50 protein-coding genes and 2 pseudogenes (1 of these 52 running past the window's edge) are annotated in these 57,671 nt (G+C 69.5%); 21 read left to right on the plus strand and 31 right to left on the minus strand.

The genetic code is table 11. The features are described 5' to 3' along the window. Window positions 1–716 (plus strand): annotated as a pseudogene (locus tag JDV09_RS18105) (HNH endonuclease); the annotation flags it as partial. A gap of 69 nt (window positions 717–785) precedes the next feature. After that, window positions 786–2,006, plus strand: a complete 1,221-nt coding sequence (locus JDV09_RS18110) for an FAD-dependent monooxygenase (RefSeq protein WP_221370535.1) — start codon at window positions 786–788, stop codon at window positions 2,004–2,006. 7 nt (window positions 2,007–2,013) lie between these two features. Here the strand turns inward: JDV09_RS18110 and JDV09_RS18115 are convergent, their stop codons facing one another. Genes JDV09_RS18115 through JDV09_RS18130 form a run of 4 tightly spaced genes read right to left on the minus strand, consistent with a single transcriptional unit; the run spans window position 2,014 to window position 4,741 of the window. Then, complete coding sequence (locus JDV09_RS18115; protein WP_221370536.1) at window positions 2,014–2,559, minus strand: hypothetical protein; 546 nt, start codon at window positions 2,557–2,559, stop codon at window positions 2,014–2,016. Beyond that, window positions 2,560–3,078, minus strand: coding sequence for a transcription antitermination factor NusB (gene nusB / locus JDV09_RS18120; protein WP_221370537.1), 519 nt, complete (start codon window positions 3,076–3,078; stop codon window positions 2,560–2,562). Then, a complete protein-coding gene (gene efp / locus JDV09_RS18125; protein ID WP_221370538.1) occupies window positions 3,071–3,634 on the minus strand; it encodes an elongation factor P in 564 nt (187 codons plus the stop codon). Before efp ends, nusB begins: the two co-directional genes overlap by 8 nt. 21 nt (window positions 3,635–3,655) lie before the next feature. After that, window positions 3,656–4,741: a M24 family metallopeptidase gene (locus JDV09_RS18130; RefSeq protein ID WP_221370539.1), complete on the minus strand. Its 1,086-nt coding sequence runs from the start codon at window positions 4,739–4,741 to the stop codon at window positions 3,656–3,658. A 33-nt stretch (window positions 4,742–4,774) separates the two neighbouring features. On the opposite strand from JDV09_RS18130, the gene JDV09_RS18135 reads away from it, so the two are divergent. Further along, window positions 4,775–5,377, plus strand: a complete 603-nt coding sequence (locus tag JDV09_RS18135; RefSeq protein ID WP_221370540.1) for a B-4DMT family transporter — start codon at window positions 4,775–4,777, stop codon at window positions 5,375–5,377. Window positions 5,378–5,398: 21 nt separating this feature from the next. Continuing rightward, window positions 5,399–6,277: a hypothetical protein gene (locus JDV09_RS18140; protein ID WP_221370541.1), complete on the plus strand. Its 879-nt coding sequence runs from the start codon at window positions 5,399–5,401 to the stop codon at window positions 6,275–6,277. Here JDV09_RS18140 and aroB read toward each other — a convergent pair. The 14 genes from aroB to JDV09_RS18205 form a co-directional block, all read right to left on the minus strand. After that, window positions 6,274–7,353, minus strand: a complete 1,080-nt coding sequence (aroB, locus tag JDV09_RS18145; RefSeq protein WP_221370542.1) for a 3-dehydroquinate synthase — start codon at window positions 7,351–7,353, stop codon at window positions 6,274–6,276. The genes JDV09_RS18140 and aroB overlap by 4 nt on opposite strands. Next, window positions 7,350–8,018 (minus strand): shikimate kinase, encoded by a 669-nt coding sequence (locus tag JDV09_RS18150; RefSeq protein WP_221370543.1) that lies wholly within the window; start codon window positions 8,016–8,018, stop codon window positions 7,350–7,352. Before JDV09_RS18150 ends, aroB begins: the two co-directional genes overlap by 4 nt. Next, window positions 8,018–9,229: a chorismate synthase gene (gene aroC / locus JDV09_RS18155; protein ID WP_221370544.1), complete on the minus strand. Its 1,212-nt coding sequence runs from the start codon at window positions 9,227–9,229 to the stop codon at window positions 8,018–8,020. The genes JDV09_RS18150 and aroC overlap by 1 nt, the downstream gene beginning before the upstream one ends. Window positions 9,230–9,253: 24 nt before the next feature. Next, window positions 9,254–9,865 (minus strand): TetR/AcrR family transcriptional regulator, encoded by a 612-nt coding sequence (locus tag JDV09_RS18160; protein ID WP_308124161.1) that lies wholly within the window; start codon window positions 9,863–9,865, stop codon window positions 9,254–9,256. Window positions 9,866–9,879: 14 nt separating this feature from the next. Continuing rightward, complete coding sequence (locus tag JDV09_RS26905; protein WP_255605577.1) at window positions 9,880–10,032, minus strand: hypothetical protein; 153 nt, start codon at window positions 10,030–10,032, stop codon at window positions 9,880–9,882. Then, the gene (locus JDV09_RS18165; protein ID WP_221370546.1) at window positions 10,029–10,517 is read right to left on the minus strand and encodes a DUF3237 domain-containing protein; all 489 of its coding nucleotides are present in this window, start codon (window positions 10,515–10,517) and stop codon (window positions 10,029–10,031) included. Before JDV09_RS18165 ends, JDV09_RS26905 begins: the two co-directional genes overlap by 4 nt. Next, window positions 10,514–10,708, minus strand: a complete 195-nt coding sequence (locus tag JDV09_RS18170; protein WP_221370547.1) for a hypothetical protein — start codon at window positions 10,706–10,708, stop codon at window positions 10,514–10,516. The genes JDV09_RS18165 and JDV09_RS18170 overlap by 4 nt, the downstream gene beginning before the upstream one ends. Before the next feature lie 66 nt (window positions 10,709–10,774). After that, on the minus strand, window positions 10,775–11,203 hold the full coding sequence (locus JDV09_RS18175; protein ID WP_308124162.1) for a prepilin peptidase: 429 nt from the start codon (window positions 11,201–11,203) through the stop codon (window positions 10,775–10,777). Between the two features lie 44 nt (window positions 11,204–11,247). Beyond that, window positions 11,248–12,045, minus strand: coding sequence for a shikimate dehydrogenase (locus tag JDV09_RS18180; protein WP_221370548.1), 798 nt, complete (start codon window positions 12,043–12,045; stop codon window positions 11,248–11,250). Continuing rightward, window positions 12,042–13,295, minus strand: a complete 1,254-nt coding sequence (locus JDV09_RS18185) for an endolytic transglycosylase MltG (RefSeq protein ID WP_221370549.1) — start codon at window positions 13,293–13,295, stop codon at window positions 12,042–12,044. Before JDV09_RS18185 ends, JDV09_RS18180 begins: the two co-directional genes overlap by 4 nt. After that, the gene (gene ruvX, locus JDV09_RS18190) at window positions 13,292–13,828 is read right to left on the minus strand and encodes a Holliday junction resolvase RuvX (protein WP_221370550.1); all 537 of its coding nucleotides are present in this window, start codon (window positions 13,826–13,828) and stop codon (window positions 13,292–13,294) included. The genes JDV09_RS18185 and ruvX overlap by 4 nt, the downstream gene beginning before the upstream one ends. 5 nt (window positions 13,829–13,833) lie before the next feature. Continuing rightward, window positions 13,834–16,530 (minus strand): alanine--tRNA ligase, encoded by a 2,697-nt coding sequence (gene alaS / locus JDV09_RS18195; protein WP_221370551.1) that lies wholly within the window; start codon window positions 16,528–16,530, stop codon window positions 13,834–13,836. A gap of 116 nt (window positions 16,531–16,646) precedes the next feature. After that, window positions 16,647–17,048 (minus strand): secondary thiamine-phosphate synthase enzyme YjbQ, encoded by a 402-nt coding sequence (locus JDV09_RS18200; protein ID WP_255605578.1) that lies wholly within the window; start codon window positions 17,046–17,048, stop codon window positions 16,647–16,649. Between the two features lie 57 nt (window positions 17,049–17,105). Continuing rightward, on the minus strand, window positions 17,106–18,248 hold the full coding sequence (locus JDV09_RS18205; RefSeq protein ID WP_221370552.1) for a permease: 1,143 nt from the start codon (window positions 18,246–18,248) through the stop codon (window positions 17,106–17,108). A 188-nt stretch (window positions 18,249–18,436) separates the two neighbouring features. Between JDV09_RS18205 and JDV09_RS18210 the strand changes: the two genes are divergently transcribed. Next, a complete protein-coding gene (locus JDV09_RS18210) occupies window positions 18,437–18,721 on the plus strand; it encodes a GlsB/YeaQ/YmgE family stress response membrane protein (protein ID WP_221370553.1) in 285 nt (94 codons plus the stop codon). A 69-nt stretch (window positions 18,722–18,790) separates the two neighbouring features. On the opposite strand, the gene JDV09_RS18215 is transcribed toward JDV09_RS18210, so the two are convergent. The 7 genes from JDV09_RS18215 to JDV09_RS18245 all read right to left on the minus strand — a co-directional run bounded on the left by JDV09_RS18215 (window position 18,791) and on the right by JDV09_RS18245 (window position 30,070). Beyond that, window positions 18,791–20,128 carry a replication-associated recombination protein A gene (locus JDV09_RS18215; protein WP_308124163.1) on the minus strand — a complete coding sequence of 446 codons (1,338 nt, stop codon included), beginning with the start codon at window positions 20,126–20,128 and terminating at the stop codon, window positions 18,791–18,793. A gap of 9 nt (window positions 20,129–20,137) precedes the next feature. Further along, window positions 20,138–20,977, minus strand: a complete 840-nt coding sequence (locus tag JDV09_RS18220) for a DUF3097 domain-containing protein (protein WP_221370554.1) — start codon at window positions 20,975–20,977, stop codon at window positions 20,138–20,140. A gap of 93 nt (window positions 20,978–21,070) precedes the next feature. Further along, entirely contained in the window at window positions 21,071–22,129 is a 1,059-nt protein-coding gene (locus JDV09_RS18225) for a zinc-binding metallopeptidase family protein (protein ID WP_221370555.1), read from the minus strand. Next, on the minus strand, window positions 22,122–23,054 hold the full coding sequence (locus tag JDV09_RS18230; protein ID WP_221370556.1) for a transglutaminase family protein: 933 nt from the start codon (window positions 23,052–23,054) through the stop codon (window positions 22,122–22,124). The genes JDV09_RS18225 and JDV09_RS18230 overlap by 8 nt, the downstream gene beginning before the upstream one ends. Further along, the gene (locus JDV09_RS18235) at window positions 23,051–25,747 is read right to left on the minus strand and encodes a circularly permuted type 2 ATP-grasp protein (protein WP_221370557.1); all 2,697 of its coding nucleotides are present in this window, start codon (window positions 25,745–25,747) and stop codon (window positions 23,051–23,053) included. The genes JDV09_RS18230 and JDV09_RS18235 overlap by 4 nt, the downstream gene beginning before the upstream one ends. Further along, window positions 25,747–29,097 (minus strand): transglutaminase family protein, encoded by a 3,351-nt coding sequence (locus JDV09_RS18240; RefSeq protein WP_221370558.1) that lies wholly within the window; start codon window positions 29,095–29,097, stop codon window positions 25,747–25,749. Before JDV09_RS18240 ends, JDV09_RS18235 begins: the two co-directional genes overlap by 1 nt. Window positions 29,098–29,140: 43 nt before the next feature. After that, complete coding sequence (locus JDV09_RS18245) at window positions 29,141–30,070, minus strand: DUF389 domain-containing protein (protein ID WP_221370559.1); 930 nt, start codon at window positions 30,068–30,070, stop codon at window positions 29,141–29,143. A 141-nt stretch (window positions 30,071–30,211) separates the two neighbouring features. Between JDV09_RS18245 and JDV09_RS18250 the strand changes: the two genes are divergently transcribed. Further along, entirely contained in the window at window positions 30,212–32,803 is a 2,592-nt protein-coding gene (locus tag JDV09_RS18250; RefSeq protein WP_221370560.1) for a flavin-containing monooxygenase, read from the plus strand. A 10-nt stretch (window positions 32,804–32,813) separates the two neighbouring features. Here JDV09_RS18250 and JDV09_RS18255 read toward each other — a convergent pair whose 3' ends face one another. Next, window positions 32,814–33,257, minus strand: coding sequence for a nitroreductase family deazaflavin-dependent oxidoreductase (locus JDV09_RS18255; RefSeq protein ID WP_221370561.1), 444 nt, complete (start codon window positions 33,255–33,257; stop codon window positions 32,814–32,816). A gap of 141 nt (window positions 33,258–33,398) precedes the next feature. On the opposite strand from JDV09_RS18255, the pseudogene JDV09_RS18260 reads away from it, so the two are divergent. Then, window positions 33,399–33,565 (plus strand): annotated as a pseudogene (locus JDV09_RS18260) (SDR family NAD(P)-dependent oxidoreductase); the annotation flags it as partial. On the opposite strand, the gene aspS reads toward JDV09_RS18260, so the two are convergent. Beyond that, on the minus strand, window positions 33,562–35,439 hold the full coding sequence (gene aspS / locus JDV09_RS18265) for an aspartate--tRNA ligase (protein WP_372452961.1): 1,878 nt from the start codon (window positions 35,437–35,439) through the stop codon (window positions 33,562–33,564). The pseudogene JDV09_RS18260 and the gene aspS overlap by 4 nt on opposite strands. Before the next feature lie 113 nt (window positions 35,440–35,552). On the opposite strand from aspS, the gene JDV09_RS18270 reads away from it, so the two are divergent. Both JDV09_RS18270 and JDV09_RS18275 read left to right on the plus strand, forming a co-directional pair. Further along, window positions 35,553–36,053 (plus strand): SRPBCC family protein, encoded by a 501-nt coding sequence (locus JDV09_RS18270; RefSeq protein ID WP_221370562.1) that lies wholly within the window; start codon window positions 35,553–35,555, stop codon window positions 36,051–36,053. A gap of 94 nt (window positions 36,054–36,147) precedes the next feature. Continuing rightward, a complete protein-coding gene (locus tag JDV09_RS18275) occupies window positions 36,148–39,297 on the plus strand; it encodes an ATP-binding protein (protein ID WP_221370563.1) in 3,150 nt (1,049 codons plus the stop codon). Here the strand turns inward: JDV09_RS18275 and JDV09_RS18280 are convergent. Beyond that, window positions 39,294–40,778 carry a carboxylesterase/lipase family protein gene (locus tag JDV09_RS18280; protein ID WP_221370564.1) on the minus strand — a complete coding sequence of 495 codons (1,485 nt, stop codon included), beginning with the start codon at window positions 40,776–40,778 and terminating at the stop codon, window positions 39,294–39,296. The genes JDV09_RS18275 and JDV09_RS18280 overlap by 4 nt on opposite strands. Before the next feature lie 86 nt (window positions 40,779–40,864). Here JDV09_RS18280 and ypfJ point away from each other — a divergent pair, with 86 nt between their 5' ends. Together ypfJ and JDV09_RS18290 are read left to right on the plus strand one after the other, a co-directional pair. Next, on the plus strand, window positions 40,865–41,755 hold the full coding sequence (ypfJ, locus tag JDV09_RS18285; RefSeq protein ID WP_221370565.1) for a KPN_02809 family neutral zinc metallopeptidase: 891 nt from the start codon (window positions 40,865–40,867) through the stop codon (window positions 41,753–41,755). Continuing rightward, window positions 41,748–43,382, plus strand: a complete 1,635-nt coding sequence (locus tag JDV09_RS18290) for a DUF885 domain-containing protein (protein ID WP_221370566.1) — start codon at window positions 41,748–41,750, stop codon at window positions 43,380–43,382. Before ypfJ ends, JDV09_RS18290 begins: the two co-directional genes overlap by 8 nt. Here the strand turns inward: JDV09_RS18290 and JDV09_RS18295 are convergent. Beyond that, on the minus strand, window positions 43,379–44,263 hold the full coding sequence (locus tag JDV09_RS18295; protein WP_221370567.1) for an acyl-CoA thioesterase: 885 nt from the start codon (window positions 44,261–44,263) through the stop codon (window positions 43,379–43,381). The two genes, JDV09_RS18290 and JDV09_RS18295, sit on opposite strands and share 4 nt — an antisense overlap. 106 nt (window positions 44,264–44,369) lie before the next feature. On the opposite strand from JDV09_RS18295, the gene JDV09_RS18300 reads away from it, so the two are divergent. The 4 genes from JDV09_RS18300 (at window position 44,370) to JDV09_RS18315 (ending at window position 48,870) form a co-directional block, all read left to right on the plus strand. Further along, window positions 44,370–44,990: a TetR/AcrR family transcriptional regulator gene (locus tag JDV09_RS18300; protein ID WP_221370568.1), complete on the plus strand. Its 621-nt coding sequence runs from the start codon at window positions 44,370–44,372 to the stop codon at window positions 44,988–44,990. A 144-nt stretch (window positions 44,991–45,134) separates the two neighbouring features. Next, window positions 45,135–46,364: an amidohydrolase family protein gene (locus JDV09_RS18305; protein WP_221370569.1), complete on the plus strand. Its 1,230-nt coding sequence runs from the start codon at window positions 45,135–45,137 to the stop codon at window positions 46,362–46,364. 98 nt (window positions 46,365–46,462) lie between these two features. Continuing rightward, window positions 46,463–47,620, plus strand: a complete 1,158-nt coding sequence (locus tag JDV09_RS18310) for an acyl-CoA dehydrogenase family protein (RefSeq protein ID WP_221370570.1) — start codon at window positions 46,463–46,465, stop codon at window positions 47,618–47,620. Continuing rightward, complete coding sequence (locus JDV09_RS18315; RefSeq protein ID WP_221370571.1) at window positions 47,617–48,870, plus strand: acyl-CoA dehydrogenase family protein; 1,254 nt, start codon at window positions 47,617–47,619, stop codon at window positions 48,868–48,870. The genes JDV09_RS18310 and JDV09_RS18315 overlap by 4 nt, the downstream gene beginning before the upstream one ends. Window positions 48,871–48,878: 8 nt before the next feature. On the opposite strand, the gene JDV09_RS18320 is transcribed toward JDV09_RS18315, so the two are convergent. After that, window positions 48,879–49,925: an Rv2578c family radical SAM protein gene (locus JDV09_RS18320; RefSeq protein WP_221370618.1), complete on the minus strand. Its 1,047-nt coding sequence runs from the start codon at window positions 49,923–49,925 to the stop codon at window positions 48,879–48,881. A 180-nt stretch (window positions 49,926–50,105) separates the two neighbouring features. Here JDV09_RS18320 and helR point away from each other — a divergent pair, with 180 nt between their 5' ends. Beyond that, a complete protein-coding gene (gene helR / locus JDV09_RS18325; RefSeq protein WP_221370572.1) occupies window positions 50,106–52,331 on the plus strand; it encodes an RNA polymerase recycling motor ATPase HelR in 2,226 nt (741 codons plus the stop codon). Window position 52,332: 1 nt separating this feature from the next. Here helR and JDV09_RS18330 read toward each other — a convergent pair whose 3' ends face one another. Then, complete coding sequence (locus JDV09_RS18330; RefSeq protein ID WP_221370619.1) at window positions 52,333–52,758, minus strand: Rv2576c family protein; 426 nt, start codon at window positions 52,756–52,758, stop codon at window positions 52,333–52,335. A gap of 266 nt (window positions 52,759–53,024) precedes the next feature. Here JDV09_RS18330 and urtA point away from each other — a divergent pair, with 266 nt between their 5' ends. The 5 genes in view from urtA to urtE are tightly spaced (at most 53 nt apart) and all read left to right on the plus strand, a layout consistent with a single transcriptional unit that may run on beyond the window. Beyond that, window positions 53,025–54,290, plus strand: coding sequence for an urea ABC transporter substrate-binding protein (urtA, locus tag JDV09_RS18335; protein ID WP_221370573.1), 1,266 nt, complete (start codon window positions 53,025–53,027; stop codon window positions 54,288–54,290). 7 nt (window positions 54,291–54,297) lie between these two features. Further along, window positions 54,298–55,182: an urea ABC transporter permease subunit UrtB gene (urtB, locus tag JDV09_RS18340; protein ID WP_221370574.1), complete on the plus strand. Its 885-nt coding sequence runs from the start codon at window positions 54,298–54,300 to the stop codon at window positions 55,180–55,182. Window positions 55,183–55,205: 23 nt separating this feature from the next. Continuing rightward, complete coding sequence (gene urtC / locus JDV09_RS18345; RefSeq protein ID WP_221370620.1) at window positions 55,206–56,318, plus strand: urea ABC transporter permease subunit UrtC; 1,113 nt, start codon at window positions 55,206–55,208, stop codon at window positions 56,316–56,318. Between the two features lie 53 nt (window positions 56,319–56,371). Next, the gene (gene urtD / locus JDV09_RS18350) at window positions 56,372–57,160 is read left to right on the plus strand and encodes an urea ABC transporter ATP-binding protein UrtD (protein WP_255605597.1); all 789 of its coding nucleotides are present in this window, start codon (window positions 56,372–56,374) and stop codon (window positions 57,158–57,160) included. Then, window positions 57,160–57,671: the 5' portion of an urea ABC transporter ATP-binding subunit UrtE gene (gene urtE / locus JDV09_RS18355; RefSeq protein WP_221370576.1), read on the plus strand. The gene runs 181 nt beyond the window's last position; 512 of the gene's 693 nt are visible here — the first part of the coding sequence; it begins with the start codon at window positions 57,160–57,162; the stop codon falls past the right edge of the window. The genes urtD and urtE overlap by 1 nt, the downstream gene beginning before the upstream one ends.

The following is a 57,671-nucleotide window of genomic DNA, read 5'->3' on the forward strand; positions in this document are numbered from 1 at the left end:
CCGCGCTGCTGCCGGTCGCGCAGGGCGTGGCCCTCTACGCCGCGCTCAAACGCCAAGCCGACACCACCGTCGACGGGCGCTCCCGCGGCCAGGTGATGGCCGACACCCTCTACGAGCGGGTCACCGGACGGGCGGCCGATGAGCCGGTGCCGGTGGCGCTGAACCTGGTACTGGCCGACACCACCTTGTTCGGCGACGACGACGCCCCCGGCTTTCTGTCCGGGTTCGGGCCGGTCCCCGCGGCCGTGGTGCGCCAACTGACCGGCGACGCCGCGGCCGATGCCGACACCAAAGCTACCCTGCGCCGCCTCTACCGCCACCCCACCTCGGGCCAACTGGTGGCGATGGAATCCAAAGCCCGGATCTTCCCCAAAGGCCTGGCCCGGTTCATCGGGCTGCGCGATCAAAGCTGCCGCACCCCCTACTGCGACGCCCCGATCCGCCACCACGACCACGCCACCCCGGCCCGCGACGGCGGAGCGACCAGCGCCCTCAACGGCCTGGGCGACTGCGAAGCCTGCAACTACACCAAAGAAGCCCCCGGCTGGACCGTGACCACCAGCCAGCACAACGGCTGCCACACCGCCGAATACAGCACCCCCACCGGCGCGACCTACCGCTCCACCGCACCCCCACTACCCGGCCCACCACGACGACGACTCAGCCTCGCCGAAGGCCAACTCAGCGTCGACCTCGTCACCTTCGACGCCGCCTGACTTCGCCGCAGGCGAGGACACATCGCCGCAAGCCGGGACCGGCGCGCTGACACGGGCTACGTTTGCCTTGTGCAGGAAACGCAGCGCACCCCGACCGTCTTGATCAGCGGTGCCGGGATCGCGGGCCCGGCTCTCGGCTACTGGCTGAACCGCAACGGCTTTCGGGTCATCATCGTAGAAATCGCGCCGGGGATCCGGCCTGGCGGGCAGACCGTCGACCTCCGCGGATTGGGTGGCGATGTCGTCGAGCGGATGGGCCTCATCGACGAGATGCGCGCGCTGTCTTTGGACCAGCGCGGCGCGGCGTGGGTGCGATCGGACGGTAGCCGGCGCGCCGAGATGCCGGTGACGGCGTTCGGCGGTAACGGGCCGGTATCCAAGCTGGAGATCCTGCGGGGTGACCTGGTCCAGGTGCTCTACGAGGCGACCCGCGGTGATGTCGACTATCGGTTCGACACAGCCATCACGGCACTGGACGAACAGGAAGACGCCGTGGTCGCCACACTCACCGACGGAAGCAAGGTCACCGCCGACCTGGTCGTCGGGGCGGATGGTCCGCATTCGGCGGTGCGTCGGCTGGTCTTCGGCCCCGAGGAGCAGTTCGTCAAGCCGATCGGCGGCTACAACGCCTGGTTCTCCGCCCCGGACACCGTCGGGCTGGACGGCTGGTATCTGCTCTACCAGGCCCCCGGTGGGCTCAACGCCTCTATGCGTCCGTCCCACGATCCGGCGATCGCCAAGGCGGGGTTGGCGTTTCAGTCAGAACCCCTGACCTACGATCGCCGTGATCTCGACGAGCAACGACAGATTCTGGTCGAACGCTTCGCCGGCGCCGGCTGGCACTGCGATGCGCTGCTGGCGGCCGCGCAAGAAGCGGATGACTTCTACTTCGACGCGTTCGCCCAGGTCCATATGCCGTCGTGGTCGGCGGGCCGCGTCGCGCTCGTCGGCGACGCAGGCTACTGCGCCTCCCCGCTGTCCGGGATGGGAACGAGCCTGGCCCTGGTCGGCACCTACGTGCTCGCCGGTGAACTCGGACCTGCAGACGAACTGAACACCGGCGGCCTGCGCGCCGCGCTGGCCCGGTATGAGACGGTCATGCGGCCGTTTGTGGACAACTGCCAGGACCTGCCCAACTCGATCGACCGGTTCGCCCCGAAGACGGAGTCCGACATCGCGATCAACGCGGCGGTGATGAAGTGGATGCAGCGCTGGCCGTTCCGCCCGATCGCCGAGCGGCTGTGGTTCCGGATCGCCGATTCCATCGCGCTGCCCGACTATCCCGCGTGAGGCCAGGCTACATCGCCTGCGACAACACCCGGCCGAACTGCAGCAGCCGCTGCATCTGCGCCAGCCCGCCGTTGTCGACCGACTTCACGAAGCGGAACGACTCGCAGTAGATGTCGGTCTCGGTGGCCGATTTCTGCCGTGAGCGGGTGACCAGCTGGGTGTACATCCGCAGCTTCACCTCCGACAGCCGCCTGGTGCCGTCGCCGAGCACCTCGTACTCGGTGGACAACACCTGGTCGGTGATCGTGGACAGCAGGATCGAACGCACGGAGGCCATCAGGACCCGATGCGGCTCGCCGCCGTCGGCGGGGCTGGACATGTAGTCGTCGGCGCGCCACATCACCAACCGGTGCCCGTCGGTGACCAGCACCTCCTGCCACAGCGCCTCACCCCAGGACTCCTCGGTGAAACCGCGCGACATCACGAACGACCGGATCGCCGAGAAGTCGACGACCGATCGCAGCTGATCCAGCGCCAGATCGGGGTCGCGGAGGTAGACCCTCGCTGCTTCGTGAACGCTCGAGTACGGCGCCCAGTCCTGCGGCGCGCCCATCTAGCTCCCGACGCCGCCTTCGGTGCCGCCCTGCACGGCGGCCGCGGCCGCTCTGATCTGGGGTGTCACCAGCATGACTTGGCCGAGCACCCCGTTGACGAAGCCCGGGGAGTCATCGGTGGACAGCTGCTTGGCCAGTTCCACGGCCTCGTCGACGGCCACTGGTTCGGGCACGTCCTCGGCGTGCAGCAACTCCCACACCGCCACCCGCAGGATGGCCCGGTCCACCGCAGGCAGCCGGTCCAGCGTCCAGCCCTGCAGGTGTGCCGAGATCAGGTCGTCGATGTGGGCGGCGTGGTCGGTCACCCCGCGCGCCACCGTCACCGTGTACGGATTCAGCGGCGCGATGTCGTCGGCCTGCCGGTCCGCCAGCGAGGTGCGCGCATCGGCCACCTCCGCGGCGGTGATGCCGCGCGCCTCGGCTTCGAACAGCAGGTCGACGGCGCGCTTGCGGGCCTGGTGCCGGCCACGGTCGGCGGGCCGACCAGTCCGGCCACGGTCACCCCTGCGATCAGGCATTGACCCTTCCCAGGTAGCTGCCGTCGCGCGTGTCCACCTTCAGCTTGTCGCCGGTGTTGATGAACAGCGGCACCTGGATCTCGGCGCCGGTTTCCATCGTCGCCGGCTTGGTCCCCGCGCTGGAGCGGTCACCTTGCAGGCCGGGCTCGGTGTGGGTGACCTCGAGCTCGACGGTGACCGGCAGCTCGAGGTACAGCGGCGAACCATCGTGGAAGGCGATCTGCACCGGCATGCTCTCCAACAGGAAGTCGGCCGCGTCGCCGACCAGCGACTCGGGCAGCGGGTGCTGCTCGAAGTCCTCGGAATCCATGAAGACGAAGTCCGAGCCGTCCCGATAGAGATACGTCGCGTCACGCCGGTCGACGGTCGCGGTCTCGACCTTCACACCGGCGTTGTAGGTCTTGTCGACGACCTTGCCGGACACCACGTTCTTGAGCTTGGTGCGCACGAACGCCGGCCCCTTGCCGGGCTTGACGTGCTGGAACTCCACGATCTGCCACAGCTGGCCGTCGATCTGCAGGACGAGCCCATTCTTGAAGTCGGCGGTCGATGCCACGGTCGGTTGTACTCCTAGCTTCTAGAGGATCACCAGGTCCTTGGGGAACCGGGTCAACAGTTCGGGGGCGTCTGGGGTGACCGCCAGCGTGTCCTCGATTCGGACGCCGCCACGGCCGGGCAGGTAGACACCGGGCTCTACGGTCACCGCGGAGCCAGCAAGCAGTGTACCGGCGGCCGCGGAGTTGATTCCCGGCGCTTCGTGGATCTGCAGGCCCACCCCGTGTCCGAGGCCGTGGCCGAAGTTCTCCTCGTAGCCGGCATCGGCGATGATCCGGCGGGACGCGGCGTCGACGTCCTTGAGCGCCACCCCGGGTGCGAGCGCCTCCCGGCCGGCCCGTTGCGCGGTGGCGACCAGGTCGTAGACGTCGCGCTGCCAGTCCGCCACCGGCGAGAGCACGAACGTGCGGGTCATGTCCGAGTGGTAACCCGCCACCAGCGCGCCGAAATCGATCTTGACGAAGTCGCCCGCGGCCAGCACCGCGTCGGTGGGACGGTGATGCGGGATCGCGGAGTTGGCGCCGGCGGCGACGATCGTCTCGAACGAGGCCCCGTCGGCGCCGTGGTCGAGCATCAGTGACTCCAACTCGTTGCGGACGTCCTTCTCGGTACGGCCCGCGCGCAGCCCACCCCGATCCACCAGGTCGTGCAGCGCCGCGTCGGCCGCCTCGCAGGCCAGTCGGAGCAGCGCGATCTCCCCGGCATCCTTGACCTCGCGCAGTCCCTCCACGATGCCGGCGGCGCGCACCAGCGCGCAGCCCTCGCCCGCCGCGCGGGTCAGCGAGGTGAACGCGTCGACGGTCACCACGTGGCTCTCGAAACCCAGTTTCCGTGCTCCACGCTCGGCAGCCAGCCCCGCCAGGTGCGGACCGCACGCCCGCTCGATGACGATCTCGGCATCCGGCGCCTGCTGCGCCGCCTGGGTGCGGTAGCGCCCGTCGGTGGCCAGCACCGGTGTGTCGTCGTCGGCGAATACCAGCAACGCGGCGTTGGAACCGGTGAATCCGGCCAGGTATCGTACGTTGACCAGGTTCGATACCAGCACGGCATCGAGATCCTCCTCGACCAACCGCTGACGCAACCGGTCGCGGCGCTGGGAAATTGTCACAGCCGATGACGGTACTCGCTAAGGTGTTGCCCCATGAGTAAGTGGTTGCTGCGCGGACTGGTGTTCGCCGCCCTGATGGTGATTCTCCGGTTGGTTCAGGGAGCGATGATCAACGCGTGGGAGACCAAGGCGGGCATGATCAGCATCATCCTGGTCTCCGGCTATGCAGTCGTGGCCCTGATCTGGGGATACGCCGACGGACGTTCCGATGCACGACGCAACCCCGACCCGGACCGCCGCGAGGATCTGGCGATGACCTGGCTGCTGGCCGGCCTGTTCGCCGGGGTGGTCGGCGGTGCGGTGGCCTGGTTCATCGGCCTGTTCTACAACAACCTCTACGTCGAGGGACTGGTCAGCGAACTCACCACGTTCGCCGCGTTCACCGCGCTGCTGGTGTTCATCTCCGCGATCATCGGCACCGCGGTCGGCCACTGGCTCGTCGACCGCAAGGCCCCCGATCAGCCGCGCCGCCGTGAAGGTGACGACGAGCCGACCACGGACGTCTTCGCGGCGGTGCGTGCCGACGGCGCCGACTACGACGTTGCGTCGGCCGGCAGCGAGGCCGGGCAGCAGACATCCCCGGTCGCGCTGGCCGAAGGCGACCAGACCGCACCGGTCGAGAAGCGCGACGACTGACCGAGGTGACCGGTCGCCGGCATGAGCCTCGACCAGTTCTGCACATCCGACGACTGGAGCCCGCTGACCTCGGCGGCATCGCACTCGCAGCTGGCCGGTGTGCTGGGCGGATTCCTGATCACCGCGATCGCGCTGCTGTTCGACCGCAACAGCCGCGAGAGCGTGCACACCCTGGCGCTGTTCGCCTCCGCGGTGCTGATCCTGATGCTGGACAGCTTTCTGTTCAGCCTGCTCACCGGCATGCAGGTGCCAGGCGACTCGGATGCCCGGGCGGTGTGCGCGATCGGCTGGACCCAGAGCGCATTGTCCACCGGGATGCTGGCCGCCGGCTCCACGGCGCTGTTCGGCGGGCTCGGTTGGATGCTGGCCGCGCACGCCGTGGGTCGCGCAGGTGACGTCGACCCCGATGACGTCAGGGCCTTCAGTTTCCTCGCCGACCTCGGCGGCTGGCTGACGTTCGCTGCGGCGATGACCGCCACGTTGATCCTGTCCGAGACCACGATCGACTACCTGCGCTTCATGTACGACGACGGACCCGACCTCTGGCTGATCATCCTGATCATGGGGTCGGCCTGCATCGCCGTCGTCATCGACTTCATCCTGGTCCAGCAGCGCACCCGCGATCTGCGCCATTCCCTGGCCAACACCGAGGAGATGACCCGGCTGGCGCTGCGGTCGATCAAGGTCGCCACGGTGGGGCTGGCGGTGCTGGCCGTGGTGTCGTCGTGGCTGGCGCTGAGCCTGGCCCGGTTCCCGCGGGAATGGATGACCGATCCCAACACCGGGATGGTGGTAGTGGTGGCGGTCCTGACGTTCGTCGTGCCGACCTTCGTCGGGATCGGGATCTGTTACTCGGTGGCCAGCACCGGACGCCCGGAGCCCGCGGGCCGACCGGCCTAGTCCCGTGCAACCTCGGCGTAGGCGGCGGCCAGCAGCGCCGGATCCGGGCCTTCCAGCCGGCCCGGCTTCCCCAGCCCGTCGAGCACGACGAAACGCAGCACGCCCGCACGGGTCTTCTTGTCGCCGAGCATCGCCTCCATCAACTGCGGCAACGCGTCGGCGTCATAGCTGACCGGCAGCCCCAGCGAGGTCAGGATCGCGCGGTGCCGAGCCGCGGTGTCATCGTCGAGGCGGCCGGCCAGCCTGCCCAACTCGGCGGCGAACACCAGCCCGACCGAGACGGCGGCGCCGTGGCGCCACTGGTAGCGCTCGCGGCGCTCGATCGCGTGGGCCAGGGTGTGCCCGTAGTTGAGGATCTCCCGCAGTTGCGATTCCTTCTCGTCGGCCGCGACCACCTCGGCCTTCACCGCCACCGCGCGGCGGATCAACTCGGGAAGCACCGCGCCGGTCGGGTCCAGGGCCAGCCGGGGATCGGCTTCGATCATGTCCAGGATCACCGGGTCGGCGATGAACCCGGCCTTCACGATCTCCGCCATCCCGGCGACGATCTCGTTGTGCGGCAGGGTTTCCAGCGTGGCGAGATCGATCAGCACCGCGGCCGGCTGGTGGAAGGCGCCGACCAGGTTCTTGCCCGCGTCGGTGTTGATGCCGGTCTTGCCGCCCACCGCGGCGTCGACCATGCCCAGCAGCGTGGTCGGCACGTGCACGATGTCGATGCCCCGCAGCCACGTCGCGGCGGCGAATCCGGCGACGTCGGTCGCCGCCCCGCCGCCCAGGCTGACGATCGCATCCTTGCGGCCGATTCCGATGCGGCCCAACACTTCCCAGATGAACCCGACGACCGGAAGCTCCTTGCCCGCCTCGGCGTCGGGGATCTCGATGCGGTGAGCATCGATGCCCCGCTCGGCCAGGTGGCCGCGGATCGCCTCGGCGGTCTGCGCCAGCACCGGCTGATGCAGCACGGCGACCTTGTGCCGACCCTCCAGGATGCGGCCCAGATCGCCCAGCAGTCCACGCCCGATGATCACCGGATACGGCGGATCTGTGTGGACGTCGACAACGACCGGGTCCGTCACCGGGTGTCCTTTCGTGAGCTGGAGGAGCCTGCGGCCTTCTTCGCCGCAACCGCGGCCGGGCTCGGTGGCGCCTCGGTGGATGGGGGCGCGGTCAGCGACCACGGGGCGCGGCGCCACGGCGGGCGCCGGCGCCGACGGTCCGAGCGCCCCGCGTCCTGGTTCTCCAGACGGGCCACGATGTGCCGCACCACCGCGCCCGGGTTGCGGTGGTTGGTGTTCACCCGCATCGTCGAAACCTGCCGGTATAGCGGAACCCGTTGCGCGGTGAGAGTTTTGAACTTCTCGCCGAGGTCGCCACCGGCCAGCAGCGGACGCACCGTGGCGCCCCCTGCGGTGCGGCGGGCACCCTCGGCGGCGCTGATCTCCAGGTAGATCACGGTGTGCCCGGCCAGCGCGTCGCGCACACCGGCGGTGGTCACCGCGCCACCACCCAGCGACAACACGCCGTCATGGCCGGCCAGCGCGTCGCGGACGACCTTCTCCTCGATCTGCCGGAACGCGGCCTCGCCGTCGTTGGCGAAGATGTCGGCGATCGTGCGGCCGGTGGCCTTCTCGATTGCGGCGTCGGTGTCGAGCAACTCCAGGCCCAGCGTCTTGGCCAGCCGCCGCCCGATCGTCGACTTGCCCGACCCCGGCAGGCCGATCAGGACGGCTCTGGGCGCCATCAGCCCGACACCTGCGCAACGCCCGCCGGTTCGCGCTCGCCGACCGCACGCAGATAGGTCTGGATGTTGGCGCGGGTCTCGGCCAGCGAGTCGCCACCGAACTTCTCCAGCGCCGCACGCGCCAGCACCAGCGCGACCATGGTCTCGACCACGACGCCTGCTGCGGGCACCGCGCACACGTCCGAGCGCTGATGGATCGCGACGGCCTCCTCGCCGGTCGCCATGTCCACCGTCGCCAGCGCACGCGGCACGGTCGAGATCGGCTTCATCGCCGCGCGCACCCGCACGGGCAGGCCGTTGGTCATCCCGCCTTCCAGACCACCGGCGCGGTTGGTGGATCGCAGCACACCGTCGGGGCCCGGATACATCTCGTCATGGGCGACGCTGCCCCGGCGGCGAGCGGTCTCGAACCCGTCCCCGATCTCCACGCCCTTGATCGCCTGAATGCCCATGACGGCGCCGGCCAACTGGCTGTCCAGCCGGTTGTCCCCGCTGGTGAAGGAGCCCAGCCCGACCGGCAGGCCGTGGACCACCGCCTCGACCACGCCGCCGAGGGTGTCGCCGTCACGTTTGGCGGCCTCGATCTCGGCGATCATCGACGCCTCGGCCGCCGCGTCGAACGCCCGCACCGGGCTGGCGTCGATCGCGTCCAGGTCGGCGGCCTGCGGCGGTGGCCCCGAATACGGGTCCGACGCACCGATGGAGATGACGTGCGAGACGATCTCGACGCCGAGGGCCTCCCGCAGGAAGGCGCGGGCGACGGTGCCGGCGGCGACGCGGGCCGCGGTCTCGCGGGCGCTGGCCCGTTCGAGCACCGGTCGGGCGTCGTCGAAGCCGTACTTGAGCATGCCGGCGTAGTCGGCGTGACCCGGCCGCGGCCGGGTCAGTGGGGCGTTACGGGCGGCGCTGTCGGCCAGCACGGCCGGGTCGACCGGGTCCGGGGCCATCACGGTCTCCCACTTGGGCCACTCGGTGTTGCCGATCTCGATCGCGATCGGGCCGCCCAGCGTGACACCGTGCCGCACCCCGGTGAGCACCGTGACCTGGTCCTGCTCGAACTTCATCCGGGCGCCGCGGCCATAGCCCAGCCGGCGGCGGGCCAGCTGTGCGGCGATCTCGTCGGAGGTCACGTGAACGCCGGCGACCATGCCCTCGACCATGGCCACCAACGCACGGCCATGGGATTCGCCTGCAGTCGTCCATCGCAACACGTGTCCCATTTTCGCACGGCGACCTCACGGGCCTGCGCACACCGCCACGCCGTCGAGGATGCGTTCGATCTCGGCGACGGCGTCGCGATGTGCCGCGGATCGGTCGTCGGCACGCGCGACCGTCATCGCCGTCTCGCACAGCGCGCCGAACAGGAAGTGCGCCAGCGGGTTGGCGGGACGTGCCGGGATGCTGCCGGCGTCGACCGCGCGGGTGATGGCGACCTCCATCATGTCCAGCAGCGGAGCCTCGAGGCGCCGGGTGTCCTGCCAGCCCAGCGCGGTCAGCGCGTCGAGCAGCACGATGCGCTGCACGTCCGGGGCGAGGCATGCTTCCAGGAATGCCCGGCAGGCCGCCCGAAACGCCCGCCAGGGATCTTCGTGGCCGCGGTAGGCGGCGACCAACCGCTCGGTGAGGTGGTCGATCTCCCGGGTCAGGACCGCCTCGAAGAGTTGCCGCTTCCCGTCGAAGTGGTGATAGACCGCCCCCTTGGTGACCTGGGCGCGGGTGGCGACGGCGGCCAGTGACGTGGCGTCGTAGCCCTCGGCGGCGAACAGCTCGCGCGCGGCGGTCACCAGCGCACCGACGGTCGCTTCGGCACGTTGCGCCTGCGTGCGTCTGACCGGCCCTGCCGCCACCGGGTCGACGATAGTCAACGATCCGGCGGACCCGGCTCCAGCGCGATCGGCGGCAGTTCGCGGTCGGTGAACTGCGCGTAGTACCGGGCCTGCGGGTACATCGCCACGAACTCCGCCCATCGCTGCTCACGCTCCTCGCCCACGGGCACGTCGCGGCCGCCGGTCATGACAGGCGGTACACCCGGTAGTCGACATGGCCCGGTGAAAGCATGTTGTATCCGACCGCCACACAGTGCGACAGCCAGTCGTACCGGGGGTCGGCGGTCTCGAACACCGGCGTCGTGCGGATGTAGGTTTCGCCGAACGCCAGTGCCTGCCCGTCGGCCAGCCGCTGCATGCCGTCGGGCGGAATCTTGATCACTCCGCGGCTCTCGAAGTGGATCAACGCACCGTCGTGGGCGCGGATCGTCGCCCGCACGTCGACCCGGCCCACCCCGTCGCCACCGATCAGCAGCCAGTCGCCTCCCCCGGGCAGGATCTCGCCGCGCAGGTCCGGGCCGGACACCACGCCGCCGGTGGCGACGAAGGTCAGCCGGGTGCCCAGATGGGTGGGAACGACCTGAGCGGGACGCAGTTCGACGGCGATGTCACAGACGTGTACGACGGGCAGCGCGTCCAGCTCGGGTAGCTGACCGACGATGGACCCGCTCATCGGAGCCCGCCGGCGAGCGCCGCGTACGTCTGCAGGGACGCATCCCGTACCGCCGTCCGGCCCGCGACCGCCGCCATACCCAGGTGCGTGCAGAAGGTCGTCTGGTCGGTGTGCAGCGACGCGGTCTGATCGGGATCCCGGTTCGCCCGGGCGGCGAAACAGCGCTGCGCAAGCGCCTGGAGAGCGTCCACCTGAAGCCTCCCCATTCATACATGCCTTGGGTATGTATGAAACATACCTCAGGTATGTAAAAGCGTCTAGGTCACCGCCAGCGCCACCGCGACGGCCGAGGCCAGGCACATCGACGGTCCGTGCGGCACGATGCGCGTCCCACCCACCAGCGCCGCCAGCCCCAGCACGCCGGTCAGTGCGCCCGCCCCGAGCGCGGCCAGCGCCCACACGTCGGGCCCGAACGCGCCGGTGAGCGCACCGAGCCCGATCGCCAGCTTCACATCGCCCGCCCCCATTCCCGCCGGGACGATCAGGTGCACCGTCGCGTACAGGACGAACAACGTGCCGGCGCCGAGCACCGCGGCTCCGCCGTGGTCGGCCGACCACGCACCGGCGATGATCACCGCGGCTCCGGGCAGAGTGAGCACGTTGGGCAGCCGCCGATACCGAATGTCGAACGCGCTCAACGTGATCAGCCAGCCCAGCACCGCCGCGGACGCCCACAGTTGCCCCACGGATAAAGGCTAGGCGCCCGGGCCGCACCCCCGGCGCACCAATCTCAGCCCAGCGCCGCGCGCATCGCCTCCCGGGGTGCGGGCCGGCCGGTGAACAACTCGACCTGGGTGAAGGCCTGGTTCAGCAGCATCTGCAGGCCGCTGATCACCACACCGCCCCGGGCGGTGACGGCCGCGGCCAGCGGGGTCGGCCACGGGTCGTAGATCGCATCCAGCAGCACCGGCGTCACCGAGAGCGCGGGCGCATAGGGGGCGACCGCGTCGGCGGGCACCGTGTTGACCATCAGATCGACCTCGCCCGCCGAGTCGGCCAGGCCGGCGCCGAGGCCGCACCAGGTGGCGTCCACCCCGCACCGGCTCGCCAACTCGAGCAGCGACCCCGCCTTCTGCGCGCTGCGCGCCGCGACGGTGATCCGACGCACGCCCAGCTCCACCAACCCGACCAGCACCGCGGGCGCGGTGCCGCCGGAACCCACCACCAACGCGCGGTCGCCTACGGTGGTCCCGGCCAGCGCGCCGACCACGCCGTCGACGTCGGTGTTGTCGGCGTGCCAGCCGTCGGCCGAACGGACCAGCGTGTTGGCCGAGCCGACCAGCTCGGCGCGCGCGGTGGCGTCGTCGGCGAACCGCAGCGCGGCGAACTTGCCCGGCATCGTCACCGACACCCCGACCCACTCGGAGCCGAAACCACCGACCACCGCGGGCAGTTGCTCGCCGGTGCACTCGATGCGGTCGTAGGTCCAGTCGGTCAGCCCGAGTGCGCGGTAGGCGGCCAGATGCAGCTGCGGGGACCGCGAATGCGCGATCGGTGAGCCCAGCACCGCCGCACGCCGGGCACTCATCGCGCCGAGTCGAGGACGCCGTTGCGCTTGGCCAACTCGATGTTGGCGAGGTGCTGTTCGTACTCGCGGGTGAACAGCGTGGTGCCCTGCATGTCGACCGTGACGAAGTACAGCCAGTCCCCCGGCGCGGGCTGTTCGGCGGCGGCCAGCGCCGGCCGACCCGGTGAGCAGATCGGGGTAGCGGGCAGCCCCGGCCTGAGATAGGTGTTCCACGGCGTGTGCTGTGCCCGGTCGGCGTCGGTGGTGGCGACCTCGATCCGGTCGAGCGGATAGTTGACCGTCGAGTCGAACTCCAGCGTGCGATTCTCGGCGAGCCGGTTGTAGATCACCCGCGCCACCTTTGCGAAGTCCTGCGGGGTGGACTCCCGTTGCACCAGCGATGCCACCGTCAGGACCTGGTAGGGCGTCATGTTCATCGCGGTCGCGGTGTCGAGCAGACCGCTCTGCCGGTAGGTGTCCGCACTGGCCGAGATCAGCGTGGACAGGATCGCCTGCGGCTGCGCCGACGGGTCGATGTTCCAGGTGCCCGGGGCGATCAGTCCCTCCAGCCGCCGATGGTCGGAACCCATCGCGCGGACCGGGTCGACGGCCCACGACGGCACGTCGAGCGCCGCCGGCGGCAGGGCCCCCGCCGCATTGCGTAGATCGGTGACGGGCACACAGTGCTGTTCGCCGTCGAGGTCCACGCAGGAGGCGTTGCTGATCAGCGTCAGGATGCCGTCGGTGACCGCGTTGGTCTTGACGTCGCGGACGTCGTCGAGCTGGCGGCCCTCCGGGATGACCAACTTGCCGACGCGGTTGGCCGGGTCGACGAGCCGCTCGACCGCTGCGGCCGCGGGGATCTCGGTGCGCACCTTGTAGAACCCGGGCTGGATGGCCGAGATGGCGTCGTTGCCGTTTGCGGCGTCTACGAACGCCTTGACGGTCGCGACCACGTCGTGGTCGCGCAGCGTCTGCCCGATTGCGGTCGTCGAGTCGCCGTCGTGGACCTGGATCACCACATCATGGAGTCCGTCGCCGGCGTAGTCGTCACCGGCGCCGCCGAAGAACGAATGCCACAGCCGCGAACCGAGGAACACCGCGCCGACCACAACCACGATCAGCACCGACAGCGCCACCATCGCGGCGACCCGGCGTCTGCGCCGGTAGCGCGCTTCCCGGGCGCGCTCCCTGCGGGTCATCCGGTGCCGCGGCGGCCCCACCGCCAGCGGTTCGGCACGTTCGGTCGAACTGCGCCAATCCTCAGTCATTCGCGACCATTCCCGACCTCTCCGTGCGCGGGCAGCGCCGCGCGCCGCTGGTCCAGCCAGTTCTGCAGAATCCCGACCGCGGCGACCTGATCGATCACCGATCGCTGCCCGCGGGCCCGCACACCCGCCTCGCGCAGCGAGCGCTGCGCGGTCAGCGTGGTGAAACGCTCATCGGCCATCCGCACCGGCACCGGTTCGATCCGGTCGGCGAGCAGGTCGGCGATCTCGATGGCGTCCTGCGCCGAGGAGCCCGCCCGGTCGGCCAGGGTTCGGGGTAGACCGACGACGACCTCGACCACCTCGTATTCGTCGATCAGCGCGATGAGCCGGCGCAGGTGCTTACCGGACACCGAGCGGCGGTCCCGGGCGACGGTCTCCACCGGGGTGGCCAACATTGCATCGGGGTCGCTGACCGCGACCCCGATGCGGACACTGCCGACGTCGATACCGAGGCGTCGCCCGCGTCCGGGATCCGGGAAGTTCGGGTCCCCCGGCCGGTCCGGCGTGCGGTCACGGCTGTTCGTCGCGGCCACTCCTGCTAGCCCCGGCCTATCTCCGTGCGAATCGCCGCCAGCGCGGCGTCGATACCCGCCGCCCCCTTGCCGGACCCCTGGGCCAGATCCGCCTTGCCGCCACCGCGGCCGTTCACCGCCGCGCCGAGCGGCTTGACCAACTCGTCGGCGCGCAGGCCGAGGTCCTGCGCCGCGGGGTTGACCGCCACCACGTAGGGCACCGCATCGTCATCACCTTCGGCGATCAGCGCGACCACGGCCGGGTCACTGCCCAGCTTGCCGCGGATGTCGCCGACCAGCGAGCGCAGATCCCCCGCCGACATCCCGCCGGCCATCCGCTGCACCACCACCCGGACCTTACCGATCTCCTCGGCGCCGGCGGCTGCATTCGCCGCCGCGGCCCGCGCGTTGGCCAGCCGCAGCCGATCCAGCTCCTTCTCCGCGGCCTTCAGCCGCTCGACCAGCGTGGCCACCCGGGCGGGCACCTCGTCGGAGGGCACCTTCAGCGACGACGCCAGCCCCGCCATCAGCGCGCGCTCCCTGGCCAGGTGGCGGAACGAGTCCAGCCCGACGTAGGCCTCCACCCGGCGGACCCCCGAGCCGACGGAGGATTCCCCGAGGATGGTCACCGGACCGATCTGCGCGGAGTTGCGCACGTGGGTGCCGCCGCAGAGTTCCAGCGAGAACGGCCCGCCGATCTCGACCACCCGCACCTCGTCCGGGTAGGCCTCGCCGAACAGCGCCATCGCGCCCATCGACTTGGCCTGCTCCAGTTCGGTGGTGAAGCTGTGCACCTCGTAGTCGGCCTCGACCGCCTGGTTGGTGACCTCCTCGATCTGCGAGCGCTGGTCCTCCGACAGCGCCCCCTGCCAGTTGAAGTCGAAGCGCAGATAGCCGGGGCGGTTCAGCGAGCCGGCCTGAACGGCGTTGGGCCCCAGCACCTGTCGCAGGGCGGCGTGCACCATGTGGGTGCCCGAGTGGCCCTGGGTGGCGCCGTGACGCCAACGCGGATCGACGGCGGCGACGATCGAATCACCCTCGACGAACTCACCGGACTCCACGTTGACCCGGTGGGCCCACAGCGTCTTGGCGATCTTCTGCACGTCGGTGACCGCCGCCTTCGACGTCGCCGACCCGCCGGTGCCCGAGATGGTGCCCTCGTCGGCGATCTGACCGCCCGATTCGGCGTAGAACGGGCTGCGGTCGAGGATCAGCTCCACCCGCTCGGCAACGCCGTCGCGGCCCGCGTGGGCCACCACCGGGACCCGCTTACCGTCCACGAAGATTCCGAGAATCCTCGCCTCGGTGGTCAATTCGTCGAACCCGGTGAACTCGGTCGGGCCGGCGTCGACCAGTTCCCGGTAGGCCGACAGGTCGGTGTGGGCCTGCTTGCGCGCGGCGGCGTCGGCCTTGGCGCGGGCCCGCTGTTCGGCCATCAGGCCGCGGAAGCCCTCTTCGTCGACGCTGAGGTCGGCCTCGGCGGCCATCTCCAGCGTCAGCTCGATCGGGAAGCCGTAGGTGTCGTGCAGCGTGAACGCGTCGCGGCCCGAGAGCTTGTCGGAGCCCGACGCCTTGGTGCTCCGGGCGGCGTCCTCGAACAGCCGCGAACCCGAGGCCAGGGTGCGGTTGAACGCGGTCTCCTCGGCCACGGCGATGCGCTGGATGCGCTCGAAATCGCTGACCAGCTCGGGGTAGGACGGACCCATCGCGTCGCGCACGGTGGCCATCAGGTCGGCCATGATCGGCTGTTCGACACCCAGCAGTTTGGCCGCCCGGATGATGCGGCGCAGCAGCCGGCGCAGCACGTAGCCCCGGCCCTCGTTACCGGGGCTGACCCCGTCGGCGATGATGATCGCCGACGTGCGGCTGTGATCGGCGATGATCCGGTAGCGCACGTCGTCATCGTGGTTGCCCCGCGCGTACCCGCGGGGGGCGATACCCGCGATCAGGTCGATGGCCGGCCGCAACAGGTCTGTCTCGTAGACGTTGTCGACACCCTGCAGCAGACAGGCCACCCGCTCCACACCCATGCCGGTGTCGATGTTCTGCCGCGGCAGCGGACCGAGGATCTCGAAGTCGGTCTTCGAGGTGCCCTCTCCCCGCTCGTTCTGCATGAACACCAGATTCCAGATCTCGATGTAGCGGTCCTCGTTGGCTTCGGGGCCGCCCTTTACGCCGTAGTCGGGGCCACGATCGAAGTAGATCTCCGAGGACGGGCCGCACGGGCCGGGGATGCCCATCGACCAGTAGTTGTCGGCCATGCCGCGGCGCTGGATCCGCTCGGCGGGCAGGCCGGCGATGTCCTGCCACATCTGGGCGGCCTCGTCGTCGTCCAGATAAACCGTCGCCCAGAGTTTTTCCGGGTCGAACCCGTAGCCCCCCTGATCAACCGGATTGGTCAGCAGCGTCCACGCCAACTCGATGGCGCCGGCCTTGAAGTAGTCGCCGAACGAGAAGTTGCCGGCCATCTGGAAGAACGTGTTGTGCCGGGTGGTGATGCCGACCTCGTCGATGTCGGGCGTCCGGATGCATTTCTGGATGCTGGTGGCCCGGTTCCACGGCGGCGTGCGCTGCCCCAGGAAGTACGGGACGAACTGCACCATGCCGGCGTTGACGAACAGCAGGTTGGGGTCGTCGAGGATCACCGAAGCGCTGGGCACCTCGGCGTGGCCCGCGGTCACGAAATGATCAAGGAACCGCTTCCTGATCTCGTGTGTCTGCACGTCCTGCTGTCCTCAGTTCTACTCAGTGGATCGGGGCCGGTGGTCCGGTCGTCACCTGCGAATACTCGACCGCCCCACAGTACCGGTCCCGCCACCCGGAGCCGATGTCGGCATTCTCAGCCCGGCACGAAGCTCAACCTGACCGACCGTCGGGGGTTGTCCCTGTTCAGGTCGACCAACACGATGCTCTGCCAGGTTCCCAGCAGCGGCCGGCCGTCGCATACCGGCACCGTCACCGACGGTGACACCAGGCCGGGAAGCACGTGGTCGGCGCCGTGCCCGGGCGAGCCGTGCGCATGCCGGTACCGGCCGTCGCGGGGCAGCAGCCGCTCCAGCGTGTCGACCAGGTCGTCGTCGGATCCAGCGCCGGTCTCGATGATGGCCACCCCCGCGGTGGCGTGCGGGACGAAGACGTTGCACAGGCCGTCGGGCTGGGACCCGCAGAACTCCTCGACCGCCGAGGTCAGGTCGACGATCCGGCGGCGGGAGGTGTCGACGTCGAGCACTTCGGTGATCATCCGTCCGAGCCTACGAGCCAGGCCATCCGCAGCAGGGACGGCCGTGACCGTTGCGGGTCACTGCCGCTGGGGAACCCCTCCCATCATGCTGAGCATCTTGACACCCCCGGTGCGGACGAAGCGCCAGATCAGCGCGGCGGACAGCGCCAGCGCCGCGAGGTTGAGCCACGTGGTGTAGTTCCAGCTGATGCCCTCGTCGGGCAGACGTGCCGAGGATGGGTCCGGCGCGAGGCCGGTCAGCCCGAACAGCAGCTCTACCAGATAGCCGGCCGCGACCGTCGCGAGGTAGAAGGCCGCCACGATGCGCAGCGTCATCGCCCAGCCGTAGTACTTCCGGTAGATGTTCAGGATCGGCAGGATCAGCAGGTCGGCGAAGATGAACGCGATCACGCCGCCGAAGCTGATGCCGCCGGTCCACAACACCACCGCGAGCGGGACGTTGCCGACCGAGCAGACAAAGCTCAGCACCGCGACGACCGGCCCGATGATCGGACCCCAGATCGCCGACAGCACAGGACTGTCCGCGAAGAAGAGCCCCCGCCAGAACCAGTCGGGCACCCAGGCGCCGACGGCGCCGGCGACGAGCAGCCCGACGGCCAGATCCCGCCAGATCGCCGCCCACTCCATCACATACACGTGCGAGACCGACGTCGCGCCGTCCGCGGAGAACAGTCGCCGGAAGAAACCTCCGTCGCCGGACACGGACATGTCCATGGCGGCGTGCCCTTCCATCGAGCCCGCCAGGCCCTTGCGCGCCTGCCGGTAGGCCTGATCGATGATGCGTTGGCGCAGCATGATCCGGAACAGCACGGCGACGCCGATGATGATGAGCGGGCCGCCGATGAACTCCGCCAGGGTGAACTGCCACCCCATCAGCAGGGCCAGGATCACCCCGAGCTCGATGACCAGATTGGTCGAGGCGATCTCGAAGGCCATGGCCGCGGTGAAGTTCGCACCCTTGGTGAACAGCGAGCGCGCCAGCGCGACAGCCGCGTACGAGCACGACGAGGAGGCCATGCCGAGCCCGGTGGCCGCGGCCAGCGTGCGGGGCCTGTCGTCGCCGAGCATGTCCGCGATCGTGTCGCGGCGCACCACCGCCTGGATCACCGAGGAAAGCGCGAAACCGAACACCAGGGCCCACAGGATCGACCACGCCATCGAACCCGTCAGCTTCAGTGCGTCGAGCAGCGATCCGATCATGGCACGCTCCCGCGGCCGATCCCCAGTGTGCCGGACGTTCTTTTCTGAGGCATGGCCACCGTGTTCCCGTCAGCAGCAACGGCAAACGCCTGTCCGCCCGGCCGCACACCGCCATTGACGCGTGCGTTTATCGCCGGAAGGCCGGGGGTATCTCTGCGGCAGCCAACACCCCCACACCGGAGGACAACATGACCATCACCGGCATCATCAGCGCCATCCTCATCGGTATCGTCGTCGGCATCCTCGGCCGGCTCGCACTGCCCGGAAAGCAGCCGATCGGGATGCTGCTGACCATCGCGGTCGGCATCGTGTCGGCCTTCATCGGCACCGCGATCGCCCGCGCGGTCGGTATCCCGACCACCACGTCCGGCGTGGACTGGCTCGAACTGCTCGTCCAGGTCGTCGTCGCGGCGGCCGGTGTCGGCCTGGTGGCCGCGATCATGGCTCGCCGCCACACGGGGGTCAAGCGGTAAACGCAGGCACCTCACGCATGATCCCGGCTGGGCCCCCGACCAGCCGGGATCACCGTTTAAGGAACCGGTTCAGCGCCTGCGGCGGATGATCGCGCGCAGCTTGTCCACCCGGGTGGCGATCTCCCGCTCGGCGCCGTGGCCGGTCGGGCGGTAGTAGTCGACACCGACCAGCTCGTCGGGCGGGTACTGCTGCGGGACGACGCCGTCGGGATCGTCATGGGCGTACCGGTAGCCGACGGCGTTGCCGAGCTTGGCCGCGCCCGAGTAGTGCCCGTCGCGCAGGTGGGCGGGCACCAGACCGGCCTTGCCCGCACGGATGTCGGCCATCGCCGCCGACAGTGCCGTGGTGACCGCGTTGGATTTCGGCGCGGTGGCCAGGTGCACGGTGGCATGCGCGAGCGTGAGCTGGGCCTCCGGCATGCCGATCAGCTGTACGGTCTGGGCGGCGGCGACCGCGGTCTGCAGCGCCGACGGATCGGCCATCCCGATGTCCTCGCTGGCCAGGATCATCAACCGGCGGGCCAGGAATCGCGGATCCTCCCCCGCGACCAGCATCCGGGCCAGGTAGTGCAGGGCGGCGTCGACGTCGGAACCCCGCACCGACTTGATGAACGCGCTGATCACGTCGTAGTGCTGGTCGCCGTCACGGTCGTAGCGCACCGCGGCCTTGTCCAGCGACTGCTCGACGATCTCGACGGTGACCTCGTCAGCCGCCGCAGTCGCACTTTCACAGGCCACCTCCAGCGCGGTCAGCGCCCGCCGCGCATCACCCGCCGACAGCTGGACCAGCAGCTCCAGGGCCTCCTCGCCGACCCGCACCCGCCCGCCCAGCCCGCGCTCGTCCTCGACGGCACGGCGCAGCACGACGGCGACTTCCTCGGCGGTAAGCGGCTGCAGCTGCAGGATCAGCGAGCGCGACAGCAGCGGCGCCACCACCGAGAAGGACGGGTTCTCGGTGGTCGCCGCCACCAGCAGCACCACCCGGTTCTCCACCGCCGCCAGCAGCGCATCCTGCTGGGTCTTGGAGAACCGGTGCACCTCGTCGATGAACAGCACGGTCTGCTGACCGTGGATCGACGCGCGGCGGGCCTCCTCGATGACCGCGCGTACCTCTTTGACCCCGGCCGACAACGCCGAGAGCGCCTCGAAGCGACGCCCGGTGGCCTGCGAGATCAGCGACGCCAGCGTGGTCTTGCCGGTGCCGGGCGGGCCGTAGAGGATCACCGACGCCGCGCCGGAACCCTCGACCAGCCGGCGCAACGGCGAGTTCGGCTTGAGGAGGTGGGCCTGGCCGACGACCTCGTCGAGCGTGGCCGGGCGCATGCGCACGGCCAACGGGGCCGACGGCGGCGGCGCGGGCACCGCCGCCGGGCCCGGCCCGGGCACGTCGAAGAGGCTGTCGGACACGCTCCCTGCTTACACGGGTGCGGTGACGAAGTCGATCAGCTCCTCGACGCGGCCGATCAGCTCGGGTTCCAGGTCGGTCCAGTCGCGGACCCGGCCGCGGATGCGCCGCCAGGCGGCCGCGATGTCGGCCTGGTCCCGGTCCGGCCACCCCAGCGCAGCGCAGACACCGTGCTTCCAGTCCTGGCCCCGGGGAACGCCGGGCCAGGCCTCGATGCCCAGCCGGGCCGGGTTGACCGCCTGCCAGATGTCGATGAACGGGTGGCCGACGACCAGCGTGTGCTCGCCGCCGGGACCGCGGCTCACTCGCTGGGCGATGCGCGCCTCCTTGGAGCCGGTGACCAGGTGGTCGACCAGGACGCCCAGCCGGCGACCCGGCCCCGGCCGGAAGTCGGCGACGATGGCGGCGAGATCATCGACGCCACCGAGGTACTCGACGACCACGCCCTCGATACGCAGATCCTCACCCCAAACCTGTTCGACCAGCTCGGCGTCGTGGCGGCCCTCCACGTAGATGCGGCTGGCCAACGCGACCTTCGCCCGCGCGCCGGCGACCGCGACCGAACCGGAGGCGGTGTGCATGGGCGCCGCGGGCGCGGCCTTTCGCGGCGCGGTGAGGATCACCGGCCGGCCGTCGATCAGATAGCCCGGGCCCACCGGGAACGGTTTGGTACGACCGTACCGGTCCTCCAACTCCATCCGGCCGTACTCGACACGCACCACGGCGCCGACGAATCCGGTCTGCGCGTCCTCGACCACCATGCCGATCTCGATCGGCCGCTCGACGGAGCGGGGCCGGCGGGCCCGGTGCGGGTCGTCGGCCAGGATGTCGGAGCCATAGCGATCAGCCACCGGGTGATCGTAGGGACATCCCGGTGCCGAACGTGCGCAGACTGGCCCCGGGCGGCGGCGTGTCGTCGTCTGACACGCACGCTCGCGCAGTGATCAGGGCGCGGCGGCCGCGGCCAGCCTGGCTGGGCCGGAGGTGACCTCGTCGATGACGACGTGGATGAAGCGCATCTTCTCCAGCACCTTCGGCGGAAGCACGAACGGGTAGAGGTCGTCCTTGCCCATCGAGCGGTTCACCATGTTCAGCCCCCAGGCCAGCGGCAGCCAACGGTCGATGATGGTGTCGAACCCACTGGGGCCCAGCACCCGTCGCTCGAGGTTCGCCCCGGCCGCGGCGAATCCGAACGCGGCTGCGGTGTCCAGCGTGTCGCGGATGTGCAGATAGTGCGCGAACGTCTCGGCCCAGTCCTCGGCCGGGTGCATCGTCGCGTATGAGGACACGTAATCGTCCTCCCAGCCCGCGGGCGCACCCTGGCTGTAGTGCCGGTCCAGCTCCGCCTGGTAGTCGGTGTAAGGATCGCCGAACAGGCTGTTGAACCGCGCCAGGTAGTCCGGGGACGGGCCGATCAGGCGGTAGAAGTAGTAGTGCCCTATCTCGTGGCGAAAATGGCCCAGCAGGGTCCGGTAGGGCTCGTCCATCGAGGTGCGCAACTGCTCGCGGTGCACGTCGTCGCCCTCGGCCAGATCCAGGGTGATCACGCCGTTGTGGTGTCCGGTGAAGACCTTCTCGGACTGGCTGGACAGCAGGTCGAACGCCAACCCGTAATCCGGGTCGACATCGCGGCCCACGATCGGCAGCTTGAGGTCGCAGAGTTCGACGATCAGCCGGCGTTTGGCCTGCTCGGCCGTCGCGAACGCCTGCAGCGCCTCGGTATCGGCGTCGTCGGGCCGGGTGCGCGTCAGCGCACACGACACGCACAGCAGCGGTACCGGCGACTTCTGCACCAGCCAGTTGCATTCGGCCAGATGCAGATTGGCGCACAGCTGGAAGTCGCTCTCGTCCACCGCTCCGGCGTGTTCGCTCTCGCCGGGCGGGGCGATCACCAGAAGCGCCATGCCGTCCAGCGAGAACCCCAGCGCGCTGCCGCAGTTCAGGCACACCGAGTTCTCGAACGCCAACCGCTGGCCGCAGTTGGGACACATGAAGTCACGCATCCAGCAGCCCCCCCTCGTACGGCGCGACGTCGACCGAGACGTCGATGACGCTGCTCTCCGAGTCGGTGTAGATGATGCCGCGCAGCGGCGGGACATCGGCGTAGTCGCGCCCGAAACCCACCGTGACATAGCGTTCGTCGACCATCTGGTCGTTGGTCGGGTCCAGCCCCAGCCACGCGTTCTGCGGGGTCCACACCGCTGCCCAGGCGTGTGTGGCGTCGATGCCCACCATGCGTTCCTTCCCCGGCGGAGGGTCGGTGGCCAGATACCCGGACACGTAGCTGGCCGCCAGACCGTTGGCACGCAGGCAGGCGATCGCCAGCCGCGCGAAGTCCTGACATACCCCTTCCCGGGCCGCCAAAACCTCGCTCACCTGAGTGGACACCGTCGTCGAACCCGACCGGTAGGTGAAGTCGTGGTAGATCCGCGACGTCAGATCGCGCAGCACGTCGATCAGCGGCCTGCCCTCGGCGAAGCTGGGCGCGGCGTACTCCCGCAGCGCATCGGTGATCTCGGGCGGATCCAGATCGAGGGTGAACTCGGTGGCCAGCGCACCCTCGGTGCCCACCGGGCGGGCGATCTCCCACGGCGCGCGTGCCGACGGGCCCTGATAGAGATCCAGCGGCGGCGGGTCCACCTCGACCACCGACCTGCTGGTGATGCTCAGCATCCGGTGCCGCTCGGTCACGTGGAAGTAGGAGCTGATGTTGCCGTAGGCGTCGCGGCTGGTGGAACTGTCCGCGGCCTCGGGCTCGATGGCCAGTTCGTAGAACAGGCAGCGCTGGCGGGCCGAGTCGCGCGGGGTGAGGAAGCCGCGGCCGTAGGAGCTGGTGACGATGTCGGAGTACCGGTAGTGGGTGCGGTGGGTGATCTCGTAACACCGGCTGGAGCCCGAGGTGGTCGGCCCATCCGGAAACGCCGTCACGGCATCACCCGGCGGGCGTCGGGACCCCACAGCGGCTGCATCCCGCCGGGCAGCGACAGGTGGGTGGCGGTGATCACGCCGGAGAGCTCGCGCAGGTCGCGGTTCATGCCGGCGAGCAGGCCGTCGAGTTCGGTCCGCACCCCCTCCGGGCTGACGTCCTCCAGCTCGGCCGGCTCGATGCGCCGCAGCCGGGTGACGATCTCCTCGACCATCCGCTCCGGGCGCGACGATCCCGACGCCCCGGGCAGCGCCTTGAGGTTGGCCCGCAGCCGTTCCAGCTGATAGGCCAGCGACCGCGGATTCTCCGCGTCGAAGAGCACCAGCTCCGCCACGCCCGTAACACTAATCTTGCCCGGATTGCGCCTGCGGTAGGTCACCAGGGATTCGCACGCCACCAGCGTGGACTCGGTGATGGTCTCCTCGGCGTCGGGGGTGCGCACGGTGGACAGTGTCGCGCGCAGCAGCGCGGTGATCGCCTGGCCACGTTCGATGCGCTTGCCGATGTCCATCATCGTCCAGCCGACATCGCGCACCATCGACTCGGACACCACTCCGGACAGTGCCAGCATGCCCGCCAGGGTCAGGGTGCTCGTCGAGGACAGGAACGCGTCCCCCTCGGCCCGCGACTCCGGCGGGGTTTCCGGAGCGTGCAGCAGCGCCCGCTCCAGCGCGGACAGCACCATCCAGGTGTCGTTGGACATCTGGTCGCGCACCGCCCTGGCGGCCAGGCTGAGCCGCTCGACCGACTGCGCCAACGATCCGGGGCGGTGCCGGTCCGCCGTCAGCGCCCACAGCGTGGTCGGGGCGGTCGCGACCATCTCCGTGTAGTCGAAGCCGGCGCCGGTGTCGGTTCCGGTGATGGTGCCCAGCGCGGTCAGCAGCACCGGAACGCATTCGCTTCCGTCCATCGACTGGCGGTACCGGTACTCGTGGTAGCGCTCGCGGGCCACCGTCAGCAGCCGGGCGGTGTTCTCGGCGCGCTCGGCATAGCGGCCGATCCAGAAGAGGTCGGAAAGCACGCGCGGCGAGCTGATCTCGTGGGTTGGACTCGACGTCGCAAACGCGGGAAGCCGCGCGGCCTCGACCTGGGTGGCCGGCTCGCCCGTGGTGACGGTCGCAACCTTCTCGGCCGTCACCCGCGTCGGGGTGCGCACCCAGATGTCCTTGGCCGCAATGGTGTTGAGGCGGTAAGCGGCGGTGCCCGGCGCCAGCAGATACCCCAGCCCGCCGATCATCGGCGCATACCCGCTGCGCTGGGACACCGTGAACAGCCGCATGCCGACGCTGGACGACGACAGCCCACTGGCCAGGAAATCCGCCGGCGCGGAGGAGAACTCCGGCAGCTCCTGACCCACCCACTGCCACGGCGTCGTCTCGATACGGGCCGCCAGCGTCTGCAGCTGTGCCACCGAGAGCTCGGGTCCGACGATCGCGTCACCGCCGTTCACCGGCCGGATCAACAGCGTGGACAGGTTGGTCAGCAGATGCGAGCGTTCCAGGTCGGTACCGCCCCAGTACAACTGCGCGGTCGGCAACAGCGGGGTCTCGCCGACCAGCTTCTCGGCCAGATCGGGCAGGAACCGCAGGATCCCCGGGCTCTCCAGCACCCCGCTGCCCAGGGTGTTGACCACCGTGACCGCGCCCCGCCGCAGCACCTCCACCAGACCCACCACGCCCAGCCGGGAGTCGGCGCGCAGATCGAGTGGATCGGTGTAGTCGGCGTCGACCCGGCGCAGCACCACGTCCACCCGCTGCAGGGTGCCCATCGAGCGCATCCACAGCTTGCCGTCGCGGACCACCAGGTCGGCGCTCTCGACCAGCGGCAGACCCAGCAGACTGGCCAGGTATGCCTGATCGAACGCGGTCTCGGAATGGATGCCCGGGCTGAGCACCACCACGACGGGCTCCTCGGCCGACTCCGGCGCGGCTTCGATGAGGGCCAGGCGCAGGGCTTGGGCCCACGGCGAGGCCGGCCGCGGGCCGATCTGTTCGTACAGGTCGGGGATCGCGTGCGCGACCACCCGCCGGTCGGCGAGCGCGTAACCCGCACCCGACGGCGCCTGGGTCCAGTCGGCGTTGACGCAGAAGTCACCGGCCGAGCCCCGACTGATGTCACAGCCGTGCAGGAACAGTTGGTGCCGGCCGGGCACCTCGATACCGCGCGCAGACCGCACGTACCCGGGGTGGGAGAACAGCAGCTGCGGCGGTAGCACCCCGCGGGTGATCGAGCGTCGCGGTCCGTACAGGTCGGTGAGCACCGCGTCGAGCAGCCGCGAACGCTGCACCAGGCCGGCTTCCAGCGTGTCCCAATCCGACGCGGAGATGACCAGGGGCAGCGCATCGAGCTGCCAGGGGCCGGGTATCGCGGTGCCGTCGCCGTTGGTGATCGCGTCGCCGCGGTGATCCACCTGGATGTAGGTGATGCCGTCGTTGTCGACCAGGCTGCGCACGGCCGAGCGCAGCCGATCCAGCCCGGCCCGGCCACGTTCCACCACGCAGTCGGCGAGTTCCTGCCACGCCGGGCGCACGTGCCCGGCCTCGTCAACGAACTCGTCGTAGCCGGCTCCGCCCACCGCCGGCTGCAGATCGAACAGCGCCTGCTGGGCCCGCATGGAGCCGTACGGCACCAGCGGGCTGTCGAAATCGGTCGTTCCGACACCGGGTGTTGTCGGACCTGTTGCGGGGAAGGCCATTAGTGCAGAACGGTACGCACTCGCCGCAGATCCAGGATGCCCGGCGCGCCCACATCGGTGGATTGGCGGGCCTGCTTCTCCCGAAGGCCGGAAAGGTCGACCTTGCCCGGGGTGAACCCGGCGGCCTCGAAGCGGCGGCCGCGCCGTGACTCGGCCTCCACCGCATTGACCGGCGGGGTGTCATAGGCCCGGCCGCCCGGGTGCGACACGTGGTAGGTGCAGCCGCCGCGGGACACCCCGCTGGCCGCGTCGATCAGCTCGAACTGCAGCGGACCGTCCACGGTGATCGTCGGATGCAGTGCGCTCGGCGGCTGCCAGGCGCGGTAGCGGACCCCGCCGACCTGGATGTCCGGGTTGTCGGTGGCCAGCAGCGGAACCGGGTGGCCGTTGGCGGTCACGATGTAGCGCTGGCGGTCAGCCCCGACCAGCCGCACCTGCAACCGTTCCACCGACGAGTCGACGTACCGGGCGGTGCCGCCCGCGGTGGACTCCTCACCCAGCACGTTCCACGGCTCGATCGCCCCGCGCAGCTCGATCTCCACGCCGTCGAACACCGCGGTGCCGATCCGCGGAAACCGGAATTCGGTGAACGGGTCCAGCCAGCTGGTGTCGAACTCGATGCCGTGCGCACGCAGGTCGGCGGCGACCTCGGCGATGTCGTGGATGAGGAAGTGCGGCAACAGATACCGGCCGTGCAGGTTGGCGCCGTGCCGGATCAGCGGGGCACGCAGCGGTTCGTCCCAGAACCAGGCCACCAGCGAACGCACCAGCAGCGATTGCACCATCGCCATCTGGTAGTGCGGCGGCATCTCGAATCCGCGCAGTTCCAGCAGGCCGAGCCGGCCCCGCGCACTGTCGGGGCTGTAGAGCTTGTCGATGCAGAACTCGGCACGGTGGGTGTTGCCGGTGATGTCGGTCAGCAGATGGCGCAGTGCCCGGTCGGTGATCCACGGCTTGGGCCCACCCGCGGATTCGGAGAGCCGGGCGATCTCGGCGAACGCGATCTCCAGCTCGTAGACCGAATCCGGGCGGCCTTCGTCGACCCGGGGCGCCTGCGAGGTGGTCCCGATGAAGCGGCCGGCGAACAGATAGGACAGCGACGGGTGGCGCTGCCAGTAGGTCAGCATCGACACCAGCAGATCGGGCCGCCGCAACAGCGGCGAATCGGCGGGGGTGATGCCGCCGAGGGTGATGTGGTTGCCGCCGCCGGTTCCGCCGTGGGTGCCGTCGTAGTCGAACGACTCGGTGGACAGGCGGGCCAGCCGGGCCTCGTCGTAGAGCGTCTTGAGCTGGTCACGCTGCTCGGCGAAGCTGGCGCTGGGCGCCACGTTGACCTCGATGACACCGGGATCGGGCGTGATCGTCATCGACCCCAGCCGCGGATCCGACGGCGGTCCGTAGCCCTCGATGACCAACGGGGCGCCGATCGCGGCCGCGGCCGCCTCGATCCGGGCGATCAGGTCGATGAAGTGCTCGAGCTCGTCGGTGGGCGGCAGGAACACGTAGAGCAGCCCGTCACGGATCTCGGCGACCAGCGCTGTCGTCGGGGTCCACTCGCCTTCGTCCTCGACGACCGCTTCGGCGGCCGCGGCGGGCGCCGCCGACGACACCCCACCGGAACCACCGGTGCGCAGTGCCGGGCGCGGCCGGATCGGGTCCGCGTCGTAGGTCGGCTTGGGCGGCTTCCAGCTGATCGAGTTCAGCGGCAGCCGCAGCCCGGCCGGTGAGTCACCGTCGAGCAGCACGATGCGGCCACGGCGCAGCTTCCAGTCCGCGCTGGCCCAGCCGGATTCGTCCTCGCGGCGGTGCAGCGGCAACACGTGGGCGGCCGGTTCGACGACGGGCGTGTCCAGGCGCGCGAGCATCTCGGCGCGCGCATCCGGGCTGTCGTCCTCGAGGTCGTCGGCGGTCGTGACCGGGTGCCCGTCGGGTTGACGCACCGAGGTGGCCAGCCGGCCCAGCGCGTCCTCGTAGGCGGGCCGCACCTGGGTCGGCGGAAGGCCCAGCCCGTCGGCGATCGCGCCGAGCAACTGCCGGCCGGCGTCGGGCGCCAGCGCGGCGGTGTTCGGGTGTTCGGGCCAGGGGTCGGCGAGCAGCGACTCGTCGGACCACAGCGGCTCGCCGTCGGTGCGCCAGTACAACCCGATCTGCCAGCGCGGCAACGGCTCCCCGGGATACCACTTGCCCTGGCTGCGCTGTACCAGGCCGTGCGGGGCCCACACCTTCTTCAGCCGCGCGGTCAGCGCCGAAGCCCGCTCACGCTTGTGCGGACCGTCGGCGTCGGTCGTCCACTCCGGGTCGACCTGGTTGTCGATGGACACGAAGGTCGGCTCGCCGCCGACCGTGAGCCGGACGTCGCCGGCCGCCAGTCGTTCGTCGACCCGCTCGCCGAGCGCGTTGATCGCCTCCCAGGATTCCTCGGTGTAGGGCAGCGTGACCCGGGGATCCTCGTGCACCCGGGTGACCACGTTGCTGAACTCGAGGGTGGTCTCGGCCTTGCCGGTGGCGCCGGTGATCGGAGCGGCGGACTCCGGGTGCGGGGTGGCCGCCAGCGGGATGTGCCCCTCGCCGGCGAAGAGGCCCGAGGTGGGATCCAGGCCGATCCAGCCGGCGCCGGGGATGTACACCTCGGTCCACGCGTGCAGGTCGGTGAAATCGGCCGCAGGTCCGGACGGACCGTCCAGCGCCTCCACGTCGGACGTCAGCTGGACCAGGTAGCCGGACACGAACCGGGCCGCCAGACCCATCTGGCGCAGGACGGAGACCAGCAGCCAGGCCGAGTCGCGGCACGAGCCGATCCCGCTCCGCAGCGTGAAGTCCGGGGTCTGCACGCCGGGCTCCATGCGCAGGCTGTAGCCGACGTCGGAGTTCACGGCGTGGTTGAGCGCCACCAGGAAGTCGATGGTGCGGGTGCCGGGCGCGACGGAGAAGTTCTTGACCCAGGCGTCGGCCAGGTCGCCGGGCCCGCTGCCCTCGTCGCCCTCGTCGACCGGCCGCAGGTAGGGCTCGAGGTCGTCGAGCAGGTTCTTGGGATAGGTGAACGGGAAGGTCTCGGCGTACTCCTCGATGAAGAAGTCGAAGGGGTTGATGACCTTCAGGTCGGCGATCAGGCCCACGGTGATCGACAGCTTGCGCGTCCGGCTCGGGAAGACCAGCCGGGCCAGGAAGTTGCCGAACGCGTCCTGCTGCCAGTTGACGAAGTGATCGGCGGGTTCGACCTGCATCGAATAGGCCTCGATCGGGGTGCGCGAGTGCGGTGCGGGGCGCAGCCGCACGACGTGCGGATAGATTTCGACGAGGCGGTCGAACGTGTAGCTGGTGCGGTGCTCCAGCGCCACCTTGATACCCATAACGGTAAATCCCATCACACCGGCGACGCCGGTGCAGATCGCATCAGGTCGCCGCCGGTCGCGGCGTGTCGTGACGACTCGGACGTAGCGCCAGGACCAGCACCCCGGCCAGCACGATGCCCACCACGTTGACCGCCAACTGGGCGGCCGAACGGGCCGCGATACCGAAGTCCCCGAGGATCGCGGCCACCACCGCGAAGCCCGCGGCGGGCACGGTGGTGACCGAGATGAACACGCCGACCAGCGAGGCCGATTTCGACGACACCAGCGACAGCATGCCCGCGGCTCCGGCCAGCAGCGCGACGACGAACGAGATCGGCCCCACCCGGAAGATGAAGTTCACCTGGTTGATGTGGGCGACGGTGTCCAGACTGAGCCAGCCGGCCGCCACCGTGGCGACCGTCACCACCGCGGTGATCCCCATCGCGACCGGGAACCCGACCAGCAGCGCGGTCGCGGCGCGCCGGGCCAGCCGGCCGCGCCGCTGCACGATCGCCACCGACAGCGCGGCCAGCGGGCCGAACTCGGGTCCGACGATCATCGCGCCGACGACGGTGACCATCGAATCGGTGACCGCACCGATCGCGGCCAGCAGGCAGGCCAGTGTCAGGAACATCACGAAAGTCACCGACAGCGTGGACTCGTCCCGCGTGCGGGCGATCAGCTCGTCCCACACCAGCGCATCCGCCGGCTCACCCTCGGCTTCGTCCTGGGCCAGGTGCGCCTGGCTCGACAGCACCGTGTCCAGGACCGCCAGCGTGATGGCGCCACAGTGCTGCACGTCCAGATCCTTGAGCGCCTGAACCAGATCGTTGACCGACTCCCGGGCGACGTCGGCGGTGATCTCGTCGCCCGCCGGCTCCAGCGCGGCACCGGGATGCAGCACGATGTCGGTGACGCCGGCCTGGTCGCGCAGCACCGCGAGCACCTCCCTGCGGATGCCCTCGGGAGCGATCACGCGCACGTGCAGCACAAGCGAACACTAGCCGCGCCGCCGCAAAGTGGGGGCTGTCACGCACCGAGCTCGACGAGTTCTCCGCCGAACTGGCATTCCGGCAGATCTCTACTCGCAGTTTCGCAGCCGGAATGCCAGTTCGGCGAGCAAGATGGGTTGATGTCAGAGGGTGGCCGCGTCGACGTCGACGTCGACGTCGTGGTCGTCGGGGCGGGGTTCGCCGGCCTCTACGCCGCCCACCGGCTCCGGGAGTCGAACCTCTCGATGCGCGGTTTCGAGGCCGGCGAGGACGTCGGCGGCACGTGGTACTGGAACCGCTACCCCGGGGCGCGCGTGGACATCCCCAGCATCGACTACATGTACAGCTTCGACCCGGATTGGTCGACGGACTGGCAGTGGTCGGAGAAGTACGCGACCCAGCCCGAGATCCTGCGCTACCTCGGCCACGTCGCCGACAAGCATGATCTGCGACGCGACTTCCGCTTCTCGACGCGCGTCGTGCGGGCCACCTGGGACGAGGACGCGTCGGTGTGGCAGGTGCGCACCGAGGGTGGCGACGACGTGGTGTGCCGGTTCCTGATCATGGCGACCGGATGCCTGTCGACGCCCAAGGAGCCCGACATCGACGGTGTGGCCCGGTTCGCCGGCGAGACGTACTACACCAGCCGATGGCCGCACGAGCCCGTCGACTTCACCGGCAAGCGGGTCGCCGTCATCGGCACCGGGTCCTCGGGCATCCAGTCGATCCCACTCATCGCCGCGCAGGCCGAGCAGGTGGTGGTGTTCCAGCGAACGCCGTGCTTTTCGATCCCGGCCCACAACGGCCCGATCGCTGCGGACAAGCTCGCCCGGCTCGCCGACGAACCGGCCTACCGCCAGTCGGCCAAGGAATCCCCAGGCGGGGTGCCGGTGGAGCGCACCGTCACCCCGGCGTTCTCGGTGTCCGCCGAGGAACGCCGGCAGCGCTACGAACGCGGCTGGGAACTCGGCGAACTGCTGGAGATTCTCAACCTCTACGCCGATGTGATGAGCAACCCGGCGGCCAACGAGGACTTCGCCGAGTTCGTCCGAGGCAAGATCCGCGCCGCCGTGCACGATCCGCAGACGGCGACGGCCCTGTGCCCGACGGACTATCCGATCGGCGCGAAACGGCTCTGCCTGGACACCGACTATTTCGCCACGTTCAACCTGCCCCACGTGCGGCTGGTCGACCTGCGCCGTCAGCCACTGGTGGGTATCACCGAGACCGGGATCGACACGGTCGGCGAGTCTTTCGAGGTCGACGCGATCGTGTTCGCCACCGGATTCGACGCGATGACCGGGGCGCTGACGGCCGTCGACGTCGTCGGCAGCGACGGGCTCACGCTGAAGGACAAGTGGCTCGCAGGCCCGTCCACCTACCTCGGGCTGACCACGACGGGCTTCCCCAACCTGTTTCTCATCACCGGCCCCAACAGCCCGTCCGTACTGTCGAACATGGCCGTGTCGATCGAGCAGCACGTCGACTTCGTCACCGGCATCCTGACCCATCTGCGCACCCATGGCTTCGACCGGATCGAACCCACCGATCAGGCCGAAGCGGGGTGGATGCAGCACTGCGCCGACGCCTCGTCGATAACGCTCTTCCCCCAAGCGAACTCGTGGTACATGGGCGCCAACGTGCCGGGCAAGCCACGGGTCTTCATGGCCTACACGGCCGGGGTCGACTTCTACCGGGCGGTCTGCGACGAGGTGGTCGCCCGGGACTACCTGGGCTTCCGGCTGGCCGGCCCCGGCGGGACCCGGTGCAGCGAAGGTGTGGTGCGCCGCCTGCAGCCCGACGTGCAGATGGTGCTGGCCGAGGTCGAGGCCATGAACCTGCCGCCGCTGGAATCGCTGTCCGCCGACGACGCGCGTGCGACCTACCTGGCGATGGGGGCGGCCCTGCCGCCGGGCCCCGATGTCGGCGAGGTCGTCGACGGCACCCTGCCCGGCCCGGCGGGTCCGTTGAGCTATCGCCTGTACCGGCCTGCCACCGCGGGACCGCACCCGGTCGTCGTGTACTTCCACGGTGGCGGGTGGGTGCTGGGCTCCCCGACATCGGATGACGCCCTCTGCCGCGACCTGTGCACACGCGCCGACGCGATCATCGTCTCGGTGGACTACCGGCACGCTCCCGAACACCGCTTCCCGGCCGCCGTCGAGGACGGCCTGGCCGCGGTGCGATGGATCGGCGAGCACGCCACCGAACTGGGCGGGGCGGCCGGGCACCTGGCGGTGGCCGGGTGGAGCGCCGGGGGCAACATCGCTGCGGTGGTGTGCCGGCTCGTGCGCGACACGGGCGGTCCGGAGATCCTCGGCCAGGCACTCCTGACCCCCGCGGTGGACACCGACATGTCGCGGGACTCCTATCTCGACAACGGCGACGGTTACCGCCTGACCACGCCGCTGGTCCGCTGGTTCTACGACCACTACGCGCCCGGCGTCGACCCAGCCGATCCCCGCCTGGCCCCGTTGCGCGCCGGCGATCTGTCCCGGCTGCCGCCGGCGCTCGTGGTCACGGCGGAATTCGATCCGCTGCGCGACGAGGGTGAGCTATACGCGCAGGCACTCTCGGACGCGGGGGTTCCGACCGAACTCATCAGCGCTCGTGGCCACGTTCACACGTCACTGACGATGGTCGGGGTTGTGGTCTCCGGCGAGCCGGTCCGCGCGCGGCTCGCCGAATGGCTGAGCACGATCGTCCGCGACATCGGGTCGCGCGTCGGCTGACGCGCGCCGATCAGGCGCGGATCAGCTCGAAGAGCGGGATGGGCCGCGTCGTTTTGGCCTGGTACTCGGCGAACATCGGAGCCAACGCGGTCAACTTCGGATAGGTCGCGTCACGCTCGGCCTCGGGCAGTTCGCGTGCGGTGACGTCGTAGGCATCGGCGCCGACCTCGATGTGCGCCCGCGGATCGGCGCGCAGGTTGTGCACCCAGGCCGGGTTCTTCGGCGCACCCGCGTAGGACCCGACGATCAGCATCTTGTCGTCGACGGTCAGGTAGGCCAGCGGAGAGAGCCGCGGCTCACCCGACCTGGCGCCGGTGGTGTGCAGCAGCAACAGCGTGGCTCCCTCGAACGGCCCGCCGACCTTGCCGCCGTTGGCCCGGAACTCCTCGACGATGCCGCGGTTCATGTCCTGCAGCGCCGCGGTGTCGACGACCAGCCTGTCCTTGTCAGTCATGCCACCCATAAGTTCCCCCTGCGGTCGAGTTATTCCGCCGGTGGGCACCGGGGTGACAATCGGGGCGTCCGAATCGTGGTCACCGGAGGCAACAGCGGCGTCGGCACCGCGACCGCGGCGGCCAAGGGGATTTCCGGTGATGTCGAGGTGGACCTGCCCAGCGGAACGTATCTGGCGCCGCCGTTCAGCCAGTGGGGCCGGCCGAAGGTGACCAGGCCACGCCCCAAGGCCTCGACCCCGTGACGGCGCGCCGGCTGTGGCAGGTCTCGGCGGAGTTGACCGGCTGCGACTGGACGAGCGGCAGCTAGCCGGCCTCGGGTTTCGCATCGATTCCGGATTCCTTGCGCTGCTGCGGCGTGATCGGTGTCGGCGCGTCGGTCAGCGGGTCGACGCCGCCGCCGGACTTGGGGAACGCGATCACCTCGCGGATCGAGTCCACCCCGGCCAGCAGCGCGACGATGCGGTCCCAGCCGAAGGCGATACCGCCGTGCGGGGGTGCGCCGAAGCTGAACGCGTCCAACAGGAATCCGAACTTGTCCTGGGCCTCGTCGTGGTCGATGCCCATCATCGCGAACACCCGCTCCTGCACCTCGCGGCGGTGGATACGGATCGACCCGCCGCCGATCTCGTTGCCGTTGCAGACGATGTCGTAGGCGTTGGCCAGCGCCGAGCCCGGGTCGGTGTCGAAGGTGGCCTCCGATTCCGGCTGCGGGGAGGTGAACGCGTGGTGCACGGCGGTCCAGGCGCCGGAGCCGAGAACCACATCGCCGGCCGCGGTGACGTCGTCGGTCGCCTCGAACAGCGGCCAGTCCACCACCCAGGTGAACGCCCACTCGTCCGGGTCGATCAGGTCCAGGCGCTTGGCGATCTCGATGCGGGTGGCCCCCAGCAGTGCTCGGGCACCCTTGGCGGCGCCGGCCGCGAAGAAGACGCAATCCCCCGGACCGGCGCCGACATGGGCCGCCAGACCGCCGCGCTCGGCGTCGGAAAGGTTCTTGGCGACCGGCCCGCCGAGTTCGCCGTCATCGCCGATCAGCACGTAGGCCAGGCCCTTGTGCCCGCGCTGCTTGGCGAACTCCTGCCAGCCGTCCAGTGTGCGCCGCGGCTGTGAGGCGCCGCCGGGCATGACGACGGCGCCGACGTAGGGCGCCTGGAACACCCGGAACGAGGTGTCGGCGAAGTAGTCGGTGCACTCGACCAACTCGACCCCGAAGCGCAGGTCGGGCTTGTCGGAGCCGAACCGGCGCATCGCCTCTTCATGGCCGATTCGTGGCAGCGGCAGGGGCAGGTCGTAGCCGATCAGCCCCCACAGCGCCTTGAGGATCTGCTCGGACACCGCGATGACGTCGTCGGCCTCGACGAAGCTCATCTCCATGTCCAGCTGGGTGAACTCCGGCTGCCGGTCGGCGCGGAAATCCTCGTCGCGGTAGCACCGTGCGATCTGGTAGTAGCGCTCCATGCCCGCCACCATCAGCAGCTGCTTGAACAGCTGCGGGCTCTGTGGCAGCGCGTAGAACGTGCCGGGCCGCAGCCGCGCGGGCACCAGGAAGTCGCGCGCCCCCTCCGGGGTGGAGCGGGTCAGGGTCGGCGTCTCGATCTCGACGAAGTCGTGCTCGGCGAGGACCCCGCGCGCGGCCGCGTTCACCTTGGAACGCAGCCGGATCGCATGTCCCGGGCCCTCGCGGCGCAGATCCAGATAGCGGTGCTTGAGGCGGGCCTCCTCCCCGGCGGTCTCGTCGAGCTGGAACGGCAGCGGCGCGCTCTCCCCCAGCACCGTCAGCTCCGTCGCGTTGACCTCGATGCCGCCGGTGGGGATGTCGGGGTTCTCGTTGCCCTCGGGCCGGATCTCGACGACGCCGGTGACGGCGACACAGAACTCCGAGCGCAGCCGGTGCGCCCGGTCCAGCACGTCACCCTCGCGGAACACCACCTGCGCCACACTGGGCCCGTTTCCCGGGTCGCTGCGCTCCTGCCCTCCGGCGCCGTTTCCCGGGTCGCTGCGCTCCTGCCCTCCGGCGCCATTTCCCGGGTCGCTGCGCTCCTGCCCTCCGGTGCCGCCGTCGCGGAGGTCGATGAAGATGACGCCGCCGTGGTCACGACGGCGCGCCACCCACCCGGCCAGCGTCACCGTCTGGCCGGCATCGGCGGCGCGCAACGAACCGGCGGTGCGGGTGCGCAGCACGAAGTACTCCTCGAGGTCGGGTGTCAAACGACTGCTCAGTCTAAGGGGCGGCGGGGAACGCCCCGACCAGACAGCTATCGTGATCTGTCTACTCCTGTGACGGAAGGGGCTTGATGGCCGAGCGATACCCCTGCCGGCGGGTGGGCCTGGATTTCCCCGACCGCGCCCCGTACCGCTTCGTGAGCACCGTCGACCTGGCCATCACGCCCGAGCAGTTGTTCGATGTCCTTGCCGACGAGACGTCCTGGCCGCGCTGGGCCAGCGTCATCACCGAAGTCACCTGGACCAGCCCCGAGCCGCGGGGCGTGGGCACCACCCGCACGGTGGACATGCGCGGCGGCATCACCGGCGACGAGGAGTTCCTGGCGTGGGAACCGTTCACCCGGATGGCGTTTCGCTTCAACGAGTCGACCACCAACAGCATTTCGGCGTTCGCCGAGGACTACCGCGTCGAGCCCACCGCCACCGGCTGCCACCTGACCTGGATCATGGCCCTCGAACCCAACGGCCCGGCCGGCCGGATCGGATTGTTCGCCGGCCGACCGGCGATGGGTTGGCTGTTCCAGCGCTTCCTGCACAATCTGCGCCGCTATACCGATGAGCGCTACGCCTGAGGCCCCGGATCACAGGAAACACATTCGGCACCGGCGCGCACCGCAGGGGTTTATGGTGACCTTCTAGCGGCAGGCCTGGCGTCGGGGTGGGCGGATGGGTGAGCAATCGAAACGGTGTCCGTCCTGCGGCACCGAACCGAGAGCGGGTGCGCGCTTCTGCGACGGCTGCGGAGCGCAGCTCGTACCCCAGGTCGCCGAATACAAGCAGGTGACCGTGCTGTTCGCCGACGTCACGCATTCGATGGACATCGCCGCGGAGGTCGGCCCCGAACGGCTTCGCGAGATCATGTCCGAGCTGATGGACCGATCGACGACGGTGATCCGCCGCTACGGCGGAACGGTCGACAAGTTCATCGGCGACGGTGTGATGGCGCTGTTCGGCGCCCCGGTGGCACTCGAGGACCACGCGGTGCGCGCTTGCCTGGCCGCAATGGACATCCAGGCCGAGGCGCACCGCCTCGGCGACAGCTTCACCGCCAGCGACGGCATCGACTTCAAGGTGCGTGTCGGGCTCAACTCGGGAGAGGTGATCGCGGGCGAGATCGGCTCCAGCCCAATGGCTTACACGGTGATCGGCGAGCAGGTCGGGTTGGCACAGCGAATGGAGTCGGCCGCGCCACCCGGCGGGGTGATGCTCAGCGCGACCACCGCGCGACTCGTCGAACACGCCATGCGGCTCAGCGATCGGCAATGGGTCCGGATCAAGGGCGCCGAGCAGCCGGTTCCGGCGTACCGGTTGCTCGCGATCGTCGACCGGCACGGATCACCGCCCAGCCAGGCCGATCTCATCGGCCGCGAGACCGAGATCGGCGAGGTCACGTGCGCACTCGACCGCGCCATCGCCGGAAACGGCGGTGTGCTCGCGGTGTCCGGCCCCCCGGGCATCGGCAAGAGCCGGATCGCCCGTGAGATCGCGGCAACGGCGAGCCGGCGCGGTGTGGACGTGTTCTGGGCCTACTGCCAATCCCACACCCGGGATGTCCCGTTCCGCGCCGCGACGGAGCTGATGCGTTCGGTGTTCGGGGTGGCCGGGCAATCTCCCGAGCGGGCTCGCGCGGGGATCAGATCGGCGCTGGTGGGCGCCGATCCGCAGGATCTGCTGCTCCTCGACGATCTGCTCGAGATCGGTGACGGACTGGCCCCGGTCGGCGACATCGACCCCGACGCCAGGCGGCGACGCCTGATCACCCTGCTGGATTCCGCACTGCTGGCGCGCCGCGAACCGGCCGTCTACGTCATCGAGGACGCCCACTGGATCGACCCGGTCAGCGAGGCGATGCTCACCGAGTTCGTCGCCGCGGTGCCCCGGGCAGCGGCGCTGGTCCTGGTCACCCACCGGCCGGAGTACGTGGGACCGCTGGTCGCCGCGGCCGCGCCGATCCGTCTGGCCCCGCTCGGCGATGCCGAGTCGACCGCGCTGACCGAGCGACTGGTGGGCACCGACGCATCGGTCGCCGCGATCACCCGGCGGATCGCCGATCGCGCCGCGGGCAATCCCTTCTTCATCGAGGAGATGGTCCGCGACCTCGCCGAACGCGACGTGCTCCGCGGCGCACGCGGTGCCTACACCTGTTCGGGAACCGCCGATGTCGCGGTGCCGGCCACCGTGCAGGCCGCCATCGCGGCGCGCATCGACCGCCTCGGCGCGGCCGCGAAACAGAGCCTGAGCGCCGCGGCGGTGATCGGCTCACCGTTTTCCCGCGACCTGCTCTGCGCGGTCGTCGACGACGTGGCGCTGGCGGAACTGACCGCGGCGGAACTCATCGCCCAGGTCGACGCCGACCCCGTCCGGTATGCCTTTCGGCACCCGCTGATGCAGGCGGTTGCCTACGAATCGCAACTCCGCTCGGGTCGTGCCCGGCTGCATCGCGCCATCGCAGCCGCGATCGAGCGCGCTGCGACGGACGGCACCGACGCGGAGGCCGCGGTGATCGCCAACCATCTGGAAGCCGCCGGCGATCTGGCCGACGCGTTCGGCTGGCACATGCGCGCCGGCACCTGGTCGACCCATCGCGACATCGCCGCGGCCCGGGTGAGTTGGCTGCGCGCCGCCGCGGTGGCCGACCGCCTCGCACCCGACGTTCCCGGTCGATCGGCGATGCGGATCGCCCCCCGCACCCTGCTCGCCGCGACGATCTGGCGGGTCGGCGGCGAGATCGAAGACGTCGGATTCAACGAGCTGCGCGCACTGACCACCGAGGCGGGCGACAAGCGATCGCTGGCGATCGCGATGGCCGGACTGGTCCAGATGCTCAACTTCCACGGCCGTTACGCCGAGGCGTCGTGGCTGGCATCCGAACAGGTGCACCTGCTGGACGCCATCGCCGATCCGGAGCTGTCGGTGGCCCTGATCCCCACGGTCGCCAGCATCGCCAAGTGGGATGCCGGCGAGATGTCGGACGCCCTGTACCTCGCGCAGCGCGGCATCGACGAGTCGGGCGGGGATCCGACGATGGGAAACCTGATCGTCGGGTGCCCACTGGCGATGGCACTGGTCATGCGGGCCTCCACGCGGTGCTGTCTGGGCATCGCGGGCTGGCGCGAGGATTTCGACGAAGCGCTGCGGATCGCGCGCACGGTGGACAAGTTCACGTACTCGACGGTGGTCATGTTCAAGTACATCGCGATCATGAACTGGGCCCTGACCCCCGACGAGCAGGCGCTGCGCGACACCGAGGAGGCACTTCACATCGCCCGTCAGTTCGGCGACAACTTCCTGCTCACCAACGCCGAGTTCACCTACGGTTTCGTGTTGGTGCGGCGCACCGACACCGATCGCGAGCTGGGCTTTCAACTGCTGACCCGGTCACGGCAGGTTGCCCTCGAACATCGCTACACGATCATCGCGGCCTGGTGCGTCGACCTCGAATTCGCCACCGAGGCGATCCGGACGGGCGATTTCGACACCGCGGTCGAGCTCAGCCGACGCGTCGTCGACGAAGAGATTCACCGCGGCGAGGGGATCAACCGCGGGTGGTCCACATCGGTGCTCGTCGAGGCCCTTCTCGGCCGTCGCCGGGACGGCGACCTGGCGGAGGCCAGGGCGGCGATCGACCGATTGGCGGCAACCCCGACCGAGCCGGTGTTCCTCTATCACGAGCTCCCGCTGCTGCGACTCGAGGCGCTGATGGCCATGGCGAGCGGCGACGAAGACGGCTACGCAGCCTTCAAGGACCGGTACCGCGCCCGCGCGGCGGAGACCGGATTCGACGGCCACATCGAGCTGGTGCGCTCGATGCCCTAGTACACCGCCGACCAGGCCGAGCGGCGCGGCCCGTCGGGGTCGCCGGCCATCACGTCGCGGGTCGAGGTGATCAGCCGGGTCAGCCGCTCGCCGGTGTCGTAGCGGGGCCAGTGCGCCTCGTCCACACCGCCGGGATGCGCGAAGTCCAACCAGGCCCGCTGCATCCGCCGCCCGACCGCCGGCTGGAACCGGCGGCCCAGCGGGTGCAGCTTGCGCCCGATGAACGACGCGTAGCTGTGCTGGACGTGCACGATCTCGCTGCCGTGGGTGGCGCCCAGTCCGAGCATGCGCAAGCTCAACCCGAAGTGGTCGAAGCGGTACATCCGGGTCGGGGCCAGGGCGCTGTAGGCGTCGGCGAACGCCCAGGTGGGCCCCCCGAACATCACATCGGAGCCGACGGCGATCAGCGCCCTGCGCCGGGGGAAGTCCGGATAGGCCTGCAGCACAGCCTCTTTGGCCTCCGGCGCGACCCGGTCGAAGTAGGCGTCGATCGAGGTCCTGGTGGTCGGCAGCATCGGCGGCTTGGTCCAGGCGAACATCGAGGCCTCGTGGCTGTTGGTGCCGATGGTCAGCGGGACGCGGGCCAGCGATCCCGCCCTCGCGGCGTCCACCGGATGGTGCGGCAGCAGCTCGGTGCCGTGGGTGAGGCCGTACGCCAGCGTCGGTGTGGTGGCGGCGCTCTTGAGCTGGATCATTCCCGCGGCGCGCCTCAGCTGCCGTTGCGGCAGCGACTTGACCTCGCCGACGCCGACGTCGAGGCGCCGCAGGAAGTCATGGGCGCGCGCGGCCCGGACGTCGCGGTCGGCGATCAGCGGCAATGCCGGGCTCTGCGCGATCGCGCGGTGGAACAGTCCGCGCGCCGCCGGGCTGGCCAGCAGGGCCAGCACCGAGGTGCCGCCCGCGGACTCGCCGAACACGGTGACCTGATCGGGATCACCGCCGAAGGACGCGATGTTGTCGCGCACCCAGCGCAACGCCTCGATCTGATCGCGCAACGCCAGGTTGTCGTCGAAGCCGGCACCGAGGTCGCCCAGCTCGAGACCGCCGAACACCCCGATCCGGTAGGTGATGTTCACCACCACGACGTCACCGTTGGCGGCCAGCCGGGAACCGTTGTACAGCTGGAACTGACCCGCGCCGTAGACGAACGCACCACCGGGAATCCACACCATCACCGGCAGTGCGGCGGTGACATCCGGCGACCAGACCGTCAGCGTCAGGCACGCCTCGTCGCGCACCTTGGGATCGTCGCGGCCCCCACCGACGAACGACTTGGTCTGCGGCGGCAACGGGCCGTGCTCGCGCGCGTCGCGCACCCCCGACCAGGGCTTGAGCGGTTCGGGCGCCAGGAACCGGCGCGCCCCGACCGGCTGTTCGGCGTAGGCCACGCCGCGCCAGACCCCGACCCCACCCTCGGTGTCCCCGCGCAGCGCACCCGCACGGGTGTGTACGACGGTCGAATGTCCGGCGACGACGGCCACGAACCAAATCCTAGTGTGCAAAGCTGGAGCAGCCTGGATGCAGGCCCGGCGGTGAAGCGGGCTCGGTTGTGAGATGAGGTAGCACGATGACCTTCAACGAGGGCATGCAGATCGACACCAGCACCACGTCCTCCAGCGGCGGCCGGGGACCGGGGCGCGGTATCGCGATCGGCGGCGGGCTGGGCGGCCTGATCATCGTGGTGGTGGCGCTGTTCCTGGGCGTGGACCCCAGCACGGTGATCCCCCAGCAGCAGACACCGATCGGCACCGAGGATGTCGACGCCGGCGGCTTCGACCTGAGTCAGTGCAAGACCGGCGAGGATGCCAACGAGATCGTGCAGTGCCGGGTGGTCGCGACGGGCAACTCGGTGGACGGTGTCTGGGGGCAGCTGATGCCCGGCTACATCCGGCCGCACATCCAGCTGTTCAGTGGGCGGACCAACACCGGGTGCGGCCCAGCGACCAGCGACGTCGGCCCGTTCTACTGTCCGGTGGACCAGACCGCGTACTTCGACACCGATTTCTTCCAGGTCCTGGTCGACCAATTCGGTTCCAGCGGTGGGCCGCTCGCGCAGGAGTACGTGGTGGCCCACGAGTTCGGTCACCACGTGCAGAACCTCGAGGGCGTGCTGGGCCGCGCCCAGCGGGACCCGACCGGCGCCAGCGGCGCCGGCGTGCGCACCGAGCTGCAGGCCGACTGCTACGCCGGGGTGTGGGCGCACTACGCCTCGATCACCAGGCAGGAGAGCACCGGCGTTCCGTTTCTGGAGCCGTTGAGCGACAGGGACATCGCCGACGCACTCTCGGCCGCCTCTTCGGTCGGCGACGACCGCATCCAGGAGGCCGCCACCGGCCGGGTCAATCCGGAGTCCTGGACCCACGGTTCGTCCGAGCAGCGCCAGAAGTGGTTCACCATCGGCTACCAGACCGGCGATCCGGCCCAGTGCAACACCTTCGCCGCCGCTGACCTTGGCTAGGCCGACGACGGCCGTCGACGCCGTCGCGGAACGCTACCTCGAGACCTCGGCGGCGCTCGACCCTTGCGCTGCAACCGAATCCGGCATCGCCGGATACGACGACCAGATCACCGACTACTCCCCCGACGGGGTGGCAGCGCGCGCACAGGCGGCACGCGGCGCCCTGCGCGAACTCGATGCCACCGACCCCGCCGACGACGTCGATGTCGTCACGGTGGCCGCCATGCGCGAGCGGCTCGGCGTCCTGCTCGACAAACACGACGCCGGGCTGGATCTCGGCGAGCTGAACGTGATCGCCTCGCCGTTGCAGACCATGCGCAACGTGTTCGATCTGATGCCCACCGACACCGAATCCGACTGGGCGACGATCGGCCGTCGGCTCGCGCAGATACCCTCCGGCGCAGCCGGTTACGCCGATGCGCTGCGCGCCGCGGTGGCCGCCGGGCACGCCCCGGCCGCCCGTCAGGTGCGCCGTGGCATCGAGCAGGCGGGCCAGATCCAGCACCTGTTCACCGGTATGGTCGCCGACGCCGCACCCGGCAACCCGGCGCTGCACGCCGAGTTGGTCGGCCATGCCGAATCCGCCGCCGCTGCGTACGCATCGCTGGCTCGGGTGTTCCGGGACGAGATCGGGCCGCACGCCGGCGAGGCCGACGGATGCGGGCGCGATGCGTACCGGGTGCTCAGTCGCAGTTTCCTCGGCGCGGCCGTCGATCTCGACGAGGCCTACGACTGGGGGCTGCGACTGCTGGCGAGCATCGTCGCCGAACAGGACGCCACGGCAGCGTTGCTCTACCCCGGCGCGACGGCCGCCGAGGCGCTGCGCCGCCTCGACGGCGAGGACCGCTACGTCATCCACGGCACCGAGGCCCTGCAGCACTGGATGCAGGATCTCTCCGACCGCGCGGTGAACGCGTTGGCCGGCACCCACTTCGAGATCGCCGAGCCGCTGCGCCGGCTGGAGTGCCGGATTGCACCCACCCACACCGGCGGGATCTACTACACCGGCCCGTCCGAAGACCTTTCCCGGCCCGGCCGGATGTGGTGGTCGGTGCCGCACGGCGTGGACACCTTCCACACCTGGCAGGAGACCACGACGGTGTTCCACGAGGGCGTGCCCGGCCACCACCTGCAGATCGGCCGCGCCGTCGTGCTGGCCGACCGGCTCAACCGGTGGCGCCGGCTGGGATGCTGGGTGTCCGGCCACGGCGAGGGCTGGGCGCTGTACGCCGAACGCCTGATGGCCGAGCTGGGCTGGCTCGACGACGCCGGCAACCGAATGGGAATGCTCGACGCCCAACGTTTCCGGGCCGCACGGGTGGTGATCGACATCGGCGTGCACTGCGGGCTGACCGCTCCCGACGGCGGAACCTGGGACGCCCAGCGGGCGTGGAACTTCCTGCAATCGCACAGCGCGATGGCCGAGGAGAACCTGCGCTTCGAGCTGGACCGCTACCTCGGCTGGCCGGGCCAGGCGCCGTCCTACGCCATCGGGCAGCGCATCTGGCATCAGCTGCGCGACGAGATGCTCGCACGCGGCGTCGGCCTCAAGGACTTCCACAGCCGCGCCCTGGATCTCGGCGGGCTACCGCTGGACGTGTTGCGCTCGGCGCTGCTGACCGCTTAGAGCCGCGAGTGCTCCTTGATCGCCGTGTCGGTGGTGCGCAACGGACGGATCAGCGCGTCCTGGGTGAACGACGCGATGAGTCGGCCGTCCTCGGTGTGCACCGCGCCGCGGACGTAGGACATCCCGGCGCCGACCTGCGTGCTCTCGTGGGTGTACAGCAGCCAACCGTCCCAGCTGACCGGTTCGTGAAAGCTGACCGACACCGTCATCGGCGCGGTCGATACGGTCAGGTGCGCCTGGCTGGTGCCGATGCCCTCGTGGGCGCGCATCGTGGTCGAGATCCCGAGGTGACCGGTGAAGTACGCGATCAACGCCTTGGCCAGGTCGTCACGGGTGGGGATCGGGTCGTAGTGCAGCCAGGCGTAGATCTCGGGCGGCCCGACCTCGTCGGGGCTGTTGACGTCCACGACGTCGACCAGGCGTAGCTCACGGCCGATCATCGGCATCGGCGAGACGTTGGCGTCGGCGGGTCCGGCCACCTCCGGCTTGGGCAGGTGGTGGCGGATCACGTCGGCGGTCGGCACGTCGGCCAGAATCGTGGTGGTGATGCAGCGCTTGCCGTTCTGCTTGGCGGTGACCACCGCCGTCGCGGTCGAGCGGCCCTCGCCGACCACGTCGATGTCGAGTTCGACCGGCCCGGCGCCGACCAGCATCGCGCGCGCGAACACCGCGTAGCACGATCGGATCGACTTGTCCGGAAATCGCTTGGCGGCGGCCACGATCGACGCCGCGAGGATCTGGGTGCCCTCGACCACCTGCCGTTCGTCCTCACCCGCGAGCCCGGTCTGCGCGGTGAAGGCGTTCTCCCCCGCGGGTTGCGCGTCGAACAGGTCGAGCAGTCCCTGCACCGTCCACTGGGTATCCGCCGAATCCGTTGTCATGTGCCCTTCGCCTCCACTCGTGCCGTCGACACGGAAGGTTAACCGAGGTTCGGGAAAAGCGGTAACGTCATTACCATCTGTTGTCGGAATTGCGGAGGGGGCGTGAATGGCCGCACGTAGCGCTCGGGCCCAGTCGGATCCGGCCGCGGAGACCGAGTCCCGCGAGAGCCGCTTCATGCGTTCGGCGCTGGCGATCCTCGGCGAGACGGGCCGCACAGACTTCACCGTGCTGGAGGTCGTCGAGCGGTCCAAAACCTCGTTGCGGGCCTTCTACCAGCACTTCGCCACCAAGGACGAGCTGCTGCTGGCCCTGGTGGAGAAGATCATGGCCGACTCGACCGAGCGGTGGCGCGCCGAAACCGAACCATTGCCCAGCGACGACGCTCTGCGCACGCTGATCGTGCGGATCAGCGCACCCGCCGAGTCGAGCACTCAGGACAGCATCAACCGCGGCCTGACGTACTACAACGACCATCTGCTGGAGACCAGGCCGAAGGAATTCGCCAAGGTGCTCGCGCCGCTGCACACCCTGATCGGTGACATCTTGCGCCGCGGCGTCGCCGAGGGCGCATTCCGGGCCGATCTCGACGTCGACACCGACTCCGCGATCCTGATGCAGACGGTGCTGGGCGCGTTGCGGCTGCGCGACATCGGGGCCGAGCTGAACGGCGTCCCCATCGACGGCGACCATGTCTACACATTCAGCGTTCGCGGACTCCGGCCCTGACCGGTATACATCGCCTGACCTGGGTAAACCGTTCCGGAAAACCGCCCCTGGCGGCATTACGCCGCCGCGTGGTAATGTCGTTACCACTGGAGCGGTAATGCCATTACCACTTCTCGGAAATACGACCTGTCAGGAGCACATCTCATGCCCTCACGCATCCTCGACTATCCGGTGTTCGACGCGGACAACCACTTCTACGAGCCCAAGGAGGCGCTGACCAAGTTCCTCCCGGACAAGCACAAGGGCGTCATCGACTACATCGACGTGCACGGCCGCACCAAGATCGTGGTGCGCAACCACATCAGCGACTACATCCCCAACCCGACGTTCGAGGTGGTCGCCCGCCCCGGCGCCCAGGAGGAATACTTCCGGCACGGCAGCGGCGGCAAGAGCTACCGCGAGGTGATGGGCAAACCGATGAAATCCATTCCCGCGTTCCGCGACCCCGCGGCGCGCCTCGAGGTCATGGACGGCCTGGGCCTGGACTACACACTGATGTTCCCGACGCTGGCGTCGCTGGTCGAGGAGCGCCTCAAGGACGATCCGGAACTGATCCACGACATCATCCACGCGCTCAACGAGTGGATGTACGAGACCTGGCAGTTCAACTACGAAGACCGGATCTTCTCCACCCCGGTGATCACGCTGCCGATCGTCGACCGCGCACTCGAGGAACTCGAGTGGTGCCTGGAGCGCGGCGCCAAGACCGTCCTGGTGCGCCCGGCCCCGGTGCCCGGCTTCCGCGGCACCCGCTCGTTCGGCACCGAGGAGTTCGACCCGTTCTGGCAGGCCTGCGTGAAGGCCGGCATCCCGGTGGCGATGCACGCCTCCGACAGCGGCTACGCCCAGTACCTCAACGACTGGGAGCCCGCCGACGAGTTCCTGCCGTTCAAGCCGACCTCGTTCCGGATGGTGGCGATGGGCAAGCGCCCGATCGAGGACAGCATGGCCGCGCTGGTCTGCCACGGCGCGTTGACCCGCAACCCGGACCTGCGCATCCTGTCGGTGGAGAACGGCGCTTCCTGGGTGCCCTACCTGTTCTACCAGTTCAAGGATGTCTTCTCGAAGATGCCCAGCGAGTTCCCGGAGGACCCGGTCGAGGCGTTCAAGCGGTGTGTGTACGTGGCGCCGTTCTGGGAGGACGACTTCAAGAAGATGGCCGACCTGATCGGCATCGACCGGGTGATCTTCGGCTCGGACTGGCCGCACCCCGAGGGCCTTGCCGACCCGATCAACCTCGTCAGTGACCTCGAGGCGCACGGCCTGGACGACGAGGGTGTCCAAAAGGTCATGGGCAAGAATATGGTCGACCTGTTCAAGGTCGAGAACAAAGTGGTCTACAAGCCCGACGTGCCCGCCCTCGTCCTGGCCTGAACCTGACCGTAACAGCGCCCAGCAGCCGCGACCGTGCCGCCCAAATCGGCATGGCCGCGGCTGACGGGTTTCGAACACGAAGAGGCTGAACCGATCTCATGACCGTCACCAATCCGGAACAGATGCTGTTCGCCTCGACCACCGAGGCCTTCCTGGACAAGGAGGCGTCGCTGGCCCACGTGCGCGGCCTGCAGGCCGAGGGCATCTCGTTCGACGCCGATTTCTGGCGGCGCGCCGCCGAACTGGGCTGGGCCAGCCTGCTGGTGCCCGAGGAACTCGGCGGTGGCAGCGTCTCCGGAGGGGTGGCGGGCGGTGTCGCCGATGTGGCCCTGGTCGCCGAGCAGGTCGGGCGCACCGTCGCGCCCGGCCCGCTGCACCCGGTCAGCACCGTGCTGGCCGGACTCGTCGAGGCGCCGACCGGCCATGAGGAAACCATCGAGGCGCTGGTGTCGGGCGAACTGGTGGCGTCCTGGGCGGTCTACGAGCCGGGGCGGGCGTTCGCCCCCCTGACCGCGACCACCACCGCGATCCCGACCGGCTCCGGATACCGGATCGACGGCGCCAAGGACCGCGTCGAGGCCGGCGCCGAGTGCGCGGCGGTCCTCGTCACCGCCGATTGCGAGGGTGCGATCCGGCAGTTCCTGGTACCCACCGATGCGCCCGGTGTCACGGTCACCGCACAGGATTCGGTCGACATGGTCAAGCGTTACGCCCGGATACAGTTCGACGGGGTCGGCGTCGACGAGTCGGCGGTGGTGGGCACCGCCGAGCAGACGCCGGCGATCATCGAGCGCCAGCGCCAGATCGCGCTGATCCTGCAGTGCGCCGAGACCGTCGGCATCCTCGACGCCGTACTGGCGATGACCAATCAGTGGCTGTTCGACCGGCACAGCTTCGGCCGGCCACTGGCCTCCTACCAGGCGCTCAAGCACCGGGCGGCCGACATGAAGATGTGGTTCGAGGCGTGCCGCGCGACCACGGCGGGCGCTGTCGCCGCCGTCGCGGCCCGCTCACCCGAGGCGGGTAAACTCGTCAGCGTCGCCAAAGCCTATGTGGGCGAACGCGCCCCGGTGATGCTGCAGGACTGCGTGCAGATGCACGGCGGCATCGGCGTGACCTGGGAGCATGACCTGCACCTGTTCCTGCGGCGGGCCGCCCTCAACCGGGCCGTGTTCGGGTCACCCGAGGACCACCACCGCATGGTGTATGCATTGAGCAGGAAATCCGCCGACGACAACGGAGGCACCGACGCATGACCGACACGGCGATCTCCACCGGCACCACCGAATCGGTGGACGAGTTCGCGGCCCGTGCCCGCGCCTGGCTGGCCGAGAACATGCCCCGCATCGATCCGGGCGACCCGCCGTTCGCGGTGCGCGCCGAGGGCGCGTCGTGGGAACGTGCCAAGGAGCTGCAGAAGCAGCTGCACCGGGGCGGCTTCGCCGGCATCTGCTTCCCCCGGGAGTACGGCGGCCTCGGACTGGATCCGGCCTACCAGAAAGCATTCGACAAAGAGTGCCGCGACTATGAGATGCCGTTGATCCTCAACACCCCGAGCTTCACCATCTGCGCCGCGACACTCCTGGACGAGGGCAGCGAGGAACAGAAGCGCGACCGGATCTCGGCGGCGATCCGCGGCGAGGAGGTCCTGTGCCAGCTGCTGTCCGAACCCAACGGCGGTTCGGATCTGGCCGGGGTGATCACCCGTGCCGATCGTAGGGACGGCACGTGGATCATCAACGGCGCCAAGACCTGGAGCACCAGCGCCTTCGCCGCGGACTACGGGTTGATGCTGGCCCGTACCGACTGGACGGTGCCCAAGCACGAAGGGCTCACGATGTTCCTGGTGCCGCTCGACTCGCCGGGGATCACGATGCGCCGGATCAAGGAGGTCAACGGTAACGAGGAATTCTGCGAGGAGTTCTTCGACGGGCTCGAGCTCGGCGACGACGCGGTTGTCGGCGAGGTCAACGGCGGGTGGGCGGTGGCCTCGCGGCAGCTGTTCCACGAGCGGCGCGCCGTGGGCGGCGGTTCGGAGTTCGGCAGCGGGAACGGGGCCGAGAACGCCCAGGAGATGCCGCCCGACCACGTCGGGCTGGCCGAAGCCACCGGTCAGGCCGACGACCCTCGAATCCAGGACCTGGCCGGGCGGGCCCTGGCACGTCGCATCGTCAAGGAGCAGCTGATCGAGCACGTCTCACGGGCGGTTACCGACGGGTCGCTGCCCCCCACCGGCGGCACGCTGATCCGGCTCTTCCACGCCGAGATCACCGAGCTCGAGGTGGACACCGCGCTGGCCATCGCAGGCACCGCGGGCGTCATCGACGACGGGGCGGGCCTGCTGGACATCAGCGTGCGCTACCTGTCGCGCCAGACCGGCTCCCTCGGTGGCGGCACCTCGGAGATGGCCCGCAACGTCATCGGCGAGCGAATCCTCGGATTCCCCAGGGAGTTCGCCGCCGACCGGGGTGTGCCGTTCAACCAGGTCAAACGCGGGAAGAGCTGACCCGGATCTCAGAACAGCGCCGGCTGATAGGCAGTAGCCGGCCGAGCCGGCTGATCGACAGTAGCCGGCGGCGCCGGGGTCGGCGCGGACGTCCCGCGGAACGACGAGCGATCGCGCGCCAGCCCGTGCCGTGACACCAGCGGCGCGACCCGCCGTCGCAGCATCTCCCGGTACTCGGCCGGGAGATAGGCACCGCGCCGGTAGAGCCGCCGGTACTCCCCCACCAGATCAGGGTGGTCACGTGCCAACCAGTCCATGAACCAGCCCCTGGTGGCACCGCGAAGATGCAGCCCGAACACCGTCACACCGGTGGCGCCCGCGGCCGCGATCTGCCCCAGCAGGGCGTCGAGATGCTCCGCCGAATCGGTCAGGCCGGGAAGCACGGGCGCGACCATCACATGACAATCGAGACCGGCCGCACGGATGGCCGAGATCAACCCCAGACGAGCCTGTGGAGTCGGAGTGCCCGGCTCGACCCGGCCGTGCAGGTCCGGATCACCCACGGCCAGCGACACCGCGACGCTCACGTCGACGCGGTGAGCGGCCTTCGCCAACAACGGCAGGTCCCGCTTCAACAGGGTTCCCTTGGTCAGGATGGAAAACGGGGTGCCGGAATCGGTCAGCGCCCCGATGATCCCCGGCATCAACGCATAGCGCCCCTCGGCGCGTTGATAGGGATCCGTATTGGTGCCCAGTGCAACGGTTTCCCGGGTCCAGGAGGGCCTGCCCAGCTCTCGGCGCAGCACGTCTGCGACGTTGGTCTTGACCACCACCTGGGTGTCGAAGTCGCGCCCACTGTCGAACTCCAGGTACTCGTGCGTGGGCCTGGCAAAACAGTACCGGCATGCGTGCGAACACCCCCGGTATCCGTTCACGGTGAATCGGAACGGCAGCATCGAGGCCGCCGGGATCTTGTTCAGCGCCGTTTTGCACAGCACCTCGTGAAAGGTCAGTCCGGCGAACTGCGGGGTTTGCACGCTGCGCACCAGGCCGATGCGCTGCAGACCCGGCAGCGCCCCATCGTCGACATCGACGGCTTGCCCGGCCCAGCGCATACCCAATGCGAACATACGTTCGACATCTGTGTCAAGTGCGTACCGGTCGACGGTCCCGAAACGGCGAAGGAAGAAGCCGACGCTTCTTCCCGTTCCACCATATCGTGGACGGTGGGGCTTGCGGCAAGACCGGGGCCATGCCGCAGAATCGCAGGCTCGACGCAGATGCGTAAGGGGCACATGTCAACTCAGAACCACGGCTCGACCGTGGACGACGGCTGGTCGAGGAACTACGAGGGCGAGCTGCGGTCCGAGCAGAACTACGTCGACGGGCTCTACGAACGGTTCGACGCCGAACGTTCGCGCCTGGGGACGCGCTACCGTGCGGCGTTGCGCGGCGATGGCGGCACCCTGCTGGACCGCGACGCCGAGGTGCGCGCCCTGGCCGGCCAGATGCACCGGTGGAACGTCGCCGACCACGGTCTGTGTTTCGGCCGGCTCGACGGCAACTCCGGCGAACGCCGCTACGTCGGCCGTATCGGGATCTTCGACGAGGACGACGACTACGAGCCGCTGCTGCTCGACTGGCGCGCACCGGCCGCCCGCCCGTTCTATGTCGCCACCGGCGCCAACCCGGAGGACATGCGCAGACGAAGGCAGTTCCGCAGCCTCGGCCGGCGACTGGTGGAGTTCACCGACGAGGTGTTCGGATCGCCCGACGGGGCCGGCGACGGAGCCGGCCCGTCCAGCGATGCCGCCCTGCTGGCCGCGGTCAACGCCCCGCGCGGGGAGGGTATGCGCGACATCGTCGCCACGATCCAGGCTGAACAGGACGAGATCATCCGCCTCGACCATCCGGGCGTGCTGGTCATCGAGGGCGGGCCGGGCACCGGCAAGACGGTCGTGGCCCTGCATCGCGTCGCCTACCTGCTCTACACCCAGCGCAAGCGGATGGAGAGCCGGGGTGTGCTCGTGGTCGGACCGAACGCGGATTTTCTCGACCACATCGGGCGGGTGCTGCCGTCGCTGGGTGAGACGAACGTCGTGTTCACCACCGTCGGGGACCTGGTGCCGCACCTGAACATCAGCGCCGAGGACACCCCCGAGGCCGCCGCGGCCAAGGGTGCCTCGAGCATCCTGGCGGTGCTCGAACGCGCGGTCGCCGACCGCACGCGCGTCCCGGAGACCCCGGTCCCCATCGACCTGTCGGACGTGTCGGTACGCATCGACGCCGAGACCGCCGAATGGGCGATCCAGGAGGCCCGCGCCAGCGGCCGGCCACACAACGAGGCCCGCGCGGTGTTCATCGACGTGGTGACGTGGGTGGTGACCGAACGTGCGATCGCCAAGATCGGCCGTGGCTGGCTGACCCGCGATGACCGCGCCGCCTGGGAGCATCTGCGCGCCGACCTGCTCGACGAGTTGGTCGACCACGCCGGATTCAACACCGCACTCGACGAACTGTGGCCGGTGCTCACGCCGGAGGGCTTGTTGGCGGAGCTCTACTCGTCACCCGAGCGGCTGCACGCCGCGGGTGCCCACGCCTCGCTGTGGCGTGCCGAGGGCGATGCCTGGACGGTCTCGGACGTGCCACTGCTCGACGAGTTGGTCGACCTGCTGGGCCGCGACCGCTCGGGTGAGGAGGCCGCGGAGCGCGAGCGCCAGGAACGGGCCGCCTACGCCGCCGGCGTGCTCGACCTGATGGTCGACCGCGAGGACCTGATGGACGACGAGGATCAGCTGCTCGCCCGGGATGTCATCGACGCCGAGAGTCTGGCGGAGCGGTTCCTCGAGCGGGACAGCCGTGACCTCGCCGAACGGGCCGCCGCCGACCGGGACTGGACCTACGGGCACGTCGTCGTCGACGAGGCCCAGGAGCTCTCGGCGATGGACTGGCGGGTCCTGATGCGGCGCTGCCCGAGCCGATCGTTCACCATTGTCGGCGACCCGGCCCAACGCCGGTCGGCGGCGGGAACACGGTCGTGGGAGGACGCGCTGGCGCCCTACGTTCCCGGCCGCTGGAAGCACCGGGCCCTGACGGTGAACTACCGCACCCCTGCCGAGATCATGGCCGTCGCCGGCGCGCTGCTGGCCGAGTTCGCGCCCGGTGTGCAACCACCGGAATCGGTGCGCTCCAGCGGCTTTCGGCCGTGGTCTCGGCTGGTCACCGACGAACAACTGGCCGGCGCCATCGACGAATTCGTCGCACAAGAGGCCGCACGCGAGGGCACCAGCGTCGTGATCGGGCCCCCCGGGGTACCGGGTGCCGTGCCGCCCTCGGCGACCAAGGGCCTGGAGTTCGACGCGGTGCTGGTGGTGGCCCCGGAACGCATTCTCGCCGAGGGACCGCGCGGGGCGGCCGATCTGTACGTCGCGCTCACCCGGGCCACCCAACGTCTGGGCGTGCTGCACCGAGAGCCGCTGGCCGAGTCACTGGCCGGCCTGGATCTTGTTCAGGCCGGGTGAGTCACCACTTTCCGAGCTGGCAGCGCACGTTGTACGGATCGTCGTGCTGCACGAGCACCTGACCGTCGACGGCGATGTCGCAGTGTGCGTTCGGCGCCGCCTGCCCTCCCCGGGTGGTCGAGCTGACCTGCATGATCGCCCACTGCGGGTCGGCCATGGTGGTCTCGAACACCCATGGCGCGCCCGGCGCAAGGCTGACCTTCTCGCGCTTGGCGAATGCATAGGCGTCGGCGTTGAAAGCCTCCATGCTGGGCGGCTGCGCCGCCAGATAGAAGATGTCGAACTCGTAGGCACCGGCCGACACCAGGGTGTACCGGACCTGGTGGTCCTCCTGGGCGCCGGCCGTCGGCTGACCGAGCGCCATACCTGCCGCCACCAACAGTGACGCACCGACCGCTGCGCTTGCCTTGGCTCTTGCTGTTCGCATGTTCGTCACATCGCCGGACGGTACCGGATCGTTACCGCGCAGTCCGATTCGGACGGCTCAATAGGCTAACAGCAAACCAATTCAAATGTCATGTACGCGTTAATCCGTTCGTCACACACAGATATTTGACAGAAACACAGGCGATCTAACGTCCCGATTTGGCATCCGAAGAGGTGTCATCGCTCCGACGTTTCACCGCGTTCCCCGATTCCCGACTCGGCGCCTCATCAGGGGATGAGTGCTGTTGACATGCAGAAAGGCCGTACATGCAACACCCTGCACGCCACTCCTTCAAACGGTCCGCACTCGTCGCGGGCAGCGTTGTCGCAGCGACCAGCCTCCTGTTGGCCGGCTGCGGAAGCAAGGCGGGCGACGAGGGCTCAGCAAACGCCGAGTCGTGCGTCGACACCTCCGGCGACTCGATCAAAGTGGGCGCGCTGAACTCACTGTCGGGCACCATGGCGATCTCCGAGGTCACGGTGCGCAACGCCATCGACCTGGCGGTCGAGCAGATCAACGCCGACGGCGGTGTGATGGGCAAGCAGATCGAGCTCGTCGGTGAGGACGGCGCCTCCGAGCCCGCCGTGTTCGCCGAGAAGGCGCAGAAGCTGATCAGCAGCGACTGCGTGGCCGCGGTCTTCGGCGGCTGGACGTCCTCGAGCCGCAAGGCCATGCTGCCGGTGTTCGAGGACAACAACGCGCTGCTGTACTACCCGGTGCAGTACGAGGGCCTGGAGTCCTCCCCCAACATCTTCTACACCGGCGCGACCACCAACCAGCAGATCGTGCCGGCGCTGGACTACCTCAAGGAACAGGGCATCACGTCGCTCTACCTGGTGGGTAGCGACTACGTGTTCCCGCAGACCGCCAACCGCATCATCAAGGCCTACGCGGAGGCCAACGGCATCGAGATCCTGGGCGAGGACTACACGCCGCTGGGTTCGACCGACTTCTCCACGATCGTGAACAAGGTGCGCGCCTCGGGTGCGGACGCGGTGTTCAACACCCTCAACGGCGACTCCAACGTCGCGTTCTTCCGCGAGTACAAGAACGTCGGCCTGACCCCCGAGGAGATGCCGGTGGTGTCGGTGTCGATCGCCGAGGAAGAGGTCGGCGGCATCGGCGTGCAGAACATCGACGGCCAGCTGGTGGCCTGGGACTACTACCAGACCATCGACAGCCCCGAGAACAACGCGTTCGTCAAGGCCTACAAGGACAAGTTCGGCGCCGACAAGCCCACCTCCGACCCGATGGAGGCCGCCTATGTGTCGGTCTACCTGTGGAAGAACTCGGTCGAGAAGGCCGGTTCGTTCGCGGTGCCCGATGTGCAGGAGGCTTCCGGCGGCGTCCAGTTCGACGCCCCCGAAGGCCTGGTGCAGATCGACGGCGACAACAACCACATCACCAAGACCGCGCGGATCGGTGAAATCCGGCCCGACGGCCTGATCTACACGATCTGGGAGTCCCCCGGCCCGATCGAGCCGGACCCCTACCTGAAGGGCTACCCGTGGGCCGAGGGTCTGTCGGGCTGACCCGCGCATGGATGTCCTGATCGGGCAGCTGGTAGCAGGATTGAGCCTCGGTTCGATCCTGCTACTGGCCGCGCTGGGGTTGTCGTTGACGTTCGGCCAGATGGGCGTCATCAACATGGCGCACGGCGAGTTCATCATGGTCGGCTGCTACACCGCATTCGTGGTGCAACAGGTGATCTCGAGCGCCGGCGTCTCGCTGTTGATCTCGCTCGTGGTCGGCTTCCTGGTCGGCGGCGCGATGGGCGCACTGCTGGAGGTGACGCTGATCAGCCGGATGTACCACCGCCCGCTGGACACGCTGCTGGTGACGTTCGGCGTCGGGCTGGTCCTGCAGCAGCTGGCGCGCGACATCTTCGGTGCGCCCGCCAAGAACGTCGTCGCACCGGAGTGGTTGTCCGGGGCGATCGAGGTCTTCGGCGCCGCGGTGCCGAAGACCCGACTCTTCATCTTCGTGCTGGCCATCGCCTGCGTCACGGCGCTGGCGATCGCGCTGAAGGCCAGTCCGATGGGACGGCGCATCCGGGCGGTGGTGCAGAACCGCGATCTGGCCGAGACGAGCGGCATTTCGTCGCGCAAGACCGACATCACGACGTTCTTCATCGGCTCGGGGCTGGCGGGCGTCGCCGGCGTCGCGCTGACGTTGATCGGCTCGACCAGTTCGACGATCGGCCAGAGCTATCTGATCGACGCGTTCCTCGTCGTCGTGGTCGGTGGCCTCGGTCAGATCAAGGGCACCGTCATCGCGGCGTTCGCACTCGGCTTCCTGAACTCGTTCATCGAGTACAACACCACCGCGTCGCTGGCCAAGGTGATCGTGTTCGTCATCATCGTGATCTTCCTGCAGGTCCGCCCGCAGGGCCTGTTCACCGTTCGGACAAGGAGTCTGGTGTGATGGCGCCGCGGACGCGAGGAGCAATCTCGGCACTCGTAGGGCGCTGGCAGACCTGGGCGGGATTCGCGATCGCGGCGGTGGTGCTCTTCGGGGTCGCGCCCGCGGTGCTGTCGACCTTCCGGCTCGGCCTGCTCGGCCAGTTCCTGTGCTACGCGATCGTGGCGGCCGGGATCGGCCTGGCCTGGGGTCGTGGCGGCATGCTGGTGCTCGGCCAGGGCGTGTTCTTCGGCCTCGGCGGCTACATGATGGGCATGCACCTCAAGATCGCCGACGCCCAGATCGCCGGCAACGACGTGCCCGACTTCATGCAGATCGCCGGTGTGCGGGAGCTTCCCGCGCTGTGGGTGCCGTTCGCCTCACCGGCGGTGACGCTGCTGGCGATCGTCATCGTCCCCACCGCCGTCGCCGCGCTGCTGGGTCTGGGCGTGTTCAAGCGCCGGGTCAAGGGCGCCTACTTCGCGATCCTGTCCCAGGCGCTGGCCGCCGCCATGGCCATCCTGTTGATCGGTCAGCCCGAGGTGTTCGGTGGCTTCAACGGCCTCAACGGTTTCCGGACGTTCTTCGGATTCCGGCTGGCCGACCCGGTCAACAAGCAGATGCTCTACTTCATCGCCGCCGCAACGCTTCTGATCGTCGTGGCGATCGTGCGTCAGCTCATGCAGAGCCGGTACGGCGAGCTGCTGGTGGCCGTGCGCGACGGCGAGGAGCGTGTCCGTTTCCTGGGCTACGACCCCGCCAACATCAAGGTCGTCGCCTACAGTGTCGCAGCACTTTTCGCCAGCATCGCCGGCGCGTTGTTCGCCCCGATCATCGGGTTCATCACGCCGTCGCAGGTCGGCATCCTGCCGTCGATCGCGTTCCTGATCGGCGTCGCGATCGGCGGACGCACCACGCTGCTGGGCCCGGTGCTGGGGGCCATCGGCGTGGCGTGGGCGCAGACGCTGTTCTCTGAGCAGTTCCCGTCGGGCTGGATCTACGCGCAGGGCGCGCTGTTCATCGTGGTCGTCGGGTTCTTCCCGGCCGGCCTCGCCGGACTGGGGCTGTTGTGGGCCCGTTGGCGCAGCAAGGCCGAACCGCCCGCGGCCGCCGAAACCGAACCGGAAGCCGAGGAGTCGAAGGTGGGTGCGCCGACGTGAGCGACACAGAATCGGCGGCGGGCAGGGAGCCGACCGCCGGCGGCAACGTTGGGATGGGTTCGGAGTACCTCGAAGTCCGCGGCCTGACAGTGGATTTCGACGGATTCAAGGCCGTCAGCGGGGTCGACCTCACGCTGCTGCAGGGCGACCTGCGGTTTCTGATCGGCCCCAACGGCGCCGGCAAGACCACCGTCATCGACGCGATCACCGGGCTGGTGTCGGCCACCGGATCGGTGCGCAAGTCCGGCGTGGAACTGCTCGGCAAGAAGGTCCACCAGATCGCCCGCCGCGGCGTGGGGCGGACCTTCCAGACCGCCAGCGTCTTCGAGGAACTCACCGTGCTGCAGAACCTCGACATCGCCGCCGGCGCCGGCCGCTCGCCGTGGACGCTGCTGCGGCGCCGCCACGGGGTGCTGCCGGCCATCGAGGAGGCGCTCGAGGTCACCGGCCTGAGTGGGCTGGTGGACAAACCCGCGGGCGTGCTCGCCCACGGGCAGAAGCAGTGGCTGGAGATCGGCATGCTGCTGGTGCAGAACGCCGACGTGCTGCTGCTCGACGAACCCGTCGCCGGGATGAGCCACGAGGAGCGCGAGGAGACCGGTGCCCTGTTGCGCCGCATCGGCGGTGAGCGCACGGTGGTGGTCGTCGAGCACGACATGGATTTCATGCGGGCGTTCGCGACGTCGGTCACCGTGCTGGCGCGTGGCCAGGTGATCGCCGAGGGGTCGGTCGCCGAGGTGCAGGCCAACCCGAAGGTCCAGGAGGTCTATCTGGGGACCGCCGCGGCCGGCGCGGCCGCCGCGCAGGACGCTCCGGCCGAACTTATCGAGGAGAACTCCTGATGCTCGAACTGGTGGACGTGCACAGCGGCTACGGCCGCTCGGAGGTGATCCACGGCGTGAGCATCGAGGTCCCGTCGGACGGGGTGGCCGCGGTGATGGGCCACAACGGTGCAGGCAAGACCACGCTGCTGCGGGCGGCCGTCGGGCTGCTGAAGTGCTCGTCGGGCAAAGTGCTGTTCGACGGCGACGACATCACCAGGCTGCGCCCGAGCGCGCGGGTGGCCCGCGGGCTGGCCTATGTGCCGCAGGGACAGCAGTCGTTCGGGCAGCTGACCACGGCGGAGAATCTTCAGGTGGTGGCCGACGGCCGCAAGAACGGCAAGCAGCTGATCGATGAGCAGCTCGATCTCTTCCCCGCCCTCAAGGAGTTGCTGACCCGTCGGGCCGGGCTGCTCTCGGGCGGTCAGCGCCAGCAACTGGCCATCGCCAGGGCGCTGATCACGACCCCCACGTGCCTGATCCTCGACGAGCCGACCGAGGGCATCCAGCCGTCGGTGGTCGCCGAGATCGA

It is taken from the genome of Mycolicibacterium xanthum (assembly GCF_019710635.1).
Classification (GTDB): Bacteria; Actinomycetota; Actinomycetes; order Mycobacteriales; family Mycobacteriaceae; genus Mycobacterium; species Mycobacterium xanthum.

Excerpts from the sequence above, each read along its gene's own strand:
- JDV09_RS18115 (WP_221370536.1), bottom strand. The coding sequence starts at position 2,559 with ATGGGCGCGCCGCAGGACTGGGCGCCGTACTCGAGCGTTCACGAAGCA.
- nusB (WP_221370537.1), bottom strand. The coding sequence starts at position 3,078 with ATGCCTGATCGCAGGGGTGACCGTGGCCGGACTGGTCGGCCCGCCGAC.
- JDV09_RS18135 (WP_221370540.1), top strand. The coding sequence starts at position 4,775 with ATGAGTAAGTGGTTGCTGCGCGGACTGGTGTTCGCCGCCCTGATGGTG.
- JDV09_RS18140 (WP_221370541.1), top strand. The coding sequence starts at position 5,399 with ATGAGCCTCGACCAGTTCTGCACATCCGACGACTGGAGCCCGCTGACC.
- JDV09_RS18150 (WP_221370543.1), bottom strand. The coding sequence starts at position 8,018 with ATGGCGCCCAGAGCCGTCCTGATCGGCCTGCCGGGGTCGGGCAAGTCG.
- JDV09_RS26905 (WP_255605577.1), bottom strand. The coding sequence starts at position 10,032 with ATGACCGGCGGCCGCGACGTGCCCGTGGGCGAGGAGCGTGAGCAGCGA.
- JDV09_RS18165 (WP_221370546.1), bottom strand. The coding sequence starts at position 10,517 with ATGAGCGGGTCCATCGTCGGTCAGCTACCCGAGCTGGACGCGCTGCCC.
- JDV09_RS18180 (WP_221370548.1), bottom strand. The coding sequence starts at position 12,045 with ATGAGTGCCCGGCGTGCGGCGGTGCTGGGCTCACCGATCGCGCATTCG.
- JDV09_RS18185 (WP_221370549.1), bottom strand. The coding sequence starts at position 13,295 with ATGACTGAGGATTGGCGCAGTTCGACCGAACGTGCCGAACCGCTGGCG.
- JDV09_RS18200 (WP_255605578.1), bottom strand. The coding sequence starts at position 17,048 with ATGATCACCGAAGTGCTCGACGTCGACACCTCCCGCCGCCGGATCGTC.
- JDV09_RS18205 (WP_221370552.1), bottom strand. The coding sequence starts at position 18,248 with ATGATCGGATCGCTGCTCGACGCACTGAAGCTGACGGGTTCGATGGCG.
- JDV09_RS18210 (WP_221370553.1), top strand. The coding sequence starts at position 18,437 with ATGACCATCACCGGCATCATCAGCGCCATCCTCATCGGTATCGTCGTC.
- JDV09_RS18225 (WP_221370555.1), bottom strand. The coding sequence starts at position 22,129 with ATGCGTGACTTCATGTGTCCCAACTGCGGCCAGCGGTTGGCGTTCGAG.
- JDV09_RS18235 (WP_221370557.1), bottom strand. The coding sequence starts at position 25,747 with ATGGCCTTCCCCGCAACAGGTCCGACAACACCCGGTGTCGGAACGACC.
- JDV09_RS18240 (WP_221370558.1), bottom strand. The coding sequence starts at position 29,097 with ATGGGTATCAAGGTGGCGCTGGAGCACCGCACCAGCTACACGTTCGAC.
- JDV09_RS18250 (WP_221370560.1), top strand. The coding sequence starts at position 30,212 with ATGTCAGAGGGTGGCCGCGTCGACGTCGACGTCGACGTCGTGGTCGTC.
- JDV09_RS18255 (WP_221370561.1), bottom strand. The coding sequence starts at position 33,257 with ATGACTGACAAGGACAGGCTGGTCGTCGACACCGCGGCGCTGCAGGAC.
- JDV09_RS18270 (WP_221370562.1), top strand. The coding sequence starts at position 35,553 with ATGGCCGAGCGATACCCCTGCCGGCGGGTGGGCCTGGATTTCCCCGAC.
- JDV09_RS18275 (WP_221370563.1), top strand. The coding sequence starts at position 36,148 with ATGGGTGAGCAATCGAAACGGTGTCCGTCCTGCGGCACCGAACCGAGA.
- ypfJ (WP_221370565.1), top strand. The coding sequence starts at position 40,865 with ATGACCTTCAACGAGGGCATGCAGATCGACACCAGCACCACGTCCTCC.
- JDV09_RS18295 (WP_221370567.1), bottom strand. The coding sequence starts at position 44,263 with ATGACAACGGATTCGGCGGATACCCAGTGGACGGTGCAGGGACTGCTC.
- JDV09_RS18300 (WP_221370568.1), top strand. The coding sequence starts at position 44,370 with ATGGCCGCACGTAGCGCTCGGGCCCAGTCGGATCCGGCCGCGGAGACC.
- JDV09_RS18305 (WP_221370569.1), top strand. The coding sequence starts at position 45,135 with ATGCCCTCACGCATCCTCGACTATCCGGTGTTCGACGCGGACAACCAC.
- JDV09_RS18310 (WP_221370570.1), top strand. The coding sequence starts at position 46,463 with ATGACCGTCACCAATCCGGAACAGATGCTGTTCGCCTCGACCACCGAG.
- JDV09_RS18315 (WP_221370571.1), top strand. The coding sequence starts at position 47,617 with ATGACCGACACGGCGATCTCCACCGGCACCACCGAATCGGTGGACGAG.
- JDV09_RS18320 (WP_221370618.1), bottom strand. The coding sequence starts at position 49,925 with ATGCGCTGGGCCGGGCAAGCCGTCGATGTCGACGATGGGGCGCTGCCG.
- helR (WP_221370572.1), top strand. The coding sequence starts at position 50,106 with ATGTCAACTCAGAACCACGGCTCGACCGTGGACGACGGCTGGTCGAGG.
- JDV09_RS18330 (WP_221370619.1), bottom strand. The coding sequence starts at position 52,758 with ATGCGAACAGCAAGAGCCAAGGCAAGCGCAGCGGTCGGTGCGTCACTG.
- urtA (WP_221370573.1), top strand. The coding sequence starts at position 53,025 with ATGCAACACCCTGCACGCCACTCCTTCAAACGGTCCGCACTCGTCGCG.
- urtB (WP_221370574.1), top strand. The coding sequence starts at position 54,298 with ATGGATGTCCTGATCGGGCAGCTGGTAGCAGGATTGAGCCTCGGTTCG.
- urtD (WP_255605597.1), top strand. The coding sequence starts at position 56,372 with ATGGGTTCGGAGTACCTCGAAGTCCGCGGCCTGACAGTGGATTTCGAC.